Genomic DNA, 57,671 nt, shown 5'->3' with positions numbered 1-57,671 from the left:
TGTGATTTTTTTCTTCCAGTGCAAGTAGCTCAGTTTCAGAGCTTTCCAGCTGGTTTTCTAGAGAACTGACCTGTTTTTGCTTTTCTTGCTCTGCGATAACTTTTAGTTCACTGCCGGTTTCTGTTTGTTCAGGCTTCGTCGCAGATGGCTCAGTGGTCGTTTCTGTCACAGGTGGACGAGCAGTAACCGTAGGTTTTACCTTCTCAGCGGTGACTGGGGTAACGTTTTTGCCCAAACGTGCTTGATGAGAAGCCATGACATTAACGGCTTCTTGCGTGCTTACAGCGCGAACCTGTTCTAAAGATGGGATACGAATGGTACTGCTTGGAATAAGCTCATGGATATTCTGATTGTCAAACGCTTGAGGGTTTAATTGAAAAATGGCGTATAGCGTTTGTTGCACAGTCACCGACGGAGAAGGACGCAACTGCGTAGCAATACTCCAAAGTGTTTCCTGCTCAGAAGTGGGGCCATAAAAACGAGAAGGCTCGGTTGTAGCTCGTGAATTACGTGAAAGAGGCTCTGAGAACTGGGGAGACGATTGGATCTCGCCGTTAGGTCCTTTAAGGCGAATGCTCTCCGCGCTTACTAATGATGTTTGAGTCACGGCAACCATTGCTAATGGCAATAGTAGACGCTGTAAAAGTCGACGCATATAAGGCTCAGCTATGTGCTCAATTAAATTTAAAGACAATGATCTGTTAAATATATCGGATAAACCCACCAAAACTATAGGTATAGAGGTAAAAAATGTGTGTCCAACGCCATATTCGCATTAATCTCACATAAATTTCCTCGATTCGATGAAAAAAGCCCCACTTGAAAACGAGGCTTCAATAACAATCTAATTTCGAGATTAGTAGTAATCGCGAATCAATACTTCAGCAATCTGAACAGCATTGGTCGCTGCACCTTTTCTAACATTGTCAGCAACAACCCATAGGTTTACACCACTATGGTGGCTAATGTCGTTACGGATACGGCCAACCATGACGTGGTCTTTACCACCAGCGTCGCGAACTTGAGTCGGGAAATCTTCACCTTGGAATACTTCTACGCCTTCCGTTTGTTCCAATAGGTTAATCACCTCTTGAGCATCAATTGGCGCACAAGTTTCAACGTGAATGGCTTCCGCGTGACCGTAAAAGACAGGTACACGAACACAAGTTGGGTTCACGGTAATCGCTGGGTCATTGAAGATTTTCTGGGTTTCCCACACCATCTTCATCTCTTCACGGGTGTAACCATTTTCCATGAACTGATCAATCTGTGGGATACAGTTGAATGCGATTTGCTGTGAAAATTCACTGTTCTCAGCTGGCATACCGTTAAGCAGTTTTGCCGTTTGACCAGCGAGTTCATCAATGCCGGCTTTACCCGCACCAGAAACTGACTGATAAGTCGATACGTTAATACGCTCAATACCAACCGCATCATGAATTGGCTTCAGAGCTACCAGCATTTGAATCGTTGAGCAATTTGGGTTGGCGATAATATTGCGGTTACGAAACTCTGCAATGGCTTCAGGGTTCACTTCAGGTACAACAAGTGGGATATCGTACTCATAACGGAACTGTGACGTATTATCGATCACAATTACGCCTTCGTCCGCTGCAATCGGAGCCCATTTTGCCGACAGTTCACCACCGGCAGAGAATAAAGCGATATGAGCTTGTGACCAGTCAAATTCTTCGACGTTTTGCACACGTACGGTTTTACCGTTAAAACGGTAAGTCTTTCCTTCACTGCGTTCACTGGCTAGCAGATATAGCTCACCGACTGGAAACTTGCGCTCTTGTAGCACTTCTAAAATAGTTTCACCGACCGCGCCGGTCGCACCTAATACGGCAACGTTATATTGTTGGCTCATTGACTTACCTCAACCTGAAAACCTAATTTTTCTAGGGGTGATAAACGACAACTTTCATCACCGACCAATGTGACGGCACTGTATTCTCGACGATCCCAGTAGTTCTTACGCATCCGGTCGAATGAACCTGGCTGACTGATCTCGCGACGGAATAAGGCGTCATCTTTACGCACATCGTAGACGAGCTGAGTGATGTTATGCAGCGTAGCTTCATCCCAATCACGATCCAATACCAGCTTAGGTACAGGAGCGGTTGGCAGCAAGTCACGGGCGTGCGCACGTAATTCGTTATCTAAGAACTCACAGTAGCTATTGAAAATCATCGTTGTTCCGCGAGCTTTGCCCTCTAGACCATACCCAGCGACATGAGGGGTTGCGAATGCTAGCAGAGGCAGAAGCTCCATATCAACCTCTGGCTCAAATTCAAACACATCTAACGCTGCAATAAAGCCATCGTTGCGCTGTAAACGTGCTTTTAGAGCCGAATTGTCAACGACTGGACCACGAGCAGCATTGATTAAAATTTGGTCACCGCGTAACGTATTGAGGACTTCTTCATCGATCAAATGATGAGTAGGATGCTTACCACTCCGAGTAATCGGTGTGTGGAGAGTAATGATATCGGCTTGACTCAACAGCGCCTCAAGAGGTGTAAACTGACGCAAATCCCCCGCATCTTGCTTAGGTGGATCGTTAATCAATACCTTGATTCCTACACCTTGCAAACATTGTTGCAAGTAACTGCCAACCTGCCCGGCACCAATGATACCAACCGTTTTATCAAAAACAGAAAAACCGTGTTGTTGAGCCAGTACCATCATGACACTGAACGCGTATTCTGCGACCCCGACTTTGTTACAACCCGGTGCCGCGGTGAAAAATATTCGTCGCTCTCGAAGTAAATCCTGATCAACATGGTCCATCCCCGCGGTTGCCGTCCCGACAAATTTGAGTTTGTTCGCTTTTGATAGCAGTTTTGCGTTGACCTTAGTAACAGAACGAATCATCAAGGCGTCGACATCGACAAGGTCATCTTCAGTTAGTGTGCGACCAGATTTTAGAACCACTTCGCCAAGCTGGCTAAAAAGCTGCTCTGCATAAGGCATATTTTCATCAATAAGGATTTTCATCTGTCTGTAGAGTGGGGTTGAATTGCAATGGGATTGATTGTGCAGAAAAGGCTCCTCAGTGTCGAGGTAATAATGCACTCAGGTAGCGATAAAGGGTAAAGAGAAAAATGCCCGGCTAAATAGCCGGGCAATAGTCCAGAACAAAAGGATCTTAACCCGCTCTCCATGGGCTAAAGTCTGCGTCTGTTAGGTTAACCTTTACTAATAAAGATTAGCCGGCTCTGGAAACTGGATTGCGAAGCATCATCTGCTCAGCAAATTCAGTTAGCCTTGGTACTTCCTGATCACTAATGTTGCGTTCGTACCACCAAAGCCAAAACTGTTTGACATCACGGTCGTTAGCTCGACATCACGCTTTTCAGTCACGATATCTAGGCCCTTAGCCGCTTCATCTAAATTAGCAATGTTAATGCTTGGAGCGATGAAATCATTGGTCAGCATTAGCGTTGAGTAAATTGCTTCGTGCACACCAGCAGCACCTAGTGCGTGACCTGTCATTGCTTTGGTTGCAGAAATAGCTGGGCTGTTGTTGCCGAATAGCTCTTGGATTGCACCCAGTTCTTTAACGTCACCAACTGGTGTTGATGTGCCGTGTGTGTTGACGTAGTCAATAACATCCACATCTTGCATCGCCATCTTCATACAACGCACTGCGCCTTCACCAGAAGGAGCAACCATGTCATAACCGTCTGAAGTCGCGCCATAGCCTACGATTTCACCGTAGATTTTCGCGCCGCGTGCTAATGCGTGTTCGAGTTCTTCGATCACCATCATGCCACCACCGCCAGAGATAACAAAACCGTCACGGTCAGCATCGTAAGTACGAGAAGCTTGGTCTGGAGTCTCGTTGTACTTAGTCGATAGTGCTCCCATAGCATCAAACATCATAGTTTGAGACCAATCTAGTTCTTCACCACCACCAGCAAAAACGATGTCTTGTTTGCCTAGTTGGATAAGCTCCATCGCATGACCAATACAGTGTGCTGACGTCGCACACGCAGAACTCATAGAGTAGTTCACGCCACGGATTTTAAATGGTGTCGCCAAACACGCAGATACGGTTGAAGACATAGTACGAGGTACCATATATGGACCAACACGTTTCACGCCTTTTTCACGCATAGTGTCCGTTGCGACAGTTTGGTTTAGTGCCGATGCACCGCCAGAACCTGCAACAATACCAGTACGGTCGTTAGATACCTGTTCGTCGGTTAAACCTGCATCTTCAATTGCTTGCTGCATTGATAGGTATGCATAAGCAGCCGCATCACCCATAAAGCGCATCTGTTTACGGTCAATGTGTTCTGCTGGGTTAATCTTTAAGTCACCCCAAACCTGAGAACGTAGGCCGTGTTCTTTAAACTGCTCAGAGGCAGTAATACCAGATTTACCTGCTTTAAGAGACGCTAAAACTTCTTCGACGTTGTTACCGATACTTGAAACAATACCCATACCGGTGATTACGACTCGTTTCATTATGACATTCCTATAATTCAAAAATCCGCCTGATAATAACTAAGATAGCGGGGAAAAGTGGTCAGCTTTCCTCTAAAACCGTACAATTGCAATCATATTATCGTCTTTATTCACATTATTTCCGACACTATGACCTCGATTACTAATGCCCAACTAGGCTGGAACGAAGCTGGAACCCCTGTTTCTGACCAGTTTGATGATGTCTATTTCTCCAACGTCAATGGACTAGAAGAGACTCGCTACGTGTTCTTACACCAGAATCATCTGCCACAAAGATGGCAAGAATGTGACCAACGTAGATTTGTCATCGCAGAGACTGGCTTCGGAACTGGACTTAATTTCTTAGCCGTTTGGCAATGGTTTGCTCAATTTAGGCAACAAAATCCAACTTCGCCATTACAAGAGCTGCATTTCGTGAGCTTTGAAAAATATCCGTTGAGTAAAAACGATCTCATCAAGGCTCACCAATCGTGGCCTGAACTGGCAGAGTATGCGGAAAAGCTGCAAAAACACTACCCTATCGCGGTACCAGAATGTCATCGAATTGTACTAGACGATGGAGCTATAACGCTTGATTTATGGTTTGGTGACATTAAAGATTGCATGCCAAAAGTGCCTGTTTCTGAGCAAGGTCTAGTCGACGCTTGGTTCTTAGATGGGTTCGCACCAAGCAAAAACCCAGAAATGTGGAACCAAGACTTATTTAACGGTATGGCAAAATTAGCGAAACGTGATTGTACTTGCGCGACATTCACGGCTGCGGGTTTTGTACGTCGAGGTCTCATTGAAGCGGGCTTCGCAATGAAGAAAGTCAAAGGCTTTGGCACCAAACGAGAGATGATCGCGGGCACACTTTTAGAGAAGCAGCCACACACGAACATGATACCTTGGTTTGCTCGTCAGCCAAGTCAGAGTGGTGAATCCGTCGCTATTATTGGTGGTGGCATCGCCAGTGCCACACTTGCCACTACCCTTGTCCGCCGTGGAAAAAAAGTCACGCTCTACTGTCAAGATAGTGTACCTGCTGAAGGCGCTTCAGGAAATCGACAAGGTGCAGTCTATCCTTTACTGAATGGTACACACGAAGGCGTGTCCCGAGTATTTGCGCCAGCATTCTTGTTTGCCCGTCAATTTGTTGAACAAGCTGCACAGCAGATAGAGTTTGACCACCAGTGGTGTGGTGTAACGCAGCTAATGTGGGATCAAGCAACCAACGTTAAGCTTAACAAAATGCTTGAAGGTAACTTTGATAGTCAGCTCATTCATAAACTCGATGCTCAACAGACCAATGACGTTGTTGGCCTTCCTCTCGATATGGAAAGCGTTCACTACCCGCTTGGTGGTTGGTTAAGCCCTGCTCAGCTAACCAAAGGGTTACTGGATAAACTCGCGGAAAACCCTTTATTTGCGTCTTACTTCAACTGCAAAATTGAACAGCTAGACTGGCAGGAAGATTCCCAGAGCTGGACTTTGGTAAGTCATAACGCGTCATTCCAACACGATACCGTCGTCATTGCCAACGGCCATCTGTTTGACCAATTTACTCAAGCTGCGCATGTCCCATTAGGGAAGGTCAAAGGTCAAGTCAGTCACATTCCAACAACAGAGACGCTGGAGAAACTCAAGACCGTATTGTGCTATGACGGCTACATGACCCCCGTGAACCCGAATAACCGCCATCACTGCATTGGCGCTAGCTATGATCGCTCTCATCTCGACAATGAGTTTGACCCTGTGGCGCAGCAAGACAATGGTGACAAACTGCGCAAATGCGTACCAAACCAAGCTTGGCCACTCCAAGTTGATACGTCATCGAATCAGTCGCGTCAGGGCATACGCTGTGTAAGTCGAGACCATCTGCCATTTGTTGGCAACCTTGGTCAGTTTGAAAAAATCAAAGCTTGCTATCAAAACCTTCAACAAACAACGATTGATAGTGCTGAACAAGTACCACAATATCCAAACTTGTTCTGCCTATTAGGTTTAGGCTCACGAGGGCTAAGTTCAGCGCCGCTGCTAGCGGAAACGCTCGCCTCTCAGATCTGTGGTGATCCGCTGCCTCTACCTGTGGATGTTTTGGAAAGCTTACACCCTAGTCGAATGTGGGTTCGCAAATTGAGAAAAGGCAAAGCCATTACGGAACTGTAATTAGCCTCAGAACAAAAAAACGCAGTCTCTTACACTGCGTTTTTTATCTGTAGTCACTGAGCTTGGTTAGGCTAGCTTAGCAACCGCGGCTTTGATTTCATCTGCAATGTCTTGGTTGGTAATCGCCGCAGTTTCAAAGTCAAAGTTATCATAGAAACTTGGGACGGATACCGACGCCTTCACATCAGCACCAAAGTAAGGAGCGGAAGCTGTGACGGCAGCAAGAACCGTTTGTGCACCGCCAGGGCCAGGAGATGTCGCCAAGTAAACAACGGGCTTATTTTGGAACACACTGCGCTCAATGCGAGTCGCCCAGTCAAATAGGTTTTTGTATGCCGCTGGGTAGTAGCCATTATGTTCAGCATAAGAGACAACAATGGCATCCGCTTCAGCAAGATCAGCGAGAAACTCTCTTGCGCCTTCAGCTTGTCCAATTTCTTTTTCTTTGTCTTCACTAAACATCGGAACTGAATAATTGTTGATGTCTAAGACTTGTACCTGCGCACCTTCCACTTGTTGAGCGGCATAGGTTGCTAACGCTTTGTTGATTGATGTTGAACTGTTTGATGCCCCAAATGCTATGATCTTCATAACTGCTATCCTGTTGTGTCTCAGTATGAGCACTAGAATATCGAGCAGCCAATCACGCAACAAGCGCAAAAATACAAAGAGGTTGTTCGAAAAATTCGAACAACCTCTTAGACGATAGATTGACGTCGCCGTTGGTTAAGCGTTGTTTACCAGCTCTAACCACAAATCATTGACGATAATACGGTCTGCCGGCGTCAGCTCCGAACGTGCTGCATCCAAACTTTCCTGAATACGACTCTTTAATGTTTCTACATCATTAATGCCATCTTCTTCGCACGAAGCGGCAGAAAGCGAAATATGACCACGCAGATAACCACCAGCAAAAAGTTCATCATCTGACGCCGTCGAAATACGTGCATCTATTAGCTCAAGTAGCTGCTCTTCAAATTCAATAATCATTTTGCGATGTCGCCTAATCAGTTTGCTTCTCAAAAAGAACGCCAAGCTTCTCACATTGAGAATTTCAACGCAAACCCTATATACAGCAAGGCCTGATAGTGTGGCATGGACAATGCAATTTCCCTTATATCGCTCAGCCAAAATAGGGAATGACAATGAAATTAAAACGTATAAATCAGCGCTTCCTACTACTCTTTGCATGCTGTAGCTACAGCATTTATTACGCGCCATCCAGCCACGCTGGAGACGTCAGCTTTGGTGAATGTCCCACTGAGGCATTCCTTATCCAAAACCCCACAGGAACTCCCGTCGCGTTTGGTGTGAACATCGATTTAGGCAGTTATCGCGTCATGCCCTCTACTCTGGGTTTAGCCAATCTAAATGGGATAGGTTTTAGTGAACATGACCGATTCATTTATGGCTGGGACTATGGTGTTAATGGCGAACTCGGAACACTCGCTCGCATCGACGCCAACTTCGATAAAACGCGACTCGATCTTATCATGCCTGTGGGTACTCCCGATCGTTTCTATGTCGGCGACGTGTCACTCAACGAAAACGCTTGGTATGGTTACCGACCAAACAGCGGGTTGTATAGAGTCGACCTAGACACGCTAGAGATGACGCTTGTCGCGCCGCCTTCTCAATTTTCTAAACCCAACATTCATGACTTCGCCTTTCAACCAAACGCCAACAATAACCTTGCCTATAGCCTAGACGCCGACGGTTATCTCTGGGTCGTGGATGTTACACAAGGCACTGCCACGCGTATGAATCAGGTGCTCAATGAAGCTCAACTGGGTTTCAACTTTACCTTCGGTGCGATTTACTTTGATGTGGATGGATACCTCTACGCCAGCAATAACAGCAATGGCTATATTTTCAAAGTCACCCTAAACAATCCTCATACACCAGGGACGTCAGACTACTCGTCATGGCAGCCTAGTGCGGTCCTGACGGCTTACGGTCCATCAAGTAATTCGAATGATGGTGCTCGATGTGCGTCAGCGCCTGTCGAAGCCGCAGAGTTGACCGACTTTGGCGACGCACCAGGTGGAAGCTAACGACAACAGTCTCGAATCTGTCTATAGCGTTGATGTCGATGTCATTCTGAGCCAACTGGCTGACAAACAGGCCTATATATCGATATGCGACAATAGCTCCGCTCAGGGTGATGCTGACCTCGTCGACTACGAGAGCTGTTTGGTCAAATCATCGTTGACTGCGGGGCTGGCAGAATTAGATTTAAGGGTAGTCAATCATTGCGGCTCACTGATTGCCGTCATTTGGGTGATGGAGCCGGATCAGACTCCTCTCGTCTACACGTTCGATTACAGCGGCCAGAAAGAGAATACTTGGCTTATTCAGTAGCGTTAGGCTACTTAACTTCAAACTGCGCAGGCGTGAGTTCCGCGATACTGTAGAATTCACGTAGCGCATCAGACAACATTTGAACTCTGAGCGGTAATCCCACCTGAAGAATTGACATCACCTCAGCGTGAACTTTGGCCATAAACGCCAAACGATCCGGTTCAAAGCTACCATTGAGATTGTCACAACTGACAGTGAACGGAAAGCCTGCACTGGCGGATAATATCCATTCGTATGCTTGCGGGCGGATTTCTACTTTTTCGAATTCAGCTTGCACGGCTTGAGTGCGTCCATCAGGCTCATACCAATAACCAAAATCTTCCACTAAGCGACGCTCTGGCCCAGCCACGCACCAATGGGCAATCTCATGCATTCCTGACGCATAGAAACCACGAGCAAAAATAATGCGATGATAGGGGTAGTCATTGTCAGCAGGAAGATAGATTGGCTCATCTCCGCCTAACTCCAACTTGGTGTTGTATGAGTGAAAAAAAGTCGTGTTAAAGATATTGATTAAGTCTTGATACTCGTGGGTCATAGCTAAATTAACGGGCTGGTACTATCGCGGTCTGCATTCTCTCATTTTTGCTGAAAAATGCAAAACCCTACTTAGTGTATTGATATTAGAAATAGTAATCTGAAAAACGTTTTCGTATTCATAAAAACTCATTCGTCATAGATCACATTTCCCACTACACTCACGCCTTAAATTTCTTCTTCATTGCCGAGCATTTCCGGACATTTCTTGAGAATTCATTATGCTGCTCAGTGTTTTATATATTATTGGTATCACAGCGGAAGCGATGACGGGAGCACTAAGTGCGGGTCGTCGAAAAATGGATTGGTTTGGAGTCATGCTGGTTGCAAGTGCCACGGCCATCGGTGGCGGCACAGTACGCGATATTCTTCTCGGTCATTACCCACTAGGCTGGGTAAAGAATCCCGAGTTTCTTGCGATCACTTGTATCGCAGGCGTACTGACAACGGGGCTAGCTAAGTGGGTCATTAAACTTAAAGGCCTGTTCATTCGATTGGATGCGCTAGGACTGATCGTTTTTAGTATCATTGGTACCAAAGTGGCAATGGGTATGGGGCATCATGTCTTGATTTGTATGGTATCAGCGCTCGTAACTGGCGTGTTTGGTGGCCTACTGCGTGACCTAATCTGTCGTCAAACACCACTTGTACTGCATGAGGAACTGTACGCATCTGTCGCTCTCGTAGCTTCTGGTTTGTATTTAGGACTTTTAGAGCTCGGCATTGATGATGTGACTGCGACCATTTCAACTCTCGTTGTTGGTTATGTACTTCGTATGGCTGCGGTGCGTTTCAAATGGCGCTTACCTTCATTCAACCTTGAAGCTGAAGGCTCGTTGCACTGATCACGCCAGCAATTCGATAGCCACAACGGTAACCGGCTCGATTTTTACCATTTCCTTATCGCATATAAAAAGCCCCGACTCACATGTCGGGGCTTTTATCAATCAGAGCTTATATCTGCGGCGTTTCTGTGGTCACACCATGGTTTTGACCACGGTGACGCAGCAGATGATCCAGTACTACGATTGCGAGCATAGCTTCAGCAATCGGGACAGCACGGATACCAACACATGGGTCATGACGACCTTTGGTAATCAGTTGAGTCGATTCACCCTGCTTAGTAATCGTCTCACCAGGAACAGTGATGCTTGATGTCGGCTTAAGCGCAATGTTGGCTACAATATCTTGCCCTGTTGAGATGCCACCTAAGATACCGCCAGCGTGGTTACTCGCAAAGCCACTTGGCGTCAGTTCATCACGGTGCTGGCTGCCTTTTTGACGAACAACATCAAAGCCATCACCAATCTCTACACCTTTCACCGCGTTAATGCTCATAAGTGCATGCGCAATGTCCGCATCTAGGCGGTCGAATACCGGTTCACCCAGACCAACGGGAACATTTGTTGCGACAACTTGCAGTTTTGCACCGATTGAATCACCTTGTTTCTTGAGGTCACGGATCAGTTGATCAAACGCTTCAACTTTATCGACATCAGGACAGAAAAATGGATTGTTTTCAATTTCATCCCAATCCACTTTATCAATCGCCACATCGCCCATTTGCGATAGATAAGCACGGATCTCTACCCCAAATTCTTGTTTCAGGTATTTCTTAGCGATTGATCCCGCCGCAACACGCATCGCTGTTTCGCGGGCAGATGAACGGCCACCACCACGATAATCACGAACACCATATTTCTGATGGTAAGTGTAGTCTGCATGCCCTGGACGAAACTTATCTTTGATTTCCGAATAATCTTTCGAACGCTGGTCGGTATTTTCGATCAAAAGACCGATAGAAGTCCCTGTGGTTTGACCTTCAAATACACCAGACAAAATTTTCACCTCGTCTGGTTCACGACGAGCGGTGGTATAACGAGAAGTGCCTGGTCGACGGCGGTCCAAATCGATTTGAATATCTGCTTCGGTGATTTCAAGACCCGGAGGGCATCCGTCGACAATACATCCTAGTGCGATACCATGACTTTCTCCGAATGTTGTCACTCGAAAATGTTGCCCGATACTGTTTCCTGCCATTACTTCCTCAAATTTGTTTCGCCCTTGTATACAGAGCTTTACACTTCAATTATTAGTTATTTCATAGTCGCCTTATTGCGGTTTGATGTAAACCCCTAAAGACCATTTTACGCGCATAAAAAAACGCCAAGTCGCGAATCAAAGATCAAACCACTTGGCGCTATTGAAGTTTTGCTCAAACTTTAAGCATTAATCTCGATAGATTGAGAACTCATCTTTGACGGCTAGCATCTGATCGCGAGTTAGCATAAATACCCCGTGACCACCGTTCTCGAACTCAATCCAAGTAAATGGAATATGTGGGTACTGTTCCATCATGTGAACCATAGAGTTACCCACTTCACAAATAAGAATACCGTTATCCGTTAAGTAATCTGGCGCATTCGCTAGGATACGGCGAACAATTTTAAGCCCATCAGTACCCGCAGCTAGGCCTAACTCAGGCTCATGAGTAAACTCTTCAGGCAGACTGTTCATGTCTTCTTGGTCAACGTACGGTGGGTTGGAGACAATCAGGTTGTACTTCTCTTTTGGTAGATCACGGAACAGATCTGAACGGATTGGAAAAACTTGCTGCTCCATACCGTGATCCTGAACGTTAAGCTCAGCAACTTGTAGTGCGTCAGTAGAGATGTCTATCGCATCAACTTCCGCTTCAGGGAACGCATGTGCACAGGCGATGGCGATACAGCCGCTACCGGTACAAAGATCCATGATACGTGTCGGTTCTTCGATCAACCAAGGTTGGAATTCAGCTTGAATCAACTCACCGATTGGCGAACGAGGTACAAGTACACGTTCATCAACGAAAAACTCTAAGCCACAGAACCAAGCACGGTTAGTTAGGTAGGCTGTAGGCGTACGCTCATTGATACGCTTCACCACGCGCTCAACGATACGCATACGCTCACTGGTGGTCAGGCGCGAGTTCAATACATGCGGAGGCACATCGATTGGCAGGTACAATGTTGGCAGGATTAACTGTACCGCTTCATCCCATGCGTTATCAGTACCGTGACCATAAAATAGGTTTGCGGCGTTGAAACGACTGACGGTCCAACGAATCATATCTTGAAGCGTATGAAGTTCTGACACCGCTTCTTCTACAAAAATCTTATCCAAAATTGCCTCCGAAAAGCGCTACAATACTGCTCATTACATTTTAAATTATTAATGAATAATCCCATGAGCAAAAAAGACACCGATATGGATGATGACTTCGCCCTTTTTAGGGATGCAGTACAAGGCGTAAAAAAGTTGTCACAGGATACCATAGTCCAGCAGCCAAAAAAAAATACTAAGCAAAAAGAAATTAAGCCAACTTCTAGAGAAGCGAGCGATGCTGAGTTCTATTTCTCTGACGAGTTTGTTCCACTTTTGAATGAAGAAGGACCAACGCGTTATGCTCGCGATGACGTGTCGCAGTATGAAGTAAAAAGACTACGCCGAGGCGTTTATGTCCCTGACGTTTTTCTCGATATGCACGGAATGAAACAACAGGAAGCCAAACGCGAACTGGGGGCGATGATCGCCTACTGTATAAAGAACGAAATTTCCTGTGCGTGTGTTCAACACGGCATCGGTAAACACATACTCAAACAAAAAGCACCACTATGGCTCGCTCAGCACCCAGATGTGATGGCTTTCCATCAGGCTCCACTCGAGTTCGGTGGAGATGGCGCTCTATTGGTACTCCTTTCTATACCCGAAAAATAGCCCCTTGCTTCTAACCTGCTACTTTCTCAGTTCTGGAGGAATAGGTAGCTCGGAGGTTTTAAGATTTGGCCTTTGTCCACCGCGTTTTCGATACTGTTTCAATTGGAATACGTAGGCAAGAATTTGTGCCACCGCAGTAAACAAACCATCCGGTATTTCCTGCTCTAATTCGGTTGAATGGTATAGAGCACGTGCAAGAGGCGGCGCTGGAATCACGTAGATATCGTGTTCACGTGCCACTTCACGAATCTTGAGCGCCATGTGATCCGTACCTTTCGCCACAACGATTGGCGCTCGGTCACTATCTTGTTTATATCGCAATGCCACAGAAAAATGCTCCGGGTTGGTGATGATAACATCAGCCTGAGGCACTTCGGCCATCATACGTCGTTGAGCAGCTTCACGCTGGAGCATACGAATACGGCCTTTCACTTCCGGCTTACCCTCTGTTTCCTTGTACTCGTCTTTAACCTCTTGCTTGGTCATTTTAAGTTGGTTGGCGTGTTGCCAAATCTGAAATGGGATATCGAGCGCTACCACCAGCAACAAGGTACAGCTAATCAGCAATATAAAATTAAGCAGGATATCGAGCGCGTGAAAGATGTTCTGTGGGTAAACATCCATACTAAGTTGGAACAAATCTTGTTTGGCGGCATTAATGAGATAAAAGGCCATCCCAGACACTAAAGCTACTTTGAGAATAGACTTAATCAGTTCTACCCAGCTTTGCAGGCCGACCATTCGTTTGAGGCCACTCAGTGGATTCATCTTCGACCACTTCGGCATCGCCGCTTCAACTGAAAAGTTAATGCCACCGACCCCAGCGGCTCCAGCCAGCGCAGCCACAAATAGTGTTATCAGGATCAACAGAAGGGGAAGAATCAGATTCGACAATGATCCGAGCGCAATATCGAACAGCTTAACCTGATCAAATATCTCTTCACGTGACAGAGTAAACAACCGCCCCATAGCATTTAATAGAGCGCGAGCTAAGCTCTCTCCAAACCACATCAGTGCAACTGAACCAATTACCAGTACTGAAACCGACGCCAATTCTTTAGACCTTGCAACCTGCCCTTTTTCGCGAGCCTGTTGCAAGCGCCTGGGCGTGGCCTCTTCTGTGCGTTCTTGACCGTCTGACTCTGCCATTCAGCCTCCTAACAATTCAGCCTGATAAAGGAACAGATCTGTTGTTCACCTTGTAACCAGAATAGCTCATAGTGGTTGTAGAGTCCGGCGATGATGTACCAACAAATCAATAGACCCACCATCAAAGCAAAAGCGAAGCCGAGCGAGAAAATATTCAACTGCGGGGCGGCACGTGTCATCACGCCGAAGGATAAGTTGATCGTTAGCAGCGCAATAATTCCAGACAATGACATACTCAGCGCGACTTTAAACATGATTCCAAGCCATAACGCCAGTTCTCTAAAATCCACAGTCGTTAATGAACCCGTTCCAATTGGGATGGATTTAAAACTCATCACCACTAGCATTATCATTTTGAGATGACCATCGGTCGCGAGGAAAAACATGGTTGCAAGGAACATAAAAAATTGACCAAGCAATGGGGTGTTTTGACCGTTCGCTGGGTCAACCATTGAGGCAAAACCCAAACTCGCCTGCATACCGAGGATCTGACCAAGAATAACAAAGGTTTGAATCATAAATTGGGTCACAGTCCCCATCGCGACACCGATAATGATCTGTTCTAGCAAAGTCATAAAACCCGCAAAAGAGACTAGTTCAATATTGTCTGGTACCACGGGGATAGCTGGCATCACCGCAAAAGTGATCGCTAAACCTAGATAGAGACGTACCCGAGTAGACACGAATCGCGCTCCCGTCACCGACATCACCATCAGCATGGCAGCAATGCGGGTATAGGGCCAAAAGTAATTGGCGATCCAATCTAAAACTAGGCTAGTCGGATACTCCATAGTCAGACCTAGTAGAGAACCTGGGGTAAACGCTCGATCATGCTAAAGAAAAACTCCATCAGCATCTGCGTCATCCAGTGAGCAAACAGCATCAAAGCCAGTAGTGTCACAATCAAACGTGGCAAGAAGCTCAGTGTTTGTTCGTTAATGGACGTTGCGGCTTGAAAGATAGCGACCACTAAACCAATCAGTAGACTGGGAATAATGATCGCACACACCATGATGAGAACCATCCATAGCGATTCACGAAACAGCTCGACAAACATTTCAGGAGTCATTGGCTTCCTCCCGTCACAAAGCGAAACTGCCGGCTAACGTCGACAATATCAGGTTCCAGCCGTCGACCAACACGAACAGCATCAATTTAAAAGGTAACGAGACAATCATTGGCGATAGCATCATCATACCCATTGCCATCAGAACCGAAGCCACCACAAGGTCAATGATTAAGAACGGTAAGAACAGCATAAAACCAATTTGGAATGCAGTTTTGAGTTCTGAGGTGATGAAAGCTGGGATCAATACCGCCATTGACACATCTTCCGGCGCTGTCGCTGTCGAACCAGAGATATTGACGAAGGTTTCTAAGTCCTTTACCCGAGTCTGCTTGAGCATAAAGTCTTTCATTGGCGTTTGAGCTAAGTCAAACGCTTGTCGCGCGGTTATCTGCTCATTGATGTAAGGCTGGATCGCATCATCATTAATCTTGCTCAGTACTGGCGACATGATGAAGAAGGTTAGGAAGATGGCGATACCTATGATCACTTGGTTCGAGGGTGTCTGTTGCAAACCCATGGCCTGACGCAAAATAGACATCACCACAACAATACGCGTGAACGACGTCATCAAAATAACCATGGCTGGCAGGAAGCCGAGCATGGTCATCAAGGCTAAGATTTGCAAGTTGATTGAGTAGTCTTCACTGCCGTCCGCATTAGTGGTCATGGTAAAGGCTGGAATTCCGCCACCACCGCCTGTAAAACTTCCGGTTGAGATGGTTTTAGACGCGCCCTGCTCTTTCTCCATTGCCGTTACGGTCACCGAGTCACTCGGAGCGATATTGGCAGGAATCGAGGTATCTATCTCTTGCTGCGCTAACGCTAACCCAGAAAAAAGGGTCAGTACAAGCGTCAGAACAATGGTCGCCAAATTAGTTGTTTTTATCATTCTTCTTCAACAGCTGAGTCAGTTGACTTGCAAACGGACCGTTAGCCATCTCCTCCTGAGACAAAGGTTTATCCAGCTTTGAGATAAGTTGAATCGATTGAGGCGTCACCCCCACTAAAAACTGCTCTTCACCCGCTTGAACAATCACAATCCTTTCTCGATGCCCAACCGCAATTTGGCGCACAACGCTCAGACCTTTCTGATTGATCAATGCGGGGACTCGCATGCGTTTCAATAGCCAAGCTAGCAACAAAATAAAGGCCACAACGAACACGAGCGACCCAAAAGTGGTCGCCCAGTCTAGTTGGCTGCCTGGAGCGGCAGCCAGTGCGGAAGGAGAAAGTACACTGAGAGAGTAAAGTAAGTACTCTCTAACTTTGAAAGTCATACGTTACCTAACATTATCGCAGTTTCTTGATGCGCTCTGTCTGGCTGATTACGTCGGTCAAACGAATACCAAACTTATCGTTAACCACAACCACTTCACCGTGCGCAATTAGGGTGCCATTCACCAGTACATCTAATGACTCACCCGCCAAGCGCTCTAGCTCAACAACCGAACCTTGGTTTAACTGGAGTAAGTTACGAATACTGATTTGAGAGCGACCCACTTCCATGGAAATCGTCACTGGTATATCTAAGATCGTATCCAGCTTGCGACGCTCATCGTCTGAGATTGGCGAAGAAGTGTCCTTTAACTCATCAAGCTGAGCGGACATCACTTCATCTACATCAATATCTGGCGCATTCGGATCTTCACCTAATGCCGCAGCCCATTCGTCCGCCAGTTTTTGGTCGTCACTCGGTTCCATACCTGTTACCTATTTATTCTCTTAATCTTCGATTTCGCCATCGTCTTCTTCTAACTCAGAAATAACATCTTTTCCGAGGAAGGCGATATCCGTTTTAACCACATCAGGGCGTTTAATTTTCTCTGATACCTGAACTGCTAATTTCTCACCTAAGCGCCCCATTTTCACTCGGAATGTTGGCAGTTCTTCAACAAACATCACAGCGTGTTCTGGCATATTGATCGGGATGATGTCACCCGGTTGTAGCTCCATCAAATCACGCAATGAGATATCTTGCTCTAGTAAATCGACACGGAAGTTGACTGGCACATCCATAATTTCCTCACGAAGCGCCGTGCTCCAACGAACGTCTGTTTCCATTTTGTCAGACTGAACACCGGCATCGAGCAACTCACGAATTGGTTCAACCATAGAGTACGGCATAACCACGTGGAAATCACCACCACCACCGTCAACCTCAATATGGAATGAACTGACGACTATCACCTCTGTCGGGCTAACAATGTTAGCCATACTCGGGTTCACTTCCGAATCGAGGTACTCAAACTCGACTCCCATAACTGGAGACCAAGCTTCTTTGTAATCTTCAAAAACGATCTTCAGCAATAGCTGCACAATTCGACGCTCGGTCGGTGTAAACTCTCGACCTTCGATACGGGCATGGAAGCGGCCATCACCCCCAAAAAAGTTTTCTACTAGAATGAAGACTAGACGTGCTTCCATGGTAACCAGAGCCGTACCTTTCAACGGTCTAAAGCGCACCATATTAAGGCTGGTAGGCACATACAGCGTATTTTGGTACTCACCAAACTTCATCATCTGAACGCCATTGATAGAGACTTCTGCCGTCTTCCTTAGCATATTAAACAGACTAATCCGCAAATGGCGGGCAAAACGCTCATTGATCAATTCGAGCGTTGGCATACGACCACGAACAATGCGGTCTTGCGAGGAGAAGTCGAAGTCTACAGCACTGGCATCCGACTCGGGCGATTCGTCTTCTATATCATCAACGTCATCGACTCCATGGAGCAGGGCATCAATTTCGTCTTGGCTTAATAGATCAGTCACGCATCACCTACTGCATTACAAAATCGGTAAATAGCACACGCTCAATCACTGGTTGACCTACCGCGCGATTCAAGCTTGCTTTAATGTCGTCGGTCGCTTTTTCTCGCAGTTCGACACGGCCATTGGCAGTACGCAATTGATCAACGGTCGCCGACGCAAACGTACTCAATAATGAACTTTCAATCAGAGGAGAGTGGTAGCGGGCGAGATTTTCGTTCTCTGAACCACGAACCATCAACTGTACCTTAATCTGTACTAAGCGATCTTTTTTGTCGCCTGTGACATTAAATAAAAACGGTTGGGGAATATTAACGTAAGCGACAGGATCGACAGGCGCAGCCATTTGCGGCTGGGTGGTCTGAGCGGTTTCCGCAGAATCATCCGAACCCATCAAGAAAAATGCAGCACCACCGCCACCCGCGAGTAACACCACGGCAGCAATGATGATAATGATCAGCTTACCTTTGCCTTTGGGCGCTTCCGTTTCGATTTCTTCAACTGCCATAACTTAACGTTCTCTATCTCTTTGTTTTTTACAGTTTAAGCGTAATAGCTAATTCCATCACGCTTTGCAGCGACATTCAAATCAAGATTGATGTCTGGTTCAAGGTTTTCTTCACCAAACAAGCCCTGACCGCTGCTTCCCTGACCAGAATTACCCTGTCCGTTATCTGCGTAGCGTCTCTGCTGCTGACCGGAAGCCTGCTGCTGAACTGAGCTGTCACCTAATTGTACACCCTGCTGGGCAAGCATCTCACGTAATCTTGGCATTGATTGTTCAATCACATCGCGAGCTTGCTGATTGGCGACGGTAAAATGAACCGTAGCCACATCTCCATTCATATTCATACGAATTTGCATACGACCCAATTCAGGGGGATCTAAGCGAATGTCGATGTTCTTTAGGTTTTTCGACATCATCATCTGAACTCGCTCTGCCACTTGTTCTCCAGCTATTTCTCGCGTCAGTTGCAATGGCACTTGCGCCGCCGCTTGCTCTGCGCGTATCTGACCTAACGAGTTAGGGCCTTGCTGCCCCGATACCTGAGCGAGTTGCTGAGCAAAAGCCGAACTCGACTCCGAGGCGGGCTGACCACCATCTTTACCGCCGACTAGCTTACCGAGCGAACCTGCCGCTTTTGCACCCAGTGCCGCTTTAAGCACTGCCTGATCCTGTGTAAGCGCCGCGTGAGGCGTTGCTGCCACTTGTTGCATCTGGCTTGCCATCAAGTCCGTTGGCATCGCAGAAACAGCGGATTGTTGTTGCGACATTTGTGCCGCTGTCTGGGCCATTTGGGCTTGAGCTTGCTGTGTGGTAAGTGCCTGATGAACCGACTGAGCCACCGCCGCTTGTTGCGCTTTTGGTGGCGTTTCTGGCTTGATCGACACTTCATCAGTTAACGCGGGTTCATTGGTGGAAGCCCAAGGAATCGCCCCTGCCGTAACAGCCGCGGCAGCAATGGTTACATCCGCCGGTGCTTCACTGGCCACATCACTCGCAGACATCATCACTTGGTTGCTTGGCTGTGCACTGTCTAGTGCGGTGGCTAAAGATTTACTTGGCTTATCTGTCACCTTGGTCGCCGCCACTGTGCTAGCGGCAATAGCCCCTGCCGCTAGCCCCACATCATTAGCTGAGGCATCATTTTCTTCTTCAGAGCCGTCGGCTGGGCTCTGTTTCATCATGACTTCTGCGCTGAGCGCTGTCTCATCAAGGGCAACCGCGGACAGTTCTGCCGTTTCCTGTGGTAACGTGTTGTCTTTGTTAACCTTTGCAACAGAGGCACTTAACACTGCGGCTTGTTGCGCCACCTGACTGCCGCTCTCTTCGTCAGCAACTACTTGACTGTCTTGCTGAATAAATTTTTGTGCTGAAGCGGGTACGATAACGTCTTCACCGTCCGCCTTCATAACAACTTGCTGCTTTAGGCTATCACTGTCACTGACTTTTGAGGTTGGTTCACCACTCGGGGCCATCTCTTGTCTAGACTGGCTGTCAGTTGCAGTCACTTTAGTGGCGTCAGAAGAGACGTTTTGTTGCTCTTCTGCAGCCGAGATTTTTTGTGAGACACGGTGTTGAGTATCAATCTGATCCTGTGGCAACTCTTTGCCGTCAGCCGGTTGTAGCGCTTTATTCGCAGTATCAAGTCGCTGCAATACTTCGTCATTTTCAGAGACAATTTTCGCCGCTGAATGAGAGTTTTCGTCTTGTTGTGAGATCTCAGGCTTGGCACTTTGAGCAACATCTTTCGTGACCCTAGCTGTGTCAGCGTCTTCCGCCTCACTTTCATCAGACACGAGAAGTTCATCGACACTTTGGCTCTCTGTCGCTTGCGCTTTTACGTCGCTAACGCCCGACTCACCTTTAGATACCGACGTTTGCTCGGCACTGGCCTCTGCACCCTCTACCTTACCTGCGCTCTCTTTAGTGCTAGTCTCACCTTTTATTAACGCCGCTAATTTGGCAAAGAAACCGCCAGACTCGGAGCTTTCGACACTCGCGTCACCACCGTCAGTGGTGGTCTTAGTCACTTTTGGACTTTCCGATACCGATGATAAATTGATATTCATACCAGGTTCACTCTCAGTTGCTTCACGCCGAGAAGGCTCTACGCGGCAAAGACGCCGATTCATTGCATACAAGTTGGATTAGATGTCTGCAAGAAACACGCCAACGATAATCAAAGAATGACTTTGCTCACAGAAGTGAGAGGTTAGTTCGAAATTCGACGTGAGTACTGAAGGGTAGAAAATTCATCCATCTGCTTTTGCTCCCTGATATTTTGCAGACGCTGCTTTTCGGTTTGTTTTTTCTCAATAAGCCACTCGTATGAACGACGCTGCTTTCGACTCTCTAACCAGTTATGCTCGCAGTTATTAACCTGGCCTTTGAAATGCGACTCGGCTTGCTTCTGCTTAGACAAGGTCTCATCTAAAGTGGTTAAAAAACGGTTTAAATGCGAGTACTGACTAGCGGTCAAACCTTGTTGTCCACGGTCAACCAACTGCTGACAGTAATCAAGGCGATACTTTTCAATTTGCTCAAGCTGCTGATAGTAGCTTTCAAGCTCATTGCGAGCTTGGTTTAACGCCAATACTGCTTGGTTTTCGCGCTCTTTGGCCTGCTCTAACAAAAACTCCAGTGCATTATCCATAAGCGTTAATCACCCTGCAGCAGACCACGTAGCATGTTGATACACATGTCATAAGGTACGGTCTCTTTCATTGTTTGTTGCAAGTAAATATCAAGCTTAGGCTTGAGAGTGAATGCACCATCAATCGCCGGATCGGTACCCGGCTTGTATGCACCAATCGATACTAGGTCTTGATTCTTACGACAGATAGAGAGAACTTGGCGCACCGCTTTCGACATTAGGACATGTTCTTCGGAGGTGATCTGTGGCATTACACGACTGACCGATTTTTCAACATCAATCGCGGGGTAGTGCCCTGCATCCGCCATCTCACGCGACAACACCACGTGACCATCCAAAATGGCTCGTGAGGCGTCTGCGATTGGATCTTGCAAGTCATCCCCTTCGGTCAGCACGGTAAAGAATGCGGTAATCGAGCCTTGCTCCGGACTACCGTTACCCGCTCGCTCTACCAAAGCAGGTAATTTGGCAAACACGGAAGGTGGATAACCTTTGGTTGCCGGAGGTTCTCCTACCGATAAAGCGATTTCACGTTGTGCCTGCGCGAAGCGGGTTAGTGAGTCCATCAGCAACAGGACGTCTAAGCCCTGATCACGAAAGTACTCAGCAATGGTTAGCGCGGTCTGACACCCTTTCAAACGCATTAGTGGAGACGAGTCGGCTGGCGCAGCGACAACGACAGAGCGCTGTCGACCATCGACACCGAGGATTTCTTCAATGAATTCTTTAACTTCTCGTCCACGCTCACCAATCAAGCCCACGACGACAACTTGAGCCGTTGTGCCTCGCGTCATCATACCTAGTGTCACCGACTTACCGACACCGGAACCTGCAAATAGACCGATACGCTGGCCTTTACCAACGGTGAGTAATCCATTAATGGCTTTGATGCCGACATCAAGAGGTTCAGAAATCGGTTTACGTGCTAATGGGTTAATGGGATCCGCATTGAAGGAGGCGCGTTTTTCGGTGTAGATCGGCCCTAAACCATCCAGTGGGTTACCTACGCCGTCAATAACCCGACCGAGCAACTCCATCCCAACTGGCAGACCCGTTTCGCTCGTCATCGGTGTCACTTTAGCACCAGGGAGCACACCTGTGATCTGCTCGCTAGGCATCAAGAAGAGATTGTCACCTGAGAAGCCCACTACCTCGGCTTCCATTTCGCCGTGCATGGTCTCAACTTTACATAAGCTCCCAATTGGCGCTCTGCATCCGGTAGCTTCCAGCGTCAGGCCAACCACTCGCACCAACTTACCTGACGCAACCGGACGGCAAGTCAGACCTTTGGTTTTGTATTGAGATAGGCGTTCTGCAAGAGCCAGCACTACTCACCACCTTGGTGGCGATTCACCCCACAGAAGCTTTGAATTACGCTGCGAATACGATCTTCAAGACGATAATTAACACTCGACTCCCCAGCCTCAATCTGAACATCACCACGATTGAGGGCGGGTTCGCTCATTAAAGTCCAATTACGAAAACTCAGTTGTTCCTCTCCGTAAGAAGAACGAATGATATCAACATCATCTGGGTGGAGTTTTAAGGTGATGGCATGGCCAGAGATAGGCAATGATTCTACCGATTGTTTGATCGTGTCGAGGATAACCTGAGGATTGATTTGAACTTCAACATGGACTACTTCTTTAACTAAAGTCAGTACCATGTCGACCAATTGCTTTTCCACCTGAGCATTCATCAGCTCCAATGGTTGAGCAAACTGGTTGGCTAAGCCAATAAAGGTTTCCACTTGCTGCTGAATAAACTCTTGCCCAGCGGCAACACCTTCAATTTTTCCGGCTTCAAGACCTTCCTGATGACCTTCCTGTAAGCCCTGCTCCTTGCCTTTATCGTAGCCTTGCTTAAAGCCCGCTTCTTGGCCTTGGTGCAGACCTTCCTGATAAGCTTGCTGCTTGATCAGTTCGATCTCTTCTTCGGTTAGCGCTTTCGGCGTCTCTTCGGCAACAGGCTCAGCAATAGGCATCCAGCTAGGATCGTAATTCATCGCTGTCTTTTTCGCCTGTTTATGGGTTTGCGCCGTGTAATCAGGCATACCCCATCGCTCTGGTTTTTCAACCAAATCGTCGTTATCAAGACGTAAAAAGCCGCGTTTTCGTTCCCCAGACATAGGCACCCTACTTAATTAAATTATAAGAACTCGTCGGCACCACCACCCAGCATGATCTCACCAGAGTCAGCCATGCGTCGGGCGATAGCCAGAACTTCTTTCTGCGCAGCTTCAACGTCAGACACTTTAATTGGTGGCATTGCTTCAAGGTCATCACGCATCATCTCAGCAGCACGCTTAGACATGTTCTTGAAGATCTTCTCACGCAAGGCATCATCGGCACCTTTAAGCGCACGCTGAAGCGCATCCTGTGGAACGTCGCGCAATAGTTTCTGAATACCTTGGTCGTCGACTTCGATAAGGTTTTCGAAGACAAACATCAGATCTTGAATCTGAGTCGCCATATCTTCGTCTTGATCGCGAATTTGATCCATCAAGACACCTTCGATGTTGTTGTCCATGTAGTTCATGATTTCGGCAGCTGCCTTCAGGCCACCAATCTTGGCAGCTTGAGCACCCGCTTGACCTGCGAACTGTTTCTCCATGATTTCGTTCAGTTCTGCTAGAGCAGAAGGCTGAACTTCTTCAAGGTTGGCGATACGCATCATAAGGTCTAGGCGGTCACGCTCTGCAAACTGAGAAAGAATCTCAGCGGACTGATCTGGCTCAAGATACGAAAGTACAATCGTTTGAATTTGGGGGTGCTCATTGATAATAATGCTCGCCACCTGACGTGGGTCCATCCATTTCAATGAATCAAGACCTTTAGAACCGGTACCCAGCAGGATTTGGTCAACAAGGTTATTCGCTTTGTCTTCACCTAAGGCGGCAACTAGTGCATTACGCATAAAATCTTCGCTGCCCATACCAATGTTGGTGTACTTCTGAATATCTGCCAAGAAAGCGCGGTGAACGGCGCCCACCTTATCTTGACTTAGGTCGGAAGCTCGCGCCATAGCGCTACCCACTCGTTGAACTTGCTTGGGTTCTAGATGGCGAATAATACCCGCAGCGTCTTCCTCATTCAGACTGAGTAATAGAATCGCCGCGCGCTCTTCGCCCGGGATGGTTGATATATCCACGGTGTTTTCTGCTACCTCACCGCCTACTTCTTGTGGAACTATTTCGTTAGGCATCTTGCATCCAATTCTTCACTACTTGTGCCGCTAGCTCAGGCTCGTTTGCTACTAGAGCACGTACCGCTTTCAGCACATCTTCATCTTTGTGTAGGTTAGGTAAGTCTATGCTTGAGCCAAACTCAAACAACTCACCACCATCTAAGTCACCGCCGATTAAGCTGGTTTCGCCATCAACCCCAATAGGTAGACCATCCGGTCCGTAAAGTTGATCGTCATCATCAGACGCAGGGTTGAGAAGTTTTTTCATTGCTGGGCGGACAAGGACTAACACCACCACAATGATTACCAACGCACTTGCGAACCAACGAATCCAGTCATTAAAGTTAGGATGTTCCCAAATTGGCACATCTGCGATGGTTTCTGTTTCTGGTTCAGCAAACTGCATACTCAAAACATTTAGTAAGTCTCCACGAGCATCGCTATAGCCAACCGTACCTATCAGAATCTGTCTAATAGAGTTTAGCTCAGCGTCTGAGATTGGTTGGTAACTGGTTTCCCCTGTTTCAGGATTGACCACTGAGCGATTTTTAACCGCCACAGCAACTGTCTGACGATTGACCACTCCAGTCTGACGACGTTCATGACTTATGGTGGTATCCAGTTCAAAGTTACGAGTTGCTTCTTTGTGGACTGACCCTTGACCAAGTGTTGTGCCATCTTTCATCTGGGCTACATCTTGAGGAATTGATGCATCCGCTGGCGGCTGATTACTTAAAGCACCAGGCACACCCGCGACGACGTTGCCATTATTGTAGTCTTCAAGTGTGTACTCGCTACGAGTCGATGGGGTATTAGGGTCAAAGCTCTTACGAGTCTGCTCTACAGCACTGAAATCCAGCTCGATATCCACTTGGGCGGTATAGTTACCAAAACCAAGAATTGGGATAAGAATCGAATCAATTTTATCGCGCAGAGCCTGTTCTTGTTTACGCTCAAGTTCATGTTCTTTGCGACGCGCAGACGAGGCTGGGTCTTGGCTACCCGAACTTAGCAGGCGGCCATGTTGATCGGTAACCGTAATGCGGTTCGGTTTCATACCAGGAACGGCACTTGAAACCATGTCTACCACAGAATCTACCTCTTCTTGCTTGAGGTTAGCTCCGGTTTTGAGAGTAAGGAATACTGAAGCTGACGCTTCTTGATTGTGTCGAACAAATACGCTTTGTTTCGGTAATGCCAATAGAACTCGTGCTTTACGCACTTGTTTCATCTCTTCTATCGCCTTAGATAGCTGACGTTCACGGCTTAGCTTTAAGCGTTCTTGTTCTAAGCGCTGAGAAACCCCAAAACCCATGTCTTGCAGCAAGATGTCATCGCCTGCCTGTTTCTCTTGGTTAAGACCGGCTCTGACCATACCCAGTTTAAGCGAGTTAAAATCACTCGTAGGAACTAAAATGGTGTTGCCATCTAATTGGTAATCGAGTTTCTGCTGATCTAGGTAGTCAAGAATTGGGATCAGTTCTTCCGTTTCATAAACGCCTAGAGGACGCATTTCTGGCTCTTTAACCCAGAAAAACAGCATCACAATCAAAGCGACACAAATCGATATCGACAGAACGAGAACAACTTGACGAAGCAGGTCTAAATCACCGACAGCCATGTCAAATTTAGAACTGCTTTTCTCATCCAAATCTGGGTTTTGAATACCCGTATCGAGATCAGACGTACTTAACATAGTGCTGTCAGCACTGCTATCAGATAACGCCAGATCGGTTGATTGATTTTGCTCTGCCACAGACTTTACCTAAAACTTAAACCGGCATATTCATCAATTCTTTGTACGCTTCAACCAGCTTGTTACGTACTTGAATTGTTGCATCGAATGCAACGCTAGATTTGTTTCTAGCGATCATTACATCAGACAAAGACACATCTGCATCACCGCGATCAAATCGCATTTGCAAATCACTAGATGTCTTAGAAAGGCCATTGACGTTATTGATGGCACTATTCAGCATTTGCCCAAAGTCTGCGCTTACAGTGTGCCCTGTCGCCGCTGGCTTTGTGCCGCCCGCTTCAAACATCATCGCTTGCATTTCGCTTTGAAAACCATCAATTCTCATCAAAACCTCAGTAGTCAACTCTTTGACTAAACATAGTGCTGGACTTATGACGCTGCAATCCTCGTGCCACGTCAATTCGACTGACAAAAAATAGCACGTTAGTTCGGAATATCAATCCCAGCATCACGCATTTTTGCTAACTTGTAGCGCAAAGTTCGTGGACTAATGCCTAATTTTTCAGCCATTTCTTTTCGACGGCCGTTACACTCTTCTAATATCTCAAGAATAATCGCATATTCCTGATCACGCAGTTCGCCACCTAAACCAGAGCCAGACGCCAAACTGCTGGTCGCCTCTGCAACCGGTTTAACATCTAGAACTTGACACACACCTGTTTCAACGGCCACTTGCAGACTCGACGCATCTTGCCAATCAAGCCCTTCTAACAGAATTTGTTCACTGTCGATGACAGCGTTGTCGCTTAATATCAAAGCTCGCTGCATCACATTATCCAGTTCACGAACATTCCCTGGCCATGAATAAGACATCAATTTATCCGTCGCGCTTGCACTCAAAGTCGGTACTGGCATACCCAATTTCTGGCAATGTCGCTCAATCAGATGCTTTGACAACGGCTCGATATCTCCCGGACGTTCACACAGTGCTGGCCATGCGATTGGGAACACGTTAAGACGGTAGTATAAATCTTCACGGAAGTTGCCTTCTTGGACGTAGCTTTTTAAATCTCGGTTACTGGTTGCCAGCACACGAACATCCAGCTTTATGCTCTTGCGGCTACCCAGACGTTCAACTTCTCTTTCTTGAAGAACACGCAATAGCTTCGCTTGCAGGCTAAGATCCATTTCGCTGATTTCATCAAGTAAAATGGTTCCACCTTGCGCCTGTTCGAATTTACCCGGGCACGCCTGTACCGCCCCAGTAAACGCGCCTTTTTCATAACCAAAAAGGGTCGCTTCCAGCATGTTATCTGGAATAGCCGCACAGTTTATTGCGACAAAAGGGCCATCTTTGCGAAGAGAAGCATTGTGAATATAGCGTGACATGACTTCTTTACCTGAGCCACTTGGCCCCAGAACCATCACACTTGCGTCGGTTTTAGCAACTTTATCGGCTAATGCCAGCAGCTTGATGCTTTTCTCGTCAGCCACCACGGCATCACCGTTATCGTCGGATTTAACCGGCGCATAACGGCTGACCATATTAAGTAGTACCTCTGGCGCAAAAGGTTTCGCCATGTAGTCGATCGCACCGTCTTTCATCGCTGAAACGGCATCTTCAATGTTGGCATATGCCGTCATCAACAACACAGGAAGATTTGGCCAGTGCTGCTTAATGCTTCTTAACAAAGCCAAGCCACCCATGCCAGCCATTTGAACATCAGAGACAACAATGTCGATATTATTAGATTTGAGCTTAACTAGGGCATCCTCGGCGCTATCCGCTTCAAGCCACTCATAGCCAGCTAAAGCTAGCGTATCGACCAGTGCTTCGCGTAGGCCTTCATCATCTTCTACAATCAGTACCTTACTTTGAGCCATTATCTTTCTCCAGTCATAGCTTGTTGGTCAGCATTCGAGTTTTCGTTAAGCGGGATACACATAGTAAAACACGCCCCGTCACCCTGTTCTGAAATAAGTTCTAACCTTCCATCATGAGCACGACATACCATTTGTACGACAGCCAACCCAAGTCCCGTTCCCTGAGAACGAGTGGTGAAGAAAGGTTCCATTATCTTGTTTTGCAGCTCTTTCGGCACTCCAGGGCCACTGTCCTGAACTGAAATTTTGAGCTCACCATTCACAGGTCTGAAAAATACATCGACCTGTGACTGTTTTCCGGCAATCTGAATCGCATTCATGACCAAATTGCTCAGCGCGGATGCAATCGCGTTCGCATTCCCCAACAACTGAGTCTGCTCTTGCTCGACTTCAAGATAATAATCGATTTGGTTGTTTTTAAGTGCAGTCTCAACCATAGGTGAGAACTCGCTAACAAGTTGTTCAATCGTAAACGGTTTAACAACCTTATTATCTCCACCTTTTGCAAACAGCAACATATCATTGACTTGTTTTTCTAAGTCATGAAGCCTGTCCATCAGCTTGCTCTGAAAGCGTTCTTTGGTTGCTGGAGGCAAATTGGGCGCCGCTAGGTTAGAGGCATAGAGCATCGCGCTGGAAAGTGGTGTCCGAACCTGATGTGCCAGAGATGCAACCATACGTCCCAAAGAAGAGAGTCGTTGCAAATCACTGACACGCGCCTGCAATAAACGCGTTTCAGTCAAATCAGTGATCAGAATGAGCTGCCCCGTTGCGGATGCGGAGATCGCTAATCTCACTTTGCGCCCGTTTCGCAGCGATATTTCATGACCATCATCTTCGCGTGGCGCAAACGCCTGTTGAATGACTTCAAACCACTTGTCACCAACCAGTGAAAGCTCTAACAATCTTTGCGCTTCAGGGTTAGCTTCCTGAACCACGCCCTGAGTATCGAGCAAGATCACGCCCGCCGGCATAACATCGAGTACCTGCTGGTAGCGTTCGACTTGTTGTTCTAATGTGCCCAACGGCATTGGATTATCCGTTGAAGAAGTTGGATGCATGACGTATTTCTGCCTTAAAAACTACAATAGCCTACCGTGCAAAAAGCAAGCCAGGCTATTTTATATATTTTTCAACAACTTAACATCAGGTCGAAAATTTGACAGTCAATAATTAAACGTTACTAACGCTGTAGATTGTACTTTCTCATTTTCTCAACCAAAGTCGTGCGACGCATGCCGAGCATATCCGCAGCTCGTGCCACAACACCACCTTGTGCATCTAACGCTTGGTTAATCATATTAACTTCAAGATCTGCAAGCATCTCTTTCAAGTTCACACCTTCTGGCGGTAAACTTTGTGGCGCGTTTTCGTGGTCGTGGAATAAGTCATTGGATTCAAAGCTAAAATCTTCAGCAAAGATATCTTGTAACGCATCGCGTTCTAGCTCTTCAACCGAATCCATCTTGTTGTACTCTGGTTGGAACTCTGGAATATCGCTGTATCGATATTTAGTTGGTAAATGATTCACATCAACCAGACTATTTGGATAGAGGATAATCATACGTTCAACCAGATTCGCCAATTCGCGTACGTTGCCTGGCCACTCATGTTCCATTAGTGAATTAATCGAACGAGGCGTAAAGCAGATAGGTTGAGCGCCTTCAGACTCCATTCGAGTCATCAACTCTTGCAACAACAGCGGAATGTCATCTTTTCTGTCGCGTAACGCTGGCATCTCAATAGGAAAAACATTGAGTCGGTAGTAGAGGTCTTCACGGAAAGACTCACCATTGATCATCGTATCAAGATCACGATGAGTTGCAGCAATAATGCGCACATCCACACGAATCGTCGTGTTACCGCCAACGCGTTCGAAACAACGCTCTTGAAGTACACGTAACAGCTTAACCTGCATAGGCATTGGCATATCGCCAATTTCATCCAAAAACAGGGTTCCACCTTCAGCAAGTTCAAAACGGCCTTTACGTGATGTAATCGCACCAGTAAACGCCCCTTTCTCATGACCGAATAATTCGCTTTCCAATAAGTCTGGCGGAATAGCACCACAGTTAATCGGTACAAATGGTCCGTTTCTACGTGCTGAATGGTAATGGATATTGCGCGCCACCACCTCTTTGCCAGTACCAGACTCACCGAGGATCAATACGTTGGCTTCAGTACCTGAGACTTGCTCGATAAGGTGTCTAACCTCTTTGATGCCATGACTTTGGCCGACCAAACTGCGGAAAAGTGTATTTTTACGTGACGAAGAAGGTACATTAACCCCTTTACGACCAAGAAAATCTTTACAGTGGCGCAAGGCTTCACTTAATTGCGGATAATTTAGGGGATACTCCAGATCGCCGACATAATTTGTCAGATCTTCTACTGGATAGGAATGCTTTCCTGCAATCAGCAACGGTATATGGTTGGCCTTGGATAGCTTGTCACTCAGCTTGGTAGATAACTTTTTGTCGTTAAGAGAACCTAGAATACAGCCGGCCCACACTCGTGACCAATCCAGATCATCGAGTTGATCAGAACTGATGGCCTCACACTGTTCTCCAACAAATTCTAAAATATTACTTAGATTGATACGTGCTTGCACATCATCTTCAATCACAAGTAGTTTCGCTAAACCTTGCATAGGTGAGATTGTTTGCCTTTATTGTAAAACGTTGTGGCTGGATAATTATTTCTAACGCCATTTGTAACTATAGATCAGATACATCAGACAATTGACAAATATCAGCAACAAAAAAAGCCACTGACCCGTTAGTAGCTTCTATTCTATTTGATAAAAAAAATAAGGCAACCAAGCAATTACTTGATGTGACGTTCAACCAAAAGCTAATCAGTCATATTATTTCATTCATCACACATTTCTATACAAAATGTATGCAAACATTCGCTTAACGCTAGATTCCGACGTCACCCGCGGTGAGGTTGTGATATTCGTTCGGAATCTGATCCCATGCGGACTTAATTTCTCTTATGATTTCAATCACATCATCAATCGGCTGTGGATCATTGCGATGATTCGCATCTGTGATCTGAGTGATCATAAACTCATAGAGCTGATCTAGGTTTTGAGCAATGTCCCCACCGTCATCCATAGAAAGACAGCTACGCAGGCTGATAATAATGTCCAGCGCTTTACCTAGGCGCTCGCCTTTGACAGGAATATTGCCCGCTTGCATCGCCGCTTTGCCTTGAATCAAACGTTCAATAGCGCCAGCCATTAGCATTTGAACAATTTTATGCGGGGAGGCCGCACTGAGCTGGCTATCAACCGATACCTTCTTGTAAGCCTGTAGTGAACCACGCATAACAACCCTCTTAAATTTATAAAAATTTTTGATACTGCTGAACTGATCGTTTACCGTGACGATACTTTTGCAGCGCCACACCTAGTTCAGCAGTTTTACTACTCATTAACTCTACAACAGTTTGCGTTCTTTCAACCGCGTCGTGCCACTGTTGTAACTTGGCAAGTTCTGGAGACGAATGAATCGCTGCCAGTAAACTTAGCAATATCTGTTCCCTTGTATCGACCAGCTTAACGATTTCTTCAGTCGATAGTTCAATCGCTGTAAGGGTTTCACTAATTATTTGATCAACTTCACATAATTCATTGAGACGTTGCTCAAAGTCTCTATCCGAGGGCATTCATCATCCCCGCTAATTGAGACTGCATCTTACTGGTCGCATCTTGCATTGCCGTAAATTTGGCGTGAGTGCGTTTTTCCAAGTTATCCATTCGACGGTCAAGTGCCGCTTGGTCATCTTGTAGTCGGTAAGTACGCTCAACCATACTGCGCTCGCGGTTACGAATCGAACCAGTAACGCCTGTTAGACCTTGAATCGCATCCTCGACTTTCTTAGCGAATCCCTGATTACCGCCAAAAAATTCTTCGAGCTTATTAAAGTTATTGTTCAACTGACGATCTAACATATCGTAGTTGATTTCCAAATTACCCTGTCTGGTCGTCGTAATGCCAAATTCGGTAAGGGTTTTTAAATCCTCTGGGGCAGGCTCGACACGTGAAGAGAATACGGCTTTCAAACGCGAATCTGCACTACGGACAATGCTGTCGCCGGCCAGCGGCCCTGCCATTCCAGTCCGAGGATCAACACCCGATAACTCCTTCGTCACTTGATAGAACTGATTGTAAGCAGCGACGAACTGTTCAATATCTTCACGTACGCCTTGTCGGTCATACTCAATATCGATTTCGGAAATGGGCTTACCTTTTTCAGTTCGCCCTTTTAGAGTCAGGTCAACACCATCAATTGCATCTTCAATAATGTTGTTGTTGCTGGAAAGTTGAGCAACGCCATCAAGTAACACTTTTGCATCTTGCGCAGACTGTACTTCCGTCATACCACGATAAGTATCAAATGAACGCTGCGCTGCCTCGAGATCGGCTTGCGCTTGATCGATACGCTCAAGGTACTCACGCTCTTCCTGCGGCAACTTGGCGCGTTCCATCTGTTTTGCTTGTTCAGGCGTCAACTCACCAGAAGCAACACGCTGAGCCAGTGCAGACTGTTCATCGGCCACTTTTTTCTCTATACGGGCTTTTTCTGCATCCAGTTTAGCTTGCGCTTCTTTGGGTGTGACGTACGAATCCGTTAGGGTTCCTGATGCCGTATTTGACCAGCCTGGTACGTCTGGCGCTTTCTCTTTCGCTTTCGCATCTAGTTGAGGTTCTGGTTCCCAGTAAGAATCGAGCAAAGTGCCCGAAGCGGTTTCACTCCAACCAGGAATACGCTCTTCTGGTTTAAGATACTTGTTTGCCTCAATCCCCGCATTTGCTGCCGCTGTCGTTGCAGCTTTAGACATTTCATTATCGGGCGTGGCCTCTTTGGCTGCGTTGGGATCTGCATTAATTGCCGCTTGCTTTGTGGTATCGGCAATCTCTTGATCGACAAGTTTTGCCGCGTCGATGATTTTTTGAGCGACTTTATCGGCAACTTTTTTCTCTGCAGGGGTGAGAGGGGCAATCAATTCCTGAGCCGCAGCACGTGCGCGTTCAAGATCTTTGACTCGTTGCTCTAGCGTTTTGTATTCGAGTTGTTTGAGCGAGTTACCCGGCTGGGCATCCACTTGCATTGAGATTTCATTGTCGCCACCGGATACGTTCGAGGCAACAATAAGACGGGGACCATCGACATCGTTAATGATTGCCGCACGGACACCCGGATTAGATTTACTGCCGTTGATACCGCGAACGATATCAACGAGCTTAGAATTCTCTTGTACATCAATAGAGAATTTTTTTTCACCCAGTGAAATCTGCAACTTGCCCGGTCCAAATTTCGCATCTTCTGGCAAAACATCAGACGCAATTTTGTGACTTTGGGCAAGTTGCAACACATCGATAGCATATCGACCAGCGATAGCATCAGTGGTTGCCGTCGCGGATACGACAGTGTCGTCTGTTGACGCCACTGTTCTTGCGGCGAAAGCTTTCTCTTGACGAAAGCTCGCCATCAAGTTTTTCATCGTATCCAGCGACTCTCTGAGCCGGCCATAAGCACTGATACTGGAATCAATTTGGGTCCGCTCACTGTCGATACGTTGCTGTTTAGGAACACGCTCCGAATCCACAATTTTGCTGACCATAGAATTGATATCCATGCCAGAATTCATGCCTATAGGGCCAAAACTCATTCACTCACCTCAAGTACGATTACACCGTTTGGTTAACAAGTCCCGATGAATATCGGGCCGTTTGTTCCCTTAGGCGTCGTAAGATCTCTAACATTTCCTCATCGGGTATCTGACGAATAATATCACCAGTATCCGCTTCATATATCGTTACAACATCTCTACCGGACTCTTCGTCCACCCTAAAGGATAAGCCCTTATTGATAGATGATATGAAATCATTCATCTGCTCAACAATCCTTTCACGCTCCGCCCTGTTTAGCTTCTCCCTCTCTTGCGAGGCTTCGATGGCTTTTTCAACAGTTTGAGACGCTTTTTCGCTTACCTCAGTTGTAGAGACCTGCTCCTTTCGCGAGGAAACTTGCTGTACACCATCGTACTTAGAAGCAAGTTTAGTGCCACTTTCTGAGCCATAAGGCTGGATGTTCGATGTGTAGGATGGTATTTCCATAACGATCTCCCTTCCACCTTAGCAGGTCACAACATAATGTTGTACCAATAAGCTCCTGTCGAACCTATCGATTAACCTAATAAGCTAAGTGCTGCCGACGGGGACTGCTTAGCTTGCGCTAGGACAGATGTACTCGCTTGCTGAAGAATTTGCGATTTAGTCATCGCAGTAGTTTCTCTCGCATAGTCTGTATCAACAATTCGACTACGAGATGCATTCACATTCTCGTTGATGTTGTCTAAGTTGGTGATCGCGTGACCAAAACGGTTTTGGAATGCACCCAGTTCAGCACGTTGGCTATCTACAGTTTTCAATGCGCCGTCGATCACAGATACCGCTAGCTGAGAGCCTGCAACTGTCGTTACATCTACATCAGCAACAGTACGATCTTCTGCAGCACCGAAACCAATTTCACCACCAAGTCCACCACCAATAGTGACGTCTGTAGCAACTTTATTAGATGCTGCAAATAGCTGTAGTTTACCCTCTTCACCAACAGATGCTTTCACATCTTCACTTTGACCATTAATGTACGTTGCAAGCTGCTCGACATCGTCGCCAACTTTAGCATTTATGGTGATGTTTTTCGCTTCACCATGTACATCAGTATAGCCCAGTGTAAGGTCGGTCGCTCCTGCTGCAACAGCCCAATCAGCGTCTTTACCAGCGGTTGCAATGTATGCTTTACCACCCATATCCATGGTGTCAGAACGCATGTTACCGATGCCTAGCTGTACAGCTTCACCAGAACTTGCTCCGATTTGGAAGGATTTGTCGCCAAATGTGCCGTTTAGCAGTTTGTTACCACCAAAAGAGGTAGTTTCTGCGATACGGTTTAGCTCGTCGTTAAGCGCCGTCACTTCTTCTTGAATCGCGATACGCTCGCTACGAGAGTTAGAGCCGTTTGAAGATTGAAGTGCCAAATCACGCATACGTTGAAGTATGTTGGTGGTCTCATTCATCGCACCTTCGGCTGTCTGCGCAATTGAGATACCGTCATTCGCATTTTTTACAGCCATGTCTAAGCCACGGCTTTGTGAGTTTAAGCGGTTGGAAATTTGCAAACCAGCAGCGTCATCTCGTGCACTGTTGATTTTATAACCTGAAGATAAGCGCTCCATCGATTTCTGCATCCCGTCAGTCGCACCATTAAGGTAACGCTGAGCAGTCATCGCAGACACGTTCGTGTTTACATTAATTGCCATATTTGATCTCCTTCGGCATTAGGGCGATGTGCCGCAGTGTCTCTCACCTCACTTTGGCACATCTCATTTCTCTCAATCCTTTAACGGCGAGCTAAAAAATACCTTTAGGAAAAAAATAACTTTTTTTTGCTTTTTTATCGGCGAGTATATGAAATGTGATGGAGATCATCTATTTGCGTGAGGCAAAAAAAATCCAGCCGAAGCTGGATTTTTTAATTTGAGCTTGATTAGCCTAGTAGGCTTAGTGCCGAGTTTGGCGCCTGCTTCGCTTGAGCAAGAATAGAGCTTGAAGCTTGAGAAAGAATTTGCGACTTAGTTAGTGCAGTTGTTTCTTTCGCGAAGTCAGTGTCTTTGATACGGCTCTTAGATGCATTCACGTTTTCGTTAATGTTGTCTAAGTTGTTGATAGCGTGGTTGAAGCGGTTCTGGAATGCACCCAGTTCAGCACGGTGGCTATCTACATTTTTAAGTGCAGCATCGATGATACCAACAGATTCTTGCGCACCGCCAACTGTCGTTACGTCGATAGTATCAACCGTTACGTTTGTTGCTGCGCCCATCGCTAGTTCGCCCGCTAGACCACCAGAGAAAGATACTGCGCCCTCTACTTTATCTGCACCAGCAAATACTTGTAGTTGACCATCTTCGTTTACTGACGCTTTAACCATGTCAGTTTGACCGTTGATGTATGTCGCTAGTTCTTCAATATCGTCGCCTTCTTTAGCATTGATAGTGATAGTTTGAGCGTTACCGTCTGTGTCAGTTAGGTTAACTGTTAGGTCGTTAGCACCTGCAGCTACTGTCCAGCTTGCATCTTTTGCGTTTGCAGCTTGGAAGCTTTGGCCACCCATCTTAGAGTCATCAGAGCGCATGTTGTTTAGTGAAAGCATTACCGCTTCACCGTTGTCTGCACCGATCTGCATTGATTTAGTGCCGAACGTACCGTTAAGTAGCTTATTACCACCGAAAGATGTTGTTTCAGCGATACGGTTTAGTTCGTCATTAAGTGCTGTTACTTCTTCTTGGATAGCAACACGCTCAGATTTCGAGTTTGAACCGTTAGCAGACTGTAGCGATAGGTCACGCATACGTTGCAGGATGTTTGTTGTCTCATTCATCGCACCTTCAGCCGTTTGTGCGATAGAGATACCGTCGTTCGCGTTACGTACAGCCACGTCTAGACCACGGCTTTGTACGTTTAAGCGGTTAGAAATTTGAAGACCCGCTGCATCGTCTTTAGCGCTATTGATCTTAGAACCAGATGACAAACGCTCCATTGAAGTTTGTTGAGCATTGTTCGCGCTATTTAGGTAACGCTGTGCTGTCATTGCTGATACGTTGGTGTTTACATTCACTGCCATGGTGATTTCTCCGTTTGATTTTCCGATGTTTCCGGCTTCCGACGTCTCGGAAAACCAAAGTAGTTCTCTCAAAAGTTACATTTATTAACGGCACTATTTCCAAAACCTTGAGGTTTTTTTTAAGTTTTTTTCGAAAAAAGTTCTATTGGTGAGAAAAGCGTGATTAAACGTTAATAAAGCCATTTTTTTGCTAAAGCTTTCGCTTCGGCTGTCGATAATGCTCTCTTGCCTCAAATTAACCGAGCAGCGTTATCGCTAAATTTGGTTGTTGCTTAGCCTGCGCCAAGATAGATGTACTGACTTGCTGCAGAATTTGCTGCTTAACCATTTGGGTGGTTTCTTTCGCGTAGTCGGTATCTTTAATCCGGCTATTAGACGCTGACAGGTTTTCGCTCACATTACTCAAGTTGTTGATGGCATGATTAAAGCGATTTTGCATTGCGCCAAGTTCAGCTCGGTGACTATCAACATAATTGAGTGCGGTATCGAGAACGGAGACGGCCCTTTGCGCGCCCCCAACCTCAGAAATATCTATATTATCAACCGCTTCATAACCCGCTAGATTCATATTGAGCTCACTTGCTAACCCACCAGAAAAGGAAATCGTTCCCGCCGTTTCCTTGCCTGCCATAAAGATTTGCAGTTGCCCTTCTTCATTAACCGACGCTGATACTTTGTCTGTTTGACCATTGATATAGGTCGCTAACTCTTCAATATCGTCACCAGCTTTAGCGGTTATATTGATGGTTTCTTGCTGACCTTGAGCATTGGTGTATTGCATTACCAATTTATTGTTGCCCTGAGCCACTTGCCAGTTACTGTCTGCTTTACCTGCTGCGATGTAACTGAAGCCACCCATGTCCAAACTGTCTGAACGCATGTTCTTGAGTGAAACTTGTACCGCTTCACCCGAACTGGCACCAATTTGAAAAGAAGAAGACGAAAACGAACCATTGAGTAATTTTCGACCACCAAAAGAGGTGGTTTCGGCGATTCTGTTCAATTCATCGTTTAAAGCGCTCATTTCCTCTTGCAAGGCATCTCGCTCAGCTCGACTGTTTGAACCATTCGCAGATTGAAGGGAGAGGTCACGCATACGCTGAAGCAAGTTGGTGGTTTCGTTCATCGCACCTTCTGCCGTCTGCATAATCGAAATACCGTCATTGGCATTACGCATAGCGACATCTAACCCTCTCATCTGTGACTCAAGGCGATTGGAAATCTGCAACCCTGCTGCATCATCTTTAGCGCTATTAATACGATTCCCTGAAGAGAGTCTCTCCAGAGATTGATTCAGCAGATCGGTCGCCTTCGACAAGTGTCGTTGCGCTGTCATTGCCGAGACGTTCGTATTCACCGTGATTGTCATAAAGTTGCGTTGTCTTCTTTCTGGTTACTCTCTTTATCGGCAATCTGAGGTTTTCTTTAACAAAAAAATAAAAAGCCGAACCCTTGGGTTCGGCTTTAACTAATAACGGCTTACGCCTGACTACTTTAACTTGAGATCTGCCAGCATTTGAGCTGAAGGAGCAAAGAAGTAAGCACCTGTCACGGCATGAGTAAAGCGCAACAGTTGGTCTGTTTTGCCATCCGTTACGCCATACATACTTTCTAGCATAGCTTTGAAGTTGTGTAAGGTGTTGCAGTAGGCAATAAATAGCAATCCATGCTCACCAGAAACACTACCGTATGGCAAGCTGTGGCGAACAATTTTAAGCCCTTTGCCTTCTTCTTTGATATCGACACGACCAACGTGTGATGCCGCTGGCACATCATCTAACTCAACGGAGTCAGGCTTAGTTCTGCCAATCACCTTCTCTTGTGCCGACACATTGAGGCGGTTCCACGAAGGAAGGTTATGGATAAAGCGCTGCACCATTACGTAACTACCACCCGCAAACACACCTTGTGGAATGATAGCCACTTCTTCTCGCTGAGCCTGTTTCGGGTTTTCGGTTCCATCAACGAACTCGGTCATATCACGAGAATCTAGATAGCGGTAACCGTAGGTCTCATCAACAACCGAAACCTGTTCAGACACTTCAGCGAAGAACTTACGAAGTAGGTAAAAATGCAGATCATGACGGTTTGAGTGACAATGAATCAACACATCAACGTCTGAGCTTGGTGCGACGACATCCCCTTCACCTAGTTGTGGGAAATCGATCAGTTCCGCTGGCATGGCAACATCTAGCTTGCTCCAGAACGCTTTAGTGAAACCAATGGAAAGTGTCAGTTCCGCACCAGGTTGCTGGTCGTTAAGCTGTTCAACCAATGCTGGGAGCGCTTTTAACTGCTCTAAAACGTGTTGTGGATTTTGAGTCACCTTGAGCAAGGTGTATTGTGCGAATGGTCCAGCTTCAGGAAGGATAGCACTTTGAGGGTATGACATTTTTATTTCCTCACTAATATTTTTTGCTCAGTGTATTTCGTTTTGATTTCAATATATTGACAACGATCATCGCTTCGAACGATCACTGTGTAGCAGGGTTGTGAAAGCAGTCTCTTACACTACGGCTTTTCGCTACGTAGAGAATAAACCATAGCAGGAGTAGCATCACGGCACCATTAGCCCAGCTGAAGGCCCCATGAGTGAGGTAGACGTGATAGAACGTTTGTGCCAACTGCGCACTTGCTGTAACCAGAGTCACACTTTTTCCCCATGAGACGATTTGGTTGACCCAACTCCGCTCTGGACTACGTAAGCTAATCATCCACATCAGGGCTATGCTAGGAACACCCATCGCAAGTCCGAGATAAAGCATGCTGTGATCAGGATAAACGATGGATAGAATCTTACTGCCACTGTCACGGCTGGCTCCGGCTACAACAAAGACCACCCAAGCCTTGGCCATAAACAACCAGCCTAACCAAAGAAGTCTTGGGGCTTTGAGAAAACCGTGTTGGTCATATTGTTCGATTGCGTAACGCACTGATATCTAACTACTGCTATGAATACAAACCCCACTCTATACCAATGAGCAGAATTTTCTATCAGTAAATTGTCATCTTTACTCGTCGTCTTACACCAGAGCTTCGCTCTAACTCTCACCACTCGCTGATGAACGGCGGACACGTATCATAGATACAACGAGAAATAGAACCAGCAATAGGGCTGGCGCAAGCCACAAGAGTGCGTTCGACCAACTGAATGATGGTTTATATAAAACAAACTCACCGTACCGGGCGGTCATAAAGTTCACTACTTCCTGCTCACTCTCGCCTTGGTTGATTTTTTGAAACACAATCAGCCTTAAATCTTTGGCAATTGGCGAATTAGACTCTACCAAATTCTGATTCTGACACTGTGGACAGCGCAGTGATTTCGCTAGCTCAATGGCGGTCTTTTGCAATTGAGGTGTCTTAAACTCAAACAGCTCAACCTGAACATTTTGCTCATGAGTCGCTGCTACAAAAAGGGCTTGCTCTTGCGCAGACGCATGAAAACTCAGCATTGAGCACAACGTTAAACATAACAGACGAAATAGTGGCAGATACCGAACGGGCATTAACGGTTACTCTGATCGAAATAAGGGAAAAAATGTTTGCGCCAAGCTTGTTCGCTTAATAGTCCGGAATGCTTGTAAACAATCTCACCGCGGCGTGTGACGAGGTACGTCTCTGGTGTGCCTATCACACCAAGATCCAGGGATAACTTTCCCTTTGGATCAAAAATAACATCAGTGTATGGATTGCCGAGTTGAGCCAGATAGTTAACGGCTCCCGAACGATTGTCTCGATAGTTAAGCCCAACAATCGGTACACCTTGCTTTTGCAACTGATTGAGATAGTCATGTTCTTGACGACATATCCCACACCATGAAGCCCAGACATTCACCAGTTGATATTCGTCACTAAACAGCTCAGGACTCTGTTTGATTTGTTCACTGATTAACAGTTCCACTGGCATACTGGGAAACGCATGTACAACAGGGCTGGTTTGTGAGCCAAGCTGTTGCGAGTTTAGCCCCGCGATAAGAAAGCCGATAAAACCAGCTAAAACTGCAATGAATACGGCGATTTTATGCCTGCTTGATAACGCCATGTACTGCCTCTTTGCGTCTTAGAGATAACAGTGGGAAAACCGCCCCCCACATTGCCACCAAAGCCCCACCCCATATCCAACCAATGTAAGCTTTGTACTGAATTTTCACCGCATAGGCGCGAGAATCTACTTTGCTACCGAGCGTAACATAGTAGTCGCCATACCAAAAAGACCGAATAGCGGGCTCACTCATATTCATTACGCGCACGGGATAATGGCGACGCTCCGGAATCAAATCGAAGCTGTTGTCCTGATTAGAAAAGCGCAACCATGCTTGCTCCGCCGTATAATTGGGGCCAATAGCCCAACGAGTCTCAATGTAATCAACCTTCCAATCGGAAAATGTTATTGATGAACCATCCGCCATCTTAAAACTCGCTTGATAGGAGTGCTCGGCATTCATGACCGCGCCGACCGCACTTATCGCAAGTCCGATATGGGCAAGTACCATAAATAGGCTGCGAGATTGTTGCAGCCAAAAAAGCACATGACTCAATACGACCCAAACGCCAAGTCCCCATATAATCAACAGTAAAGGTGAAGGTTGATCAACCTGCACCCAATACGCCACACAGCCAACCAACATTGCCCCGGTCAGCATTAACAGCAACTGAGTAACAGAGTAGTAGGCACCATGATGCCATTTCAAAAGCGGAACAAAACCCATGAGCAACAATGCAATGACCGTCAGTGGGAGAAATAAAGTATTAAAATAAGGTGCACCTACCGAAACGGAACCTAAGCCAATCAACTCATAAATCATTGGGTAAAAGGTGCCGAGAAACACGGTGAAACTTGCGACAGCTAACAACCCTACCGAGGCAGTAGCCAAGTAACTACGACTGAATATCGCTTTGATAGTTTTGCTTTTGACCACCTCGCCGCGTTCAAACAGCAGTGAGAATGAGCAAATTAATGTCACAGCCAAAATAGCCAGTAAAGCGATACCTTTACTCGGATCGACAGCGAATGCATGAACAGACGTCAGTACACCAGAACGAACAATAAAGGTTCCGAGGATACTGAGACTAAAAGTGATAAGCGCAAGAATCAAGGCGGCTCGTTTCTGCTGCTCATAACGACGCGCCGCTAACATAGCATGGAGCAATCCAGTCCCAGTTAACCATGGCAGTAGAGAGGCATTTTCGACGGGATCCCAGAACCACCAGCCGCCCCACCCCAATTCGTTATAAGCCCACCAAGAGCCGACCACAATGCCAAGGGTTAAAAATGCCCACGCTGAGATAAGCCAAGGTTTTGCCAACTCAACCCAGTTTTGGAAAAAGCTTGGCTGCATCAAAGCGGCAAGCGCAAACGCTAGAACCGTCGAAAATCCGATATAGCCTAAATAGAGCAAAGGAGGATGAAAAATAAGCCCAACATCTTGCAGCATTGGGTTTAAATCTCGTCCCTGTTCAAGCCAGTTCTCCGCATAGCTAAATGGGTTAGACGCTATCAGAGTAAACCAACCAAAAGCGGCAACAAACAACCCCATAATCCACAGTACATCCTGTAAATACGCATGGGGTGCAGAACGAATAAATGAAATACAGCCAGCCCATACCGCTAGGGTGAACACCCAGAACAGCATTGACCCTTCATGACCACCCCAAACCGCCGCAACCTTGAAAAACTGCGGGAGCGCGGTATTTGAGTGAGACGCGACATACTGAAACTGAAACTGGTCGCTAATAAATAAGTAAGCTAACAAAACAAGGCTCAATGACGCAGCCACGCCATTGAACCTTGCAAGGAATGATAAAGAGAGTGTGTTGCCATGGCGAAGCCACTTTTGCAATGCATATTGAACACTAGCTGCCGTACTGGAAAGCGTTACCAAAACCAGTGCCAAATGGCCCAACTCTCCTACCATATTTATACAACCGTCATTTGACCAGCATAGAGAATAAACGTACGTAACATCAGTACGCCAACCAAACTCAATGTTGTTACCATCAGGATATAACCACCATTGTGACGTGTTTCTTTTGGTATCACCGCATTAAGGGTTAGCGGCAGTACCATACCAATCAGCACGACACCAAACCAGAACCAGTTAGACCAAAAACCGCCACCAATTGCATTCCAAGCCGCTACTTCATTTTGGCCACCACTAAAAATTAGGCCAGTAAAGAAAGTAACCAGTACAAAAAGCTCAAACATCACAACGGGACGCTCAAAGCTATGTACCCACGAAACACTTGGGCTTGTTGCAGACTCTTTAAAGACTAAGATGCCAAACATCAAACACGCCGCAGCACCAGATGACAGACTTGAGAACAAGAACAGTATCGGCAACACAGGGTTATTAAGCATTGGATAGGTTTTCAGAGCAGACAACAGGAAGCCTGTATACGCCGCTAGAACAATCGCTAGGAAGCCCAAAAATAGCTCAATAGCGTTAGAGAACTTACCTGATTTAATCAAGAAGCCATCGGCAAAATCAAGCAATTTACTCGGCAGCTTACCATCACAGAATTGGATAACTTGGTGACGGAATATGATCCCAATCCAAATGAACAATACGATCATGTAGACCTGGAAGAGAATTACACCCATCGACATTACCGAACTTGGGTTGTAGAAAATCATGATTTTCCAAAACGACAAAGGCTTGGTTAAGTGGAAAATCAAAATTGTCAGTCCCGAGATAATGCCAAATGGTGCCAGCCAAGCCATCGCCTTGATAATGCCATTATTAGCCGGATCGCCTTCGATCACTTTACGTTTTAGATAAAGCGAAATCATCACCGCACCAGCAGACATACCAGCGAGGAATAGATAGATTGCGATGATCCAATCCCAAACCAGAGAGTCAAAGTGGAATGCACTTTCAAAACCATTCATTATCAGATCTCCCCTTTCTGGTGAGGCACTTTGTATAGCTTAGGCTTAGTGCCAAGATGTACCTTGTCGCGGTACACAACTTCACTGTTCAATACCTGATTTATCTCACTGTTTGGATCATTGAGATCACCAAAGGTCAACGCCTGCGTCGGGCAAGACTCAACACAAGCAGGAAGCTTGCCTTGTGCTAAGTTTGTGTCACGACAGAAGTTACACTTGTCAGCGGAATGGTCGACAGGATTAAAGAAGCGAACTTGATAAGGACAGGCCGCTAAGCAGTAGCCACAACCGACACACTTCTCTTTGTGTACATCAACAATGCCAGTCTTCTCATCTTTGTATGCCGCCCCAGTTGGACAAACATAAACACACGGTGGGTTTTCACAATGTTGACAAGATTTGCGAGTAAAACGGTAATCAACATCAGGAAACTCACCCTGTGGTTCACTGCGAATAATCTCAAGGCGAGATACACCTTCCGGAACTTTGTTTACTTCACGACACGCTTCGGTACACGCAGTACAACCGATACAAGCGGTTTCATCGTGAATCATGCCGTATAACTTGTTGCCATCCTGCTCAACATTCGCCAACGTTTTTCGGCTATTGAACACCGCGGTTCCTGCCACACCTGTAGTGAAGATCACAGCACCTGCGCCGGTTAAGAAGTTTCGTCTAGAACAACTCATACTACTTCTCCTTCTTCAACTGGTTAAAATCGGCGTGACAATCCACACAAAGCTTGATGCGCTCTTTCTTCTCAAGAGCCAACACTTTAGTTTTGTTTGCATGAACATCATGACAATTTGAACAGGTGAGATTTTTTGCATGAACATCATGAGTCCAGCTGTTATCACGCAGTTTTTCTGGTGTGTGACAATCGGCGCACTGACTATTGGCTTTAAGAATCTGTTGTGGATCAAGGAAGACTTTATCGGTTCCCGATGCAGATTGAGCACTAGAATATTTAGTAACTTGCGGCGCACCCTCTCGGTGGTCTGGTCCTATATTGTTGTGGCACTCAGTACAGTTGACTTCTCGACCCAGTATTTTAAGTGCGTCTTCGCCATGAGAACCCGCGAGTGTTTGTTTAGAATCCTTATGACATTGAATACACTTGTAATCTTTGTCACGGATAAGCGTGACTTCATGACGTGCTGATGTTCCTTCAGACTGCACAGTTGAAGTGTCGGCAACGGCATGAAGAGAATAACCATAGAGGCAAAATGCTAGAAGGGACTTAAGCATTATGACTATGGCCAACTTTATATTGCCCATATTATCCTTTCCTTATTCCCGTACCATTTACTGATTAAACAATAAGTTGATATACGGTTTAAAATTAAAGTCTTTCGATGTGCGATAAAAATACACCGAATGAGATCAATTCTTATTTTGGATAAGCCACAACGCTATTAAGAATATAGTACTCCTCCTACCCTAAAGAGGTACATTAAACTGTTCAAAATTCGATCTGAATCACCGAATAGTTTTTCACCAACCCGCACTAAGTTATTGATGATAATAAGTTTCATTAAGTAAATGACAACCAAACAAATACCTCCAAAGAGGTATAGAAACACTAATTTGAACTGGATCACTGTCCAAAATTGATCTTGAACAATGATGGATTATTAATAAGTTATTTAATTTATTTCTGTTTATTACAATGTATTTCAGTTTCTCCAGTTCTTAGTTTGGAATATAGCCAGTTCACAACGCTGCTAATAAAAACAGAATACGGAGATAGCACTGTGAATAAATTGCATTGGATACCAAAATCCGCTGCAGCATTAGCAATTGTGGTTAGCTCACTAATGAGCGTCACTAGCTTTGCTGCGTCCGACGAAAAAGGCTTAATTGATCCTCGTAATGACGCCTACCAACAACAGCACCCAGACCAGTACGAGTCTTGGAAAGCGACGTCAGAAAGTGAACATATTGAAGACGCGCTAGCAGAAGATCCCAACATGGTTATCATGTGGGCTGGTTATGGCTTTGCTAAAGATTACAACAAAGCTCGTGGTCACTTTTACGCATTAGACGATGTTCGTCAGACTCTGCGTACGGGTGCGCCACAAGACGAAAACTCCGGTCCAATGCCAATGGCATGTTGGAGCTGTAAAAGCCCTGACGTCGGTCGTGTGATTGACGAGCGTGGTGAAGATGGCTACTTCGAAGGCAAATGGGCTCGACTAGGTGATCAGATTGCTAACCCAATTGGTTGTGCCGACTGTCACGACACTCGTAGCGAAGCGTTCAAAAATGGTGAACCTGCGCTTGCATTAGCCAAACCATATGTTGAACGTGCATTTCAGGCCATCGATAAACCGTTTGAAAAACAGTCTCGCCTCGATCAGCAAGCTTCGGTATGTGGACAGTGTCACGTAGAGTACTACTTTACTGGCCCTAACAAGTCTGTGAAGTTCCCATGGGATCGCGGCACCACTGTTGGCGAAATGGAAGAGTACTACGACGCACTTGGCTTTAAAGACTGGACACACAAAGTATCTAAAGCCCCAATGCTGAAAGCGCAGCACCCAGGTTACGAAACTTGGCGCGACGGTATTCACGGTAAGAACAAAGTCGCTTGTGTCGACTGTCATATGCCTAAAGTGACCAAGGAAGACGGTACCGTCTACACAGACCACAAAGTCGGTAACCCATTTGACCGCTTCGAAGATACCTGTGCAAACTGCCACACTCAGTCTAAAGATCAGCTACGTGACATCGTTTCAACCCGTAAGGCTCAAGTACTAAACATGAAACTGACTGCCGAGAAACAAATTGTCGCGGCTCACTTTGAAGCAGGTGCTGCGTGGGATGCCGGTGCAACCGAAGAGGAAATGAAAGACATCCTTCAAGACATCCGTCATGCTCAGTGGCGCTGGGACTACGCTATCGCCTCTCACGGTGTTCATATGCATGCACCTGAAGTGGCACTTGAAGTACTCGGTACTGCGGTAGACCGCGCTGCGGATGCTCGTACTAAAATCGTCCGTCTTCTAGCGAAGAAAGGCATCACAGAACCCGTTGAACTCCCCGACATTTCAACTAAAGCGGCTGCTCAAAAAGCACTTGGTATGGATATGGATAAGATGAACGCTGAGAAAGAAAACTTCCTCAAAACCGTCGTTCCAGACTGGGAAAAAGCGGCAAAAGCCCGAGAATCAAAATACTAACTAAAGTATAAGAATAAAAAACCGGCGAAATACGCCGGTTTTTTATAAGCCTTTCACTTGGTTCAAAGAGTGAATAATCGACACACGATCTAAATCTGTGCTGTTAGAATCCAGCATTTGTGTCCAAATATCGATCGCTTGTTGATAACGCAAACTAATAAAGTGGTCGCCCGCCATCAGAGCTAATGCTGTGAGATTGTTGGGTTCAAGGTTTAGGGCCTGAGCAAGCAAAGCATCCACTTCGTCAGTCATCACTTGTTTTTCTAAATAATAAAGCGCACTGGCTTTGGCTGCTAACTGACTCGCTGACGGTGTGTCGCTTAGCCGTATCGTGTAGTCAAAGCAGGTAAGAGCGGATAGAAACTCCTGCTTATTCATATAACCATGACCAAGCTGGAACCACAATTCAGCTTGGTTGGGATCTTGCTTGAGCTGCTGCTGCAATGAGCTCATCCAATCAGAGGAAGTGATTTGTTCGATCGGCTCATAGGGGGATGGTTTGTCTCCCTGCCACCACAAAGACAAAGGTATTGCCAGCATTAAACTCGCAATCAAGGTTCGTTTCATTGGCATACCCAAGCTTTTGATCATCATTTGATAACTATAACGTGTTAGGATATCTGCATCTTTGATCTAGCTAGACCTATCAACATGAAAAACAAAGTTGCTCCCTCTCCGGAAACACAACAAGATGCAATGAAAATTGCCAAGGCTACGCAAAAGCCCGGTCAAACCAAAGAGCAAACTAAACTGATTGCTCAAGGGATCGAGAAAGGCATTGCGCAGTATAAAAAGCAACAAAAAGAGCGTTCTCGTCAGGCAGATAAGGCGAAGAAAAGAGTTCAGAAAGCCAAGCAACCGACTCAGCAATCAGAGCCATTGCCACAACGGGATCAAGAACCTGTTTCGGCTAAATCATCAATACTTCCGTGGTTATTACTCATCGTAAGTTGGATAGGATTCTTTATTTATATTACTCAGAAATAAAAAAACCTAGCGATTAACTCGCTAGGTTGATGATCCTCGTTTAAGCACTAAAACCTAAACTGGCGGCAATATCCGATCTTCGATCGGTAACCCATTGGCTATCGAACGGTCCCCAATCCGATAGTTGATAATAACCATCGTTGTGACGCCTGCCATCTTGGACAAACATCAGCTCAATGCCAATCCCCGGTAATGCTTTAATCACGTCTTGAATGGTACGACGCGGCCAGCCTGTTTGCTCAATCAGCTTGGGCACATTTGGGCGCTCTAAGTTTTCAACAAGCAGTGCAAGATACAAGCGCCTTGCAAAGACAGGACTCAATTCCATTGATACCTCCTATAAATTTCTAGAGTCATTATTTCTGTTTTGTCTCGGCGTGTGTTGCGTTCGATCAAAAACTCTACGATCGTCATCGTTTGAAACATCTTTTTTTAGCTCAATGAAATATATCCATCACACTTTTGTCTCGCTGTGTAGTTCCTGCTAGGATGCAGAAAACATATTAAAAAAGTCACTTTCGAAGGTTCTAGTATGACAATCACCATGTATGGCATCCCTAACTGCGACACCATCAAAAAAGCAAAAAAATGGCTTGAGGCAGAGGGAGTGGAATACAATTTTCACGATTACCGCAAACAAGGTATCGACAAAGCGATGGTTGAGGCATTTTGTCAGCAACTTGGCTGGGAGAACGTCGTCAATAAACGCGGCACAACCTTTCGCCAACTCTCTCAAGAGCAAAAAGACAATCTTGACCAAAACAGTGCGATTGAACTGTTGGTAGAACAACCAGCAATGATCAAGCGCCCTATTCTGGTTGCCAATGATACCTACCACCTAGGTTTTAAAGCCGACCAGTACGCCGCTATTTTTTCATAACATAAGTAAAGGATTTCAAGGATGACAGACAGCCCGACTCTGGCTCTCGCAAAAGATTTAATTAGCCGTCAATCAGTAACACCAGAAGATGCAGGCTGCCAAGATGTAATGATTAAACGTCTTGAGGCTCTTGGCTTTAATATCGAAGTGATGGTGTTTGAAGACACCACTAACTTTTGGGCTCGCCGAGGCACCGAAGCACCACTCTTTGCCTTTGCTGGTCATACAGACGTTGTTCCTGCCGGAAAGCTAGAACACTGGGATACGCCACCTTTTGAACCCACCATTAAAGGTGAGTTTTTGCATGGTCGTGGTGCTGCGGATATGAAAGGTTCGTTGGCGAGTATGATTATCGCAGTAGAACAATTCATCGCCGAGAACCCAAACCACAAAGGTTCAATTGGCTTTCTCATCACCTCAGATGAAGAAGGTCCGTTTATTAACGGCACGGTCAGAGTTGTTGAAGCTCTCATGGAACGTGGCGAAACCATCGATATGTGTATCGTGGGCGAACCCTCCAGTACTGAAGTGGTCGGCGACGTGGTCAAAAATGGTCGGCGCGGTTCTATTACTGGTGATCTCACGGTTAAAGGGATTCAAGGTCACGTTGCTTACCCACACTTGGCGCGCAACCCAGTTCATCAATCACTAATGGCTATCCACGAATTGGCGACCACTGAGTGGGACCAAGGCAATGCCTATTTCCCGCCAACCAGTTTTCAGATCCCCAACGTACACGCCGGTACAGGCGCATCGAATGTGATTCCTGGTGAATTCAACGTGCAGTTTAATTTGCGTTTCAGTACTGAACTTAGCAACGAGATTATCGTTGAGCGTGTGACTGAGACTCTGGATAAACATGATCTGGATTACCAGCTTAAATGGACGTTCAACGGCGACCCATTCCTGACTGATACTGGCGCACTGCTTGACGCCGTCGTCGATGCAGTAGACGCCGTTAATCAGACTAAACCAGCTCTATTGACAACAGGCGGTACGTCAGATGGCCGTTTTATCGCAAGAATGGGTGGTCAGGTCGTTGAGTTAGGTCCGGTAAATGCGACTATTCACAAAGTGAACGAGTGCGTCAAAATCGCTGACTTAGAAAAACTCACTGCAATGTATCAGAAAACTCTAGAGAATTTACTCGCGTGATCATGACACCTGAGCAGCTAACCGGACAAACCAGCTCCCATTTAGTCGAAACTATTGTCGGGCAAAAAGCTTTTTTGGTTCATCCACAAGTGAGTCATGATCTGTTGTCCCTCAAAACGTCGGCTGCTCAGGCTGGCTTTAATCTCAACATCGCCAGTGGATTTCGCGACTTTGAGCGTCAGAAAACCATCTGGAACAACAAGATGTCGGGAAACACCATGATTCTAGGCAGTAACAGCAAACCTTTAGAGGTGGGAGGCCTGTCTGAAGAGCAAAAGGTGATGGCCATTTTACGCTGGTCTGCCCTGCCAGGAGGCAGCCGCCACCATTGGGGAACCGACTTCGATCTTTTTGACCGAGACAGTCTGCCAGCCGATACTCAATTGCAACTGGAGCCTTGGGAATATCTTAGCGGTCATCAAGCTAAGTTCTATCTCTGGTTGAAAGAGAATCTTGCTCAGCACGGATTCTTTTTCCCCTATGCAAAAGACCTTGGTGGCGTTGCCTTTGAGCCATGGCACATAAGTCATCGTTCTAGTGCAGAGCGGTGCTTGCGACTATTGACGCTCTCAACTCTTAAGCAACAGCTTGAGAGAACGCCAATTTGGGGTCAGCAAGCGGTGTTAGCGCAGCTAGAAACGATCTACAATCAGTTTATTAGTAATATTTGTCAGTAGGTATTGTGATGGAATTCCTCACCAACCCTTGGGTTATCATCTTTATTGTTCTGAGTGTCATCATTGGTAACATTGCCGCACTAAAATACACAGCCAAGATGAAGTTTGGTCAGATAGACAAGAAGCCTGATTCCACAAAAGAGTCAGAGAGTAAACCCGATAGCCACAACGAAAAAGACCCGCAATAGTCGCAGGTCTTTTATTATCATGTCTCTTACTACTTGATGTGATCCCAAGAGATATTGGAAACGATACGACAATCGTCGCACTTGAAATAGAAGATATCGTGTAAGGGTTGGTCCAAAAGCCATTCTCCACCGCACTTTGGACACTTGCGCCCTTGCTCATCCGCAAGACTTTTTCCACCCACACGGTATTGGTAGTAATACGTGGGTATCTTAGTGATGTACTCAATCCGACCACGTAAATCCCAACCGCGCTTAAATAGAACGCTGTCAGTATCGCAAATCTCATGCAAAGCGGCATGTTCTGCTCGGCAGCCACCTGCCATCTGGATCTCGTCACATGCCTGCCACTCTGTTTGCCACTTAATCACGGCTTTATGGTCACCATTGAGCGTCGGATCATTGCGATAAAGTGGGATGGGTAGCAGGGTTTCTCCACTACGCAGTGGAGAACATGTATGAACATACGTGGTATACAAAACTTGCCAGCTTGGCGCTTCTTGTTCCGCCGCCTCTTCTGAGTTTAGGTCGCGCCCAAGTAAACGCATTTTGGGTGCCAGCAGACAAGCTTCAGTTAAGCGATTAAGGCACACTTTGACAAAATCAGAGTGGTAGTTAGGGTGCAAACTGTCTTGCTCAGGACAGACGACGCGAACATAAAACTCGCCATCCCCCATCACAATTGGAAATTCACGGCCGAGCACTTGACCGTTATAACGAAACGCATCCATCAACCCATTAATTGCTTTATCCACTGCCGAGATGGTGGTGTTATCGAAGCACTCGAACTGAAGTTCTACAACGTACATACTTACACCACTGGCTCTAGATTCGCTAAAAACTGCGCGATATCTTCCGCTAAGATATCTCGCTTATCCGTCCCTAAGCGTTCGAGAATGACATTACCAGAAAGGTTGCAGATTGAAATCACGTCCAGTTCCGCATCTGTTGCAGCAATAAATACGGTAGGTTTAAGTTTTAGGCGGCGTTGAGTAACAAGGTGCCCTAAGATGTTTTCTTGTAGTCGAACAAAATCGTCATCACTCCAAACTTGGAGCAAAGTCAGTTCGTTGCCTTGCCAAGTCGCATCCATATCTGCGCTATATTGAGAACCATAAAAGGTCTTGATATCTTGATGTAAGCTCAGCTCTATCGCGCTTTCAACATTGGTAAAATCCGCAGGAGTGTCTCGCTGACAAGCTTGCCACTCTACCGCCCCATCGCTCTTTCTCTCAACGCATGGCGAGACGAGATCCACCAACTCAGTACTCGTCGGTAACTGACCTGATACATCTAAGTGTGCCTGACGATATTTTTCACTGAATGAGAGTAACGCTTGCAAGGCATTATCAGCCATTAGATTCTCCAACATGAATATTCGCTTTTAACAGCGGGATTGCGTAAAATTCTCGACATTCTAATAGAAAATGAACAAAAGTATGAGCAAATATTCTGACGCCAAAGAACTTGCCAGTCTAACCTTAGGCCAAAAGACTGAGTATTCTAACCAGTACGACCCGAGCCTACTGCAACCGGTTCCTCGCAGCCTCAACCGAGATGATCTTGAGCTTGGCGATAGACTGCCGTTCCAAGGCTGTGATATTTGGACTTTGTACGAACTCTCTTGGTTAAATGACAAAGGGCTACCACAAGTTGCGATTGGCGAGGTTTCAATCCCTGCGACCAGTGCCAACCTAATCGAATCCAAATCTTTTAAGCTCTACCTAAATAGTTTCAATCAAACCCAATTTTCATCTTGGGACGAGGTGGAGCGCGTATTGGTCAAAGATCTATCTCAATGCGCTGGCGAAGAGGTTTCCGTCACCGTTCGCTCTGTTGTCGACTACACCGATTCACTCATCGTCACTATGGATGGAGAGTGTATTGATGAGCAGGACATCGAAATAACTAGCTATGACTTCGACAGAACACTGATTCAAGGTGCTGCTACAGGCGAAGTGGTAGAAGAGAGCCTACACAGCCACCTGCTTAAATCAAACTGCCTAATCACCAACCAGCCAGACTGGGGCAGCGTTGAAATTCAATACAAGGGTAAGCAGATAGATCGTGAAGCACTGCTACGCTATATCGTTTCATTCCGTGAACACAATGAGTTCCATGAACAGTGTGTTGAACGTATTTTCACTGACATAATGGAATTTTGTCAGCCTGAAACCTTGACCGTTTACGCACGCTACACGCGTCGCGGAGGCTTGGACATCAACCCATATCGTTCAAATGTGAACAGCCAGCCAAATCATAATCAACGTATGGCTCGCCAATAGGAATTACTCAGAATGATAAGAATACGCTGGAAACACTACATCTGCGCTTTGATGCTGATGGTGTCTTCACCCCTGATGGCGAGTACGATTTATTCTTCACCATCACTAAACGAAGCGAATAATCTGGTCAATATTGTTCCCAAACAGGCGAAACAATTAGCGACGGATTATCTTAACCAGCGTACCTTATCTGATAAAACCGATCAGAGCCCTTCTGGCATTTCTCGAGATGAAACCGACAGTCGGACACGCACTCCGGGTAGCACTATCGATGCGTTAAGAATATTGGCTCAAGCAGATTTTAATATCGGTAATGTACACGGCGCACTAAAATATCTGCAAGAAGCGAAAACCTTAGCTCAAACCTATCGATTACCCTATTTACTTATCGAAACCAAGCTCGACGAACTTAGGCTCAACTGGCTTATTGATGGTAACGCGATCAAAGCAAGAGACACGCTATCAAAAGTCGAACAAGAGTTTGACCAAATTGGCAATTCACAACAGCTCGCTCGTGGATTGAAATACAACATCATCATGTTCAAAGCCGCCATTGCGTCAAAAGAAGGTGAAATTGCCATCGCAGATGAGTATTACCTAACAGCTAAGCCGTATGTTGAAAGTGCGAAGTCAATCCACACATGGATCGAGTATCACACAACTGTGGGTCAGCACCTGCTTGCTAACAAGAAGTACAATCGAGCGCTCTCTGAATTACTCATCAGTTACTGGAAATCGATTGAGACAGACTCAGCTCGACAGCTCGCTGAGGTCAACCGCACTCTGGGCCAGCTCTTCTACGAACGAAAGGTATTAGATAAGGCCAACGATCACTACTCACAGGCGGCAGACTTTTTCGACAACTATCAGAACTCCCCTGCCCTTGCTCCCATTCTCAAAAGCATGGGGGACATCTATTTCCAGCAGGCAAAATATAATCTCGCATTAGTTCATTACTTCAACGCAATGGATCATGAACGTCTACAGAACAATATTGAGAGCGTGATTGAAATTCGCATCTCTCTTGCGGCTACCTACTTGCATCTAGTCAACTACACATTGGCTGAGCAGTATTTAGACCGAGCACAAGAGTTACTGGCCTATGCGGATATTCCACGGTTAAAGTCCTATGCGTATCTCCTTGAGTCCGGTTTAGCTCTTCATAAACAGGAGCCACAAAAGGTGATTACCAAAGCGCGCAAAGCTCTAGAAATTGCCAAACAGCAGCAGGATATCGGCACGCAAAAATCAGCGTGTCAGCTGCTTTACCTCGGCTACGAACTCAATAAAGAGTATAAGCTTGCTCTCAAATATCTGGTTCAATACAACTCCTTGGCGACCATTGAGCAGCAGCAACTCGATCTGATCAGCGAAGACGCATTTCGTCAGCAGAAGGAGTTCGTTGAGCAAACTCTTCATCTCAACGGACAGAAAGAGCAGTTGGAGAAGACGCACAACGAATATCGCAAGTTCCAAAACATTACCTTTACGCTGTTTCTTCTCTGCGCCTTACTGTTTATCTTCTTGATGCGCCGTGGTCACGTAATCAATGTCCAGAAAGAAGAGCTCGATGAGCTTAATGAAGACCTTTATACGCATTCCCGTTCAGGGCTGAAAAACCTACGGATGCTCAATGCGAAATTGCCAGCTTCACTAGAAGAAAGCAGCCACAAGTTTGAAAAATGGCATGTAGGGGAACTGATACATGAGCCACTTAATGATCGTTTACGTTTTGTGATGATTGATGTCCCTTTCCTGCGCAATATGTACCTTCAACATGGTTATCAGGAAGGACTCAAATTAGAACGTGCATTTGGCGATTATCTACAACAAAAAGTGGAGCACCCTGCGCGTATTTACCATTTTTCCGATGCCAATCTGCTTTATATCGAACCAAATAGTAAAGACAGTACCGATCCAGAGGCCATGTTCGAAAAGATCCAACAATGGATCATGGAATTCAAGCCTGATCGGATTCTTAACCGCGTCATTCGTATTGGTATGGCAGACTATCCATTCCTTCCAAGAGCGTATACTGCGGTTAATGATAAGGAACTAATTGATGTACTACTGATGTCAACCAGTACCGCTCGCACACTGAGTATGAAAGAACATTCAAGTCAGTGGGTCTATTTAAAAGCCATTGAAAACGCACCTGCTGCAAGTTTAGCCACTGGTAATATCCGCAAGGCTTGCAAGCATTCCATCAACCAAGGGCTAATAAAAGTACACTCTTCGTTCAAGAATGAGGACAGCATCAAAAAACTACTAAAAGATGAGTAAAAGCTCGTCAATCAAACGTGGTAAGTCGTGACGCCCTCGTTTTATTTGATATTATCGACAGATTAATAAATAAATTAGATTCTATCTTTAAGTTTAGATTTTCATGGGCGTCCTCGAACAAGATCTTCAGTCACAGCTGCACAACCTGAAATCTCAATTGGAACAGGTTCGATTGACACAAAGGGATACCTCGTTCAAATTTAAAAGAGAACAAAAGGTACTCCAACGCATTATTGCGTCGCTTAGTGCCGCCTATAAAAGTGAAAACCCGCGACTTCAGACGGGTCTAATAGAACTAAAACAAGCTATAGAGCAACAACAAGACGTCAGTACACTAATACCGAAACTCGCGGTATTAGAACGCTTGCTTAAACAACAAGGCTTGGCTATGGAAAAACAGACAGAGCACTTAGACACGCAAATTAAACACAGCGGTGAAACCCTGCTGCGTCTTACTGGGCTGCCCGCTAAGATAAAACGCGATCTACGTGATCTACTGAGTTACTCCAGCGGTCTTGAGCACTCTAAAGCAGAACAAGCTCTGTGTCTTCTCAGTCTCTACGAACGCTCTGTTAAAATCATCACTTCTAATCCTGATTTCAGCATTAATAAGATCTCCAGCAACTCCGACCGTGAATTGCTGCTGAGGTTGTCTGAAGAGTTACAGCACCTTATTACCGAACTGGACTTTGAGGGCGAATCAGGCGAGTTGCTGGCCGATATTCGAGCTAAATTGCTTATTGGCGTTAATAGCCACGTATTACTTGAGATGACGCTGCAAACTCTCAAGTTGGTCATTGATGGCACCCATTATGAGCGTAAGACCTCTGAACAGTTCCTAGAACAAGTCAATGCGTCTCTGTCATCCACACTGAAAAGCTCAGCGCAAAACGTCCAGCAATCACACAGTTATTTTGAACATCGCCAAGAAATGAACGGTGAACTCACCGATCTGCTGAGCGATACTCAAGCGAAAGTGACGTCGGCAACCAATCTGGAGTCGCTGAAATCACAAGTAACACCGCTACTTGCTCAACTCAATTCTTTGACGGAACGATTAAAGCATGCCGAACAACGTGAGCAAGCCTTGCTTGAACGTATGGACTATGGCAAGAATCAACTGGAAGCCTTATACGACGTAACGCAAGACTACCGCCGCCGTTTAGAAGATCAGGCTCAGCGTATGTTATTGGACCCACTGACGAAAGTATATAATCGTGCCGCCTTCAGTGATCGTTTAGAACTCGAGTATCGACGTTGGATTCGCGCCCAACACTGCTTACGGGTGGTGCTGCTGGATATTGATGGCTTTAAGTCGATCAACGACAGCTTTGGTTATGGAGCGGGAGACAAAGCCCTTAAGATCATTGCTCGTACCATTAAGAAAGAGCTGCAAGATACCGACACGGTTGCACGTTTTTCTGGCGAAGAGTTCATTCTTTTGCTGCCAGAAGTCACAGACACTGACGCATTTAATCTTATTCAGACTATACAGACTCAGGTCTCTAAACTGCCGTTCAAATTCCGTGACCGTAATTTAACCATCACACTTTCCGCCGCGAGCACAGCTTTCAAAGACTCTGACACTCCAGAAGAAGTGCTAGAGCGAATCAACTTGTGCCTGAACGAAGCGAAAAGTATCGGTAAAAACCAGCTCGTTTGGCGTTAAACCTTCTGTCGCCAACACTCCTGCCACAATGAAACTGTGATTGATCTATATATATCAAACAGTTAGCTTTTATACCCCTGATCATTGAAAATGCTTGATTTTATTTAGAATCAGGATCATGCTACGAACCATGAAAATTACACTGACTCCTCAGCAGAAACTGCAACTCGAACAAATGCACGATTCTACTCGTGATGGTCGAGTGCGTGACCGTATTAAAGCAGTATTGCTTACCACAGAGGGGTGGAGTCAGACCATGATTTCTCAAGCTCTTCGCATTCATGAATCAACCGTTGCACGCCACCTTAGTGACTACGTTCTTTCTGAAAAACTTAAGCCTGAAAATGGCGGAAGCCAAAGCAAGCTTTCTGCTACTCAAACCATGCACCTAATCGAGCATTTGACTGAGAAAACCTATTCTCACACTCATCAAATTGTCGCCTACGTTAAAGAGGCATTTGGACTTGATTATACGGTCTCTGGTATGAACAAATGGCTTCACCACAATGGCTTTAGCTACAAGCAACCGAAAGGCGTTCCACACAAGTTTGATAAAGCAAAACAGCAAGCATTCATAGAGGCTTATGAAG

At 46.1% G+C, this 57,671-nt stretch carries 61 protein-coding genes (1 of these 61 running past the window's edge); 15 read left to right on the top strand and 46 right to left on the bottom strand.

Features of this window, described 5'->3' with window-relative positions; genetic code table 11:
* The 4 genes from DA100_RS20165 to fabB all read right to left on the bottom strand — a co-directional run.
* Positions 1-655, bottom strand: the 5' end (the start) of a protein-coding gene (locus DA100_RS20165) for a FimV/HubP family polar landmark protein (RefSeq protein ID WP_138973767.1). 4,541 nt of this gene lie to the left of the window's left edge; 655 of the gene's 5,196 nt are visible here — the first part of the coding sequence; its start codon is at positions 653-655; its stop codon lies off the left edge, out of view.
* Between the two features lie 201 nt (positions 656-856).
* The gene (locus tag DA100_RS20160; RefSeq protein WP_138973766.1) at positions 857-1,870 is read right to left on the bottom strand and encodes an aspartate-semialdehyde dehydrogenase; all 1,014 of its coding nucleotides are present in this window, start codon (positions 1,868-1,870) and stop codon (positions 857-859) included.
* On the bottom strand, positions 1,867-3,000 hold the full coding sequence (locus tag DA100_RS20155) for a 4-phosphoerythronate dehydrogenase (RefSeq protein WP_138973765.1): 1,134 nt from the start codon (positions 2,998-3,000) through the stop codon (positions 1,867-1,869). The genes DA100_RS20160 and DA100_RS20155 overlap by 4 nt, the downstream gene beginning before the upstream one ends.
* Positions 3,001-3,264: 264 nt before the next feature.
* On the bottom strand, positions 3,265-4,476 hold the full coding sequence (fabB, locus tag DA100_RS20150) for a beta-ketoacyl-ACP synthase I (protein ID WP_138973764.1): 1,212 nt from the start codon (positions 4,474-4,476) through the stop codon (positions 3,265-3,267).
* A 129-nt stretch (positions 4,477-4,605) separates the two neighbouring features.
* Between fabB and mnmC the strand changes: the two genes are divergently transcribed.
* Positions 4,606-6,624, top strand: coding sequence for a bifunctional tRNA (5-methylaminomethyl-2-thiouridine)(34)-methyltransferase MnmD/FAD-dependent 5-carboxymethylaminomethyl-2-thiouridine(34) oxidoreductase MnmC (mnmC, locus tag DA100_RS20145; protein WP_138973763.1), 2,019 nt, complete (start codon positions 4,606-4,608; stop codon positions 6,622-6,624).
* Between the two features lie 66 nt (positions 6,625-6,690).
* Here mnmC and DA100_RS20140 read toward each other — a convergent pair whose 3' ends face one another.
* Together DA100_RS20140 and DA100_RS20135 are read right to left on the bottom strand one after the other, a co-directional pair.
* Positions 6,691-7,215 (bottom strand): NADPH-dependent FMN reductase, encoded by a 525-nt coding sequence (locus tag DA100_RS20140; RefSeq protein ID WP_138973762.1) that lies wholly within the window; start codon positions 7,213-7,215, stop codon positions 6,691-6,693.
* Between the two features lie 135 nt (positions 7,216-7,350).
* A complete protein-coding gene (locus DA100_RS20135) occupies positions 7,351-7,614 on the bottom strand; it encodes a YfcL family protein (protein WP_138973761.1) in 264 nt (87 codons plus the stop codon).
* 155 nt (positions 7,615-7,769) lie between these two features.
* On the opposite strand from DA100_RS20135, the gene DA100_RS20130 reads away from it, so the two are divergent.
* Positions 7,770-8,678: a hypothetical protein gene (locus DA100_RS20130; RefSeq protein WP_206208580.1), complete on the top strand. Its 909-nt coding sequence runs from the start codon at positions 7,770-7,772 to the stop codon at positions 8,676-8,678.
* Positions 8,668-8,985 (top strand): hypothetical protein, encoded by a 318-nt coding sequence (locus tag DA100_RS20125; RefSeq protein WP_206208579.1) that lies wholly within the window; start codon positions 8,668-8,670, stop codon positions 8,983-8,985. Before DA100_RS20130 ends, DA100_RS20125 begins: the two co-directional genes overlap by 11 nt.
* A gap of 7 nt (positions 8,986-8,992) precedes the next feature.
* Here DA100_RS20125 and DA100_RS20120 read toward each other — a convergent pair whose 3' ends face one another.
* A complete protein-coding gene (locus tag DA100_RS20120; RefSeq protein ID WP_138973760.1) occupies positions 8,993-9,523 on the bottom strand; it encodes an elongation factor P hydroxylase in 531 nt (176 codons plus the stop codon).
* 220 nt (positions 9,524-9,743) lie between these two features.
* On the opposite strand from DA100_RS20120, the gene DA100_RS20115 reads away from it, so the two are divergent.
* Positions 9,744-10,367, top strand: a complete 624-nt coding sequence (locus DA100_RS20115) for a trimeric intracellular cation channel family protein (protein WP_138973759.1) — start codon at positions 9,744-9,746, stop codon at positions 10,365-10,367.
* Between the two features lie 109 nt (positions 10,368-10,476).
* Here the strand turns inward: DA100_RS20115 and aroC are convergent, their stop codons facing one another.
* Both aroC and prmB read right to left on the bottom strand, forming a co-directional pair.
* Complete coding sequence (gene aroC, locus DA100_RS20110) at positions 10,477-11,562, bottom strand: chorismate synthase (RefSeq protein WP_138973758.1); 1,086 nt, start codon at positions 11,560-11,562, stop codon at positions 10,477-10,479.
* Positions 11,563-11,751: 189 nt separating this feature from the next.
* Positions 11,752-12,684, bottom strand: a complete 933-nt coding sequence (gene prmB / locus DA100_RS20105) for a 50S ribosomal protein L3 N(5)-glutamine methyltransferase (RefSeq protein WP_138973757.1) — start codon at positions 12,682-12,684, stop codon at positions 11,752-11,754.
* 63 nt (positions 12,685-12,747) lie between these two features.
* Here prmB and smrB point away from each other — a divergent pair, with 63 nt between their 5' ends.
* The gene (gene smrB, locus DA100_RS20100) at positions 12,748-13,278 is read left to right on the top strand and encodes an endonuclease SmrB (RefSeq protein ID WP_138973756.1); all 531 of its coding nucleotides are present in this window, start codon (positions 12,748-12,750) and stop codon (positions 13,276-13,278) included.
* An 18-nt stretch (positions 13,279-13,296) separates the two neighbouring features.
* Here smrB and flhB read toward each other — a convergent pair whose 3' ends face one another.
* The 33 genes from flhB to nrfB all read right to left on the bottom strand — a co-directional run bounded on the left by flhB (position 13,297) and on the right by nrfB (position 45,056).
* Entirely contained in the window at positions 13,297-14,427 is a 1,131-nt protein-coding gene (gene flhB / locus DA100_RS20095) for a flagellar biosynthesis protein FlhB (RefSeq protein ID WP_138973755.1), read from the bottom strand.
* An 8-nt stretch (positions 14,428-14,435) separates the two neighbouring features.
* Positions 14,436-15,218, bottom strand: coding sequence for a flagellar biosynthetic protein FliR (gene fliR, locus DA100_RS20090; protein WP_138973754.1), 783 nt, complete (start codon positions 15,216-15,218; stop codon positions 14,436-14,438).
* An 8-nt stretch (positions 15,219-15,226) separates the two neighbouring features.
* Positions 15,227-15,496, bottom strand: coding sequence for a flagellar biosynthesis protein FliQ (gene fliQ, locus DA100_RS20085; RefSeq protein WP_138973753.1), 270 nt, complete (start codon positions 15,494-15,496; stop codon positions 15,227-15,229).
* A 13-nt stretch (positions 15,497-15,509) separates the two neighbouring features.
* Positions 15,510-16,385, bottom strand: coding sequence for a flagellar type III secretion system pore protein FliP (fliP, locus tag DA100_RS20080; RefSeq protein ID WP_138973752.1), 876 nt, complete (start codon positions 16,383-16,385; stop codon positions 15,510-15,512).
* On the bottom strand, positions 16,369-16,773 hold the full coding sequence (gene fliO / locus DA100_RS20075) for a flagellar biosynthetic protein FliO (protein ID WP_138973751.1): 405 nt from the start codon (positions 16,771-16,773) through the stop codon (positions 16,369-16,371). The genes fliP and fliO overlap by 17 nt, the downstream gene beginning before the upstream one ends.
* Positions 16,774-16,786: 13 nt before the next feature.
* Entirely contained in the window at positions 16,787-17,197 is a 411-nt protein-coding gene (gene fliN / locus DA100_RS20070; RefSeq protein ID WP_138973750.1) for a flagellar motor switch protein FliN, read from the bottom strand.
* 21 nt (positions 17,198-17,218) lie between these two features.
* The gene (fliM, locus tag DA100_RS20065) at positions 17,219-18,268 is read right to left on the bottom strand and encodes a flagellar motor switch protein FliM (RefSeq protein WP_138973749.1); all 1,050 of its coding nucleotides are present in this window, start codon (positions 18,266-18,268) and stop codon (positions 17,219-17,221) included.
* Positions 18,269-18,275: 7 nt separating this feature from the next.
* Positions 18,276-18,773 carry a flagellar basal body-associated protein FliL gene (fliL, locus tag DA100_RS20060; protein WP_138973748.1) on the bottom strand — a complete coding sequence of 166 codons (498 nt, stop codon included), beginning with the start codon at positions 18,771-18,773 and terminating at the stop codon, positions 18,276-18,278.
* Positions 18,774-18,808: 35 nt separating this feature from the next.
* Positions 18,809-20,839, bottom strand: coding sequence for a flagellar hook-length control protein FliK (locus tag DA100_RS20055; RefSeq protein ID WP_138973747.1), 2,031 nt, complete (start codon positions 20,837-20,839; stop codon positions 18,809-18,811).
* Between the two features lie 143 nt (positions 20,840-20,982).
* Positions 20,983-21,423 (bottom strand): flagellar export protein FliJ, encoded by a 441-nt coding sequence (gene fliJ / locus DA100_RS20050; RefSeq protein WP_138973746.1) that lies wholly within the window; start codon positions 21,421-21,423, stop codon positions 20,983-20,985.
* Between the two features lie 5 nt (positions 21,424-21,428).
* The gene (gene fliI / locus DA100_RS20045) at positions 21,429-22,751 is read right to left on the bottom strand and encodes a flagellar protein export ATPase FliI (RefSeq protein ID WP_138973745.1); all 1,323 of its coding nucleotides are present in this window, start codon (positions 22,749-22,751) and stop codon (positions 21,429-21,431) included.
* Complete coding sequence (fliH, locus tag DA100_RS20040) at positions 22,751-23,551, bottom strand: flagellar assembly protein FliH (protein ID WP_138973744.1); 801 nt, start codon at positions 23,549-23,551, stop codon at positions 22,751-22,753. Before fliH ends, fliI begins: the two co-directional genes overlap by 1 nt.
* Before the next feature lie 20 nt (positions 23,552-23,571).
* Positions 23,572-24,627, bottom strand: a complete 1,056-nt coding sequence (gene fliG, locus DA100_RS20035; protein ID WP_138973743.1) for a flagellar motor switch protein FliG — start codon at positions 24,625-24,627, stop codon at positions 23,572-23,574.
* Entirely contained in the window at positions 24,620-26,365 is a 1,746-nt protein-coding gene (gene fliF / locus DA100_RS20030; RefSeq protein WP_138973742.1) for a flagellar basal-body MS-ring/collar protein FliF, read from the bottom strand. The genes fliG and fliF overlap by 8 nt, the downstream gene beginning before the upstream one ends.
* A gap of 16 nt (positions 26,366-26,381) precedes the next feature.
* Positions 26,382-26,693 carry a flagellar hook-basal body complex protein FliE gene (gene fliE, locus DA100_RS20025; protein ID WP_138973741.1) on the bottom strand — a complete coding sequence of 104 codons (312 nt, stop codon included), beginning with the start codon at positions 26,691-26,693 and terminating at the stop codon, positions 26,382-26,384.
* Positions 26,694-26,791: 98 nt separating this feature from the next.
* A complete protein-coding gene (locus tag DA100_RS20020; protein ID WP_138973740.1) occupies positions 26,792-28,192 on the bottom strand; it encodes a sigma-54 dependent transcriptional regulator in 1,401 nt (466 codons plus the stop codon).
* Positions 28,192-29,253, bottom strand: coding sequence for an ATP-binding protein (locus DA100_RS20015; RefSeq protein WP_138973739.1), 1,062 nt, complete (start codon positions 29,251-29,253; stop codon positions 28,192-28,194). The genes DA100_RS20020 and DA100_RS20015 overlap by 1 nt, the downstream gene beginning before the upstream one ends.
* A 122-nt stretch (positions 29,254-29,375) precedes the next feature.
* Positions 29,376-30,842 (bottom strand): sigma-54 dependent transcriptional regulator, encoded by a 1,467-nt coding sequence (locus DA100_RS20010; RefSeq protein ID WP_138973738.1) that lies wholly within the window; start codon positions 30,840-30,842, stop codon positions 29,376-29,378.
* 271 nt (positions 30,843-31,113) lie between these two features.
* Positions 31,114-31,524 carry a flagellar export chaperone FliS gene (fliS, locus tag DA100_RS20005; RefSeq protein ID WP_138973737.1) on the bottom strand — a complete coding sequence of 137 codons (411 nt, stop codon included), beginning with the start codon at positions 31,522-31,524 and terminating at the stop codon, positions 31,114-31,116.
* A 16-nt stretch (positions 31,525-31,540) separates the two neighbouring features.
* Positions 31,541-31,864, bottom strand: a complete 324-nt coding sequence (locus tag DA100_RS20000) for a flagellar protein FliT (RefSeq protein WP_138973736.1) — start codon at positions 31,862-31,864, stop codon at positions 31,541-31,543.
* Positions 31,851-33,872: a flagellar filament capping protein FliD gene (fliD, locus tag DA100_RS19995; protein ID WP_138973735.1), complete on the bottom strand. Its 2,022-nt coding sequence runs from the start codon at positions 33,870-33,872 to the stop codon at positions 31,851-31,853. The genes DA100_RS20000 and fliD overlap by 14 nt, the downstream gene beginning before the upstream one ends.
* A gap of 19 nt (positions 33,873-33,891) precedes the next feature.
* Positions 33,892-34,320 (bottom strand): flagellar protein FlaG, encoded by a 429-nt coding sequence (flaG, locus tag DA100_RS19990; RefSeq protein WP_138973734.1) that lies wholly within the window; start codon positions 34,318-34,320, stop codon positions 33,892-33,894.
* 71 nt (positions 34,321-34,391) lie between these two features.
* Entirely contained in the window at positions 34,392-35,525 is a 1,134-nt protein-coding gene (locus DA100_RS19985) for a flagellin (RefSeq protein WP_138973733.1), read from the bottom strand.
* A 227-nt stretch (positions 35,526-35,752) separates the two neighbouring features.
* On the bottom strand, positions 35,753-36,886 hold the full coding sequence (locus DA100_RS19980; protein WP_138973732.1) for a flagellin: 1,134 nt from the start codon (positions 36,884-36,886) through the stop codon (positions 35,753-35,755).
* A 235-nt stretch (positions 36,887-37,121) separates the two neighbouring features.
* Complete coding sequence (locus tag DA100_RS19975) at positions 37,122-38,255, bottom strand: flagellin (protein ID WP_138973731.1); 1,134 nt, start codon at positions 38,253-38,255, stop codon at positions 37,122-37,124.
* Positions 38,256-38,375: 120 nt separating this feature from the next.
* Entirely contained in the window at positions 38,376-39,278 is a 903-nt protein-coding gene (locus tag DA100_RS19970) for a Dyp-type peroxidase (RefSeq protein ID WP_138973730.1), read from the bottom strand.
* An 82-nt stretch (positions 39,279-39,360) separates the two neighbouring features.
* Entirely contained in the window at positions 39,361-39,819 is a 459-nt protein-coding gene (locus DA100_RS19965; RefSeq protein ID WP_138973729.1) for a DUF2919 domain-containing protein, read from the bottom strand.
* A gap of 108 nt (positions 39,820-39,927) precedes the next feature.
* Positions 39,928-40,341, bottom strand: a complete 414-nt coding sequence (gene nrfF, locus DA100_RS19960; protein WP_240800975.1) for a heme lyase NrfEFG subunit NrfF — start codon at positions 40,339-40,341, stop codon at positions 39,928-39,930.
* 53 nt (positions 40,342-40,394) lie between these two features.
* Complete coding sequence (locus DA100_RS19955) at positions 40,395-40,931, bottom strand: DsbE family thiol:disulfide interchange protein (RefSeq protein WP_138973727.1); 537 nt, start codon at positions 40,929-40,931, stop codon at positions 40,395-40,397.
* On the bottom strand, positions 40,909-42,804 hold the full coding sequence (locus DA100_RS19950; protein ID WP_138973726.1) for a heme lyase CcmF/NrfE family subunit: 1,896 nt from the start codon (positions 42,802-42,804) through the stop codon (positions 40,909-40,911). The genes DA100_RS19955 and DA100_RS19950 overlap by 23 nt, the downstream gene beginning before the upstream one ends.
* A gap of 2 nt (positions 42,805-42,806) precedes the next feature.
* Positions 42,807-43,778 carry a cytochrome c nitrite reductase subunit NrfD gene (gene nrfD / locus DA100_RS19945; RefSeq protein WP_138973725.1) on the bottom strand — a complete coding sequence of 324 codons (972 nt, stop codon included), beginning with the start codon at positions 43,776-43,778 and terminating at the stop codon, positions 42,807-42,809.
* A gap of 2 nt (positions 43,779-43,780) precedes the next feature.
* Complete coding sequence (gene nrfC, locus DA100_RS19940; RefSeq protein WP_138973724.1) at positions 43,781-44,467, bottom strand: cytochrome c nitrite reductase Fe-S protein; 687 nt, start codon at positions 44,465-44,467, stop codon at positions 43,781-43,783.
* Between the two features lies 1 nt (position 44,468).
* Complete coding sequence (nrfB, locus tag DA100_RS19935) at positions 44,469-45,056, bottom strand: cytochrome c nitrite reductase pentaheme subunit (protein ID WP_138973723.1); 588 nt, start codon at positions 45,054-45,056, stop codon at positions 44,469-44,471.
* A gap of 476 nt (positions 45,057-45,532) precedes the next feature.
* On the opposite strand from nrfB, the gene nrfA reads away from it, so the two are divergent.
* Positions 45,533-46,960: an ammonia-forming nitrite reductase cytochrome c552 subunit gene (nrfA, locus tag DA100_RS19930; protein ID WP_138973722.1), complete on the top strand. Its 1,428-nt coding sequence runs from the start codon at positions 45,533-45,535 to the stop codon at positions 46,958-46,960.
* A gap of 42 nt (positions 46,961-47,002) precedes the next feature.
* On the opposite strand, the gene DA100_RS19925 is transcribed toward nrfA, so the two are convergent.
* Positions 47,003-47,551, bottom strand: coding sequence for a nitrite reductase (locus DA100_RS19925; RefSeq protein WP_240800979.1), 549 nt, complete (start codon positions 47,549-47,551; stop codon positions 47,003-47,005).
* A 60-nt stretch (positions 47,552-47,611) separates the two neighbouring features.
* Between DA100_RS19925 and DA100_RS19920 the strand changes: the two genes are divergently transcribed.
* Positions 47,612-47,947: a DUF2956 domain-containing protein gene (locus DA100_RS19920; RefSeq protein WP_138973721.1), complete on the top strand. Its 336-nt coding sequence runs from the start codon at positions 47,612-47,614 to the stop codon at positions 47,945-47,947.
* A 40-nt stretch (positions 47,948-47,987) separates the two neighbouring features.
* On the opposite strand, the gene DA100_RS19915 is transcribed toward DA100_RS19920, so the two are convergent.
* Positions 47,988-48,275 (bottom strand): helix-turn-helix domain-containing protein, encoded by a 288-nt coding sequence (locus DA100_RS19915; RefSeq protein WP_138973720.1) that lies wholly within the window; start codon positions 48,273-48,275, stop codon positions 47,988-47,990.
* A gap of 204 nt (positions 48,276-48,479) precedes the next feature.
* On the opposite strand from DA100_RS19915, the gene DA100_RS21105 reads away from it, so the two are divergent.
* Genes DA100_RS21105 through DA100_RS19900 form a run of 4 tightly spaced genes read left to right on the top strand, consistent with a single transcriptional unit; the run spans position 48,480 to position 50,847 of the window.
* Complete coding sequence (locus DA100_RS21105; protein ID WP_171052267.1) at positions 48,480-48,827, top strand: ArsC family reductase; 348 nt, start codon at positions 48,480-48,482, stop codon at positions 48,825-48,827.
* Between the two features lie 21 nt (positions 48,828-48,848).
* Positions 48,849-49,982, top strand: a complete 1,134-nt coding sequence (gene dapE / locus DA100_RS19910; RefSeq protein WP_171052266.1) for a succinyl-diaminopimelate desuccinylase — start codon at positions 48,849-48,851, stop codon at positions 49,980-49,982.
* Positions 49,983-49,984: 2 nt separating this feature from the next.
* Complete coding sequence (locus DA100_RS19905; RefSeq protein ID WP_171052270.1) at positions 49,985-50,659, top strand: M15 family metallopeptidase; 675 nt, start codon at positions 49,985-49,987, stop codon at positions 50,657-50,659.
* Positions 50,660-50,667: 8 nt separating this feature from the next.
* On the top strand, positions 50,668-50,847 hold the full coding sequence (locus DA100_RS19900) for a DUF2897 family protein (RefSeq protein WP_138973719.1): 180 nt from the start codon (positions 50,668-50,670) through the stop codon (positions 50,845-50,847).
* A gap of 29 nt (positions 50,848-50,876) precedes the next feature.
* Here DA100_RS19900 and DA100_RS19895 read toward each other — a convergent pair whose 3' ends face one another.
* Together DA100_RS19895 and syd are read right to left on the bottom strand one after the other, a co-directional pair.
* Positions 50,877-51,653 (bottom strand): Zn-ribbon-containing protein, encoded by a 777-nt coding sequence (locus DA100_RS19895; RefSeq protein WP_138973718.1) that lies wholly within the window; start codon positions 51,651-51,653, stop codon positions 50,877-50,879.
* Between the two features lie 2 nt (positions 51,654-51,655).
* Positions 51,656-52,201 (bottom strand): SecY-interacting protein, encoded by a 546-nt coding sequence (gene syd, locus DA100_RS19890; RefSeq protein ID WP_138973717.1) that lies wholly within the window; start codon positions 52,199-52,201, stop codon positions 51,656-51,658.
* An 82-nt stretch (positions 52,202-52,283) separates the two neighbouring features.
* On the opposite strand from syd, the gene queF reads away from it, so the two are divergent.
* The 4 genes from queF to DA100_RS19870 all read left to right on the top strand — a co-directional run.
* Positions 52,284-53,129, top strand: a complete 846-nt coding sequence (gene queF, locus DA100_RS19885) for an NADPH-dependent 7-cyano-7-deazaguanine reductase QueF (protein WP_138973716.1) — start codon at positions 52,284-52,286, stop codon at positions 53,127-53,129.
* Positions 53,130-53,141: 12 nt separating this feature from the next.
* A complete protein-coding gene (locus DA100_RS19880) occupies positions 53,142-55,412 on the top strand; it encodes a tetratricopeptide repeat protein (protein WP_138973715.1) in 2,271 nt (756 codons plus the stop codon).
* A 103-nt stretch (positions 55,413-55,515) separates the two neighbouring features.
* Entirely contained in the window at positions 55,516-57,081 is a 1,566-nt protein-coding gene (locus DA100_RS19875; RefSeq protein ID WP_138973714.1) for a GGDEF domain-containing protein, read from the top strand.
* A 130-nt stretch (positions 57,082-57,211) separates the two neighbouring features.
* Positions 57,212-57,671: winged helix-turn-helix domain-containing protein (locus tag DA100_RS19870; protein WP_171052265.1), on the top strand; the 460-nt coding region annotated here is incomplete at its 3' end.

The sequence above is a fragment of the Vibrio sp. Hep-1b-8 genome (assembly GCF_006124995.1).
In the GTDB taxonomy this organism is placed as follows: Bacteria; Pseudomonadota; Gammaproteobacteria; order Enterobacterales; family Vibrionaceae; genus Vibrio.
Note: the sequence above shows the minus strand (reverse complement) of the source record. Positions and strands in the feature narration are given on the sequence as shown.

What these genes read in the sequence shown, in the direction of transcription:
- DA100_RS20160 (WP_138973766.1), bottom strand. Translation starts at nt 1,870, where the DNA reads ATGAGCCAACAATATAACGTTGCCGTATTAGGTGCGACCGGCGCGGTC.
- DA100_RS20155 (WP_138973765.1), bottom strand. Translation starts at nt 3,000, where the DNA reads ATGAAAATCCTTATTGATGAAAATATGCCTTATGCAGAGCAGCTTTTT.
- fabB (WP_138973764.1), bottom strand. Translation starts at nt 4,476, where the DNA reads ATGAAACGAGTCGTAATCACCGGTATGGGTATTGTTTCAAGTATCGGT.
- mnmC (WP_138973763.1), top strand. Translation starts at nt 4,606, where the DNA reads ATGACCTCGATTACTAATGCCCAACTAGGCTGGAACGAAGCTGGAACC.
- DA100_RS20140 (WP_138973762.1), bottom strand. Translation starts at nt 7,215, where the DNA reads ATGAAGATCATAGCATTTGGGGCATCAAACAGTTCAACATCAATCAAC.
- DA100_RS20135 (WP_138973761.1), bottom strand. Translation starts at nt 7,614, where the DNA reads ATGATTATTGAATTTGAAGAGCAGCTACTTGAGCTAATAGATGCACGT.
- DA100_RS20130 (WP_206208580.1), top strand. Translation starts at nt 7,770, where the DNA reads ATGAAATTAAAACGTATAAATCAGCGCTTCCTACTACTCTTTGCATGC.
- DA100_RS20120 (WP_138973760.1), bottom strand. Translation starts at nt 9,523, where the DNA reads ATGACCCACGAGTATCAAGACTTAATCAATATCTTTAACACGACTTTT.
- DA100_RS20115 (WP_138973759.1), top strand. Translation starts at nt 9,744, where the DNA reads ATGCTGCTCAGTGTTTTATATATTATTGGTATCACAGCGGAAGCGATG.
- aroC (WP_138973758.1), bottom strand. Translation starts at nt 11,562, where the DNA reads ATGGCAGGAAACAGTATCGGGCAACATTTTCGAGTGACAACATTCGGA.
- smrB (WP_138973756.1), top strand. Translation starts at nt 12,748, where the DNA reads ATGAGCAAAAAAGACACCGATATGGATGATGACTTCGCCCTTTTTAGG.
- flhB (WP_138973755.1), bottom strand. Translation starts at nt 14,427, where the DNA reads ATGGCAGAGTCAGACGGTCAAGAACGCACAGAAGAGGCCACGCCCAGG.
- fliR (WP_138973754.1), bottom strand. Translation starts at nt 15,218, where the DNA reads ATGGAGTATCCGACTAGCCTAGTTTTAGATTGGATCGCCAATTACTTT.
- fliQ (WP_138973753.1), bottom strand. Translation starts at nt 15,496, where the DNA reads ATGACTCCTGAAATGTTTGTCGAGCTGTTTCGTGAATCGCTATGGATG.
- fliP (WP_138973752.1), bottom strand. Translation starts at nt 16,385, where the DNA reads ATGATAAAAACAACTAATTTGGCGACCATTGTTCTGACGCTTGTACTG.
- fliO (WP_138973751.1), bottom strand. Translation starts at nt 16,773, where the DNA reads ATGACTTTCAAAGTTAGAGAGTACTTACTTTACTCTCTCAGTGTACTT.
- fliN (WP_138973750.1), bottom strand. Translation starts at nt 17,197, where the DNA reads ATGGAACCGAGTGACGACCAAAAACTGGCGGACGAATGGGCTGCGGCA.
- fliL (WP_138973748.1), bottom strand. Translation starts at nt 18,773, where the DNA reads ATGGCAGTTGAAGAAATCGAAACGGAAGCGCCCAAAGGCAAAGGTAAG.
- DA100_RS20055 (WP_138973747.1), bottom strand. Translation starts at nt 20,839, where the DNA reads ATGAATATCAATTTATCATCGGTATCGGAAAGTCCAAAAGTGACTAAG.
- fliJ (WP_138973746.1), bottom strand. Translation starts at nt 21,423, where the DNA reads ATGGATAATGCACTGGAGTTTTTGTTAGAGCAGGCCAAAGAGCGCGAA.
- fliH (WP_138973744.1), bottom strand. Translation starts at nt 23,551, where the DNA reads ATGTCTGGGGAACGAAAACGCGGCTTTTTACGTCTTGATAACGACGAT.
- fliG (WP_138973743.1), bottom strand. Translation starts at nt 24,627, where the DNA reads ATGCCTAACGAAATAGTTCCACAAGAAGTAGGCGGTGAGGTAGCAGAA.
- fliE (WP_138973741.1), bottom strand. Translation starts at nt 26,693, where the DNA reads ATGAGAATTGATGGTTTTCAAAGCGAAATGCAAGCGATGATGTTTGAA.
- DA100_RS20020 (WP_138973740.1), bottom strand. Translation starts at nt 28,192, where the DNA reads ATGGCTCAAAGTAAGGTACTGATTGTAGAAGATGATGAAGGCCTACGC.
- DA100_RS20015 (WP_138973739.1), bottom strand. Translation starts at nt 29,253, where the DNA reads ATGCATCCAACTTCTTCAACGGATAATCCAATGCCGTTGGGCACATTA.
- DA100_RS20010 (WP_138973738.1), bottom strand. Translation starts at nt 30,842, where the DNA reads ATGCAAGGTTTAGCGAAACTACTTGTGATTGAAGATGATGTGCAAGCA.
- fliS (WP_138973737.1), bottom strand. Translation starts at nt 31,524, where the DNA reads ATGCGTGGTTCACTACAGGCTTACAAGAAGGTATCGGTTGATAGCCAG.
- DA100_RS20000 (WP_138973736.1), bottom strand. Translation starts at nt 31,864, where the DNA reads ATGCCCTCGGATAGAGACTTTGAGCAACGTCTCAATGAATTATGTGAA.
- fliD (WP_138973735.1), bottom strand. Translation starts at nt 33,872, where the DNA reads ATGAGTTTTGGCCCTATAGGCATGAATTCTGGCATGGATATCAATTCT.
- flaG (WP_138973734.1), bottom strand. Translation starts at nt 34,320, where the DNA reads ATGGAAATACCATCCTACACATCGAACATCCAGCCTTATGGCTCAGAA.
- DA100_RS19985 (WP_138973733.1), bottom strand. Translation starts at nt 35,525, where the DNA reads ATGGCAATTAATGTAAACACGAACGTGTCTGCGATGACTGCTCAGCGT.
- DA100_RS19980 (WP_138973732.1), bottom strand. Translation starts at nt 36,886, where the DNA reads ATGGCAGTGAATGTAAACACCAACGTATCAGCAATGACAGCACAGCGT.
- DA100_RS19975 (WP_138973731.1), bottom strand. Translation starts at nt 38,255, where the DNA reads ATGACAATCACGGTGAATACGAACGTCTCGGCAATGACAGCGCAACGA.
- DA100_RS19970 (WP_138973730.1), bottom strand. Translation starts at nt 39,278, where the DNA reads ATGTCATACCCTCAAAGTGCTATCCTTCCTGAAGCTGGACCATTCGCA.
- nrfF (WP_240800975.1), bottom strand. Translation starts at nt 40,341, where the DNA reads ATGCTGAGTTTTCATGCGTCTGCGCAAGAGCAAGCCCTTTTTGTAGCA.
- DA100_RS19955 (WP_138973727.1), bottom strand. Translation starts at nt 40,931, where the DNA reads ATGGCGTTATCAAGCAGGCATAAAATCGCCGTATTCATTGCAGTTTTA.
- DA100_RS19950 (WP_138973726.1), bottom strand. Translation starts at nt 42,804, where the DNA reads ATGGTAGGAGAGTTGGGCCATTTGGCACTGGTTTTGGTAACGCTTTCC.
- nrfD (WP_138973725.1), bottom strand. Translation starts at nt 43,778, where the DNA reads ATGAATGGTTTTGAAAGTGCATTCCACTTTGACTCTCTGGTTTGGGAT.
- nrfC (WP_138973724.1), bottom strand. Translation starts at nt 44,467, where the DNA reads ATGAGTTGTTCTAGACGAAACTTCTTAACCGGCGCAGGTGCTGTGATC.
- nrfB (WP_138973723.1), bottom strand. Translation starts at nt 45,056, where the DNA reads ATGGGCAATATAAAGTTGGCCATAGTCATAATGCTTAAGTCCCTTCTA.
- DA100_RS19925 (WP_240800979.1), bottom strand. Translation starts at nt 47,551, where the DNA reads ATGATCAAAAGCTTGGGTATGCCAATGAAACGAACCTTGATTGCGAGT.
- DA100_RS19920 (WP_138973721.1), top strand. Translation starts at nt 47,612, where the DNA reads ATGAAAAACAAAGTTGCTCCCTCTCCGGAAACACAACAAGATGCAATG.
- DA100_RS19915 (WP_138973720.1), bottom strand. Translation starts at nt 48,275, where the DNA reads ATGGAATTGAGTCCTGTCTTTGCAAGGCGCTTGTATCTTGCACTGCTT.
- DA100_RS21105 (WP_171052267.1), top strand. Translation starts at nt 48,480, where the DNA reads ATGACAATCACCATGTATGGCATCCCTAACTGCGACACCATCAAAAAA.
- dapE (WP_171052266.1), top strand. Translation starts at nt 48,849, where the DNA reads ATGACAGACAGCCCGACTCTGGCTCTCGCAAAAGATTTAATTAGCCGT.
- DA100_RS19905 (WP_171052270.1), top strand. Translation starts at nt 49,985, where the DNA reads ATGACACCTGAGCAGCTAACCGGACAAACCAGCTCCCATTTAGTCGAA.
- DA100_RS19900 (WP_138973719.1), top strand. Translation starts at nt 50,668, where the DNA reads ATGGAATTCCTCACCAACCCTTGGGTTATCATCTTTATTGTTCTGAGT.
- DA100_RS19895 (WP_138973718.1), bottom strand. Translation starts at nt 51,653, where the DNA reads ATGTACGTTGTAGAACTTCAGTTCGAGTGCTTCGATAACACCACCATC.
- syd (WP_138973717.1), bottom strand. Translation starts at nt 52,201, where the DNA reads ATGGCTGATAATGCCTTGCAAGCGTTACTCTCATTCAGTGAAAAATAT.
- queF (WP_138973716.1), top strand. Translation starts at nt 52,284, where the DNA reads ATGAGCAAATATTCTGACGCCAAAGAACTTGCCAGTCTAACCTTAGGC.
- DA100_RS19880 (WP_138973715.1), top strand. Translation starts at nt 53,142, where the DNA reads ATGATAAGAATACGCTGGAAACACTACATCTGCGCTTTGATGCTGATG.
- DA100_RS19875 (WP_138973714.1), top strand. Translation starts at nt 55,516, where the DNA reads ATGGGCGTCCTCGAACAAGATCTTCAGTCACAGCTGCACAACCTGAAA.